Annotated in this window: 43 protein-coding genes and 1 pseudogene (2 of these 44 running past the window's edge); 21 read left to right on the forward strand and 23 right to left on the reverse strand. The window is 62.3% G+C overall.

Features of this window, described 5'->3' with window-relative positions; translation table 11 throughout:
• From SR858_RS03080 to SR858_RS27700, 3 genes and pseudogenes are all read left to right on the forward strand, one after another.
• Window positions 1-33, forward strand: the 3' portion of a protein-coding gene (locus tag SR858_RS03080; protein ID WP_019924575.1) for a plasmid mobilization protein. Its footprint begins 348 nt before the window's first position; only the last 33 of its 381 coding nucleotides appear in the window; its start codon lies beyond the left edge, outside the window; the stop codon is at window positions 31-33.
• A pseudogene (locus SR858_RS27695) lies at window positions 23-436 on the forward strand (relaxase/mobilization nuclease domain-containing protein); the annotation flags it as partial. The gene SR858_RS03080 and the pseudogene SR858_RS27695, both read left to right, overlap by 11 nt.
• A gap of 478 nt (window positions 437-914) precedes the next feature.
• Complete coding sequence (locus SR858_RS27700; protein ID WP_407654705.1) at window positions 915-1,184, forward strand: hypothetical protein; 270 nt, start codon at window positions 915-917, stop codon at window positions 1,182-1,184.
• A gap of 225 nt (window positions 1,185-1,409) precedes the next feature.
• Here the strand turns inward: SR858_RS27700 and SR858_RS03090 are convergent, their stop codons facing one another.
• The 3 genes from SR858_RS03090 to drt3a all read right to left on the reverse strand — a co-directional run bounded on the left by SR858_RS03090 (window position 1,410) and on the right by drt3a (window position 6,795).
• Window positions 1,410-2,486 (reverse strand): RelA/SpoT domain-containing protein, encoded by a 1,077-nt coding sequence (locus SR858_RS03090; RefSeq protein WP_084670208.1) that lies wholly within the window; start codon window positions 2,484-2,486, stop codon window positions 1,410-1,412.
• A gap of 999 nt (window positions 2,487-3,485) precedes the next feature.
• On the reverse strand, window positions 3,486-5,573 hold the full coding sequence (gene drt3b, locus SR858_RS03095; protein WP_084670206.1) for an antiviral reverse transcriptase Drt3b: 2,088 nt from the start codon (window positions 5,571-5,573) through the stop codon (window positions 3,486-3,488).
• On the reverse strand, window positions 5,566-6,795 hold the full coding sequence (gene drt3a, locus SR858_RS03100) for an antiviral reverse transcriptase Drt3a (RefSeq protein ID WP_084670204.1): 1,230 nt from the start codon (window positions 6,793-6,795) through the stop codon (window positions 5,566-5,568). Before drt3a ends, drt3b begins: the two co-directional genes overlap by 8 nt.
• A 276-nt stretch (window positions 6,796-7,071) precedes the next feature.
• On the opposite strand from drt3a, the gene SR858_RS27705 reads away from it, so the two are divergent.
• Window positions 7,072-7,746 carry an SLATT domain-containing protein gene (locus SR858_RS27705; RefSeq protein ID WP_154820144.1) on the forward strand — a complete coding sequence of 225 codons (675 nt, stop codon included), beginning with the start codon at window positions 7,072-7,074 and terminating at the stop codon, window positions 7,744-7,746.
• A gap of 416 nt (window positions 7,747-8,162) precedes the next feature.
• Here SR858_RS27705 and SR858_RS03105 read toward each other — a convergent pair.
• The 4 genes from SR858_RS03105 to SR858_RS03120 form a co-directional block, all read right to left on the reverse strand.
• Window positions 8,163-9,421 (reverse strand): IS3 family transposase gene (locus SR858_RS03105; protein ID WP_407654685.1). Its coding sequence is split into 2 segments (ribosomal slippage): window positions 8,163-9,073 and window positions 9,073-9,421, totalling 1,260 coding nucleotides; the frame shifts between segments, so codons are not numbered across the junction.
• A gap of 180 nt (window positions 9,422-9,601) precedes the next feature.
• A complete protein-coding gene (locus SR858_RS03110; RefSeq protein WP_019924769.1) occupies window positions 9,602-10,081 on the reverse strand; it encodes a helix-turn-helix transcriptional regulator in 480 nt (159 codons plus the stop codon).
• A gap of 78 nt (window positions 10,082-10,159) precedes the next feature.
• Complete coding sequence (locus SR858_RS03115; protein ID WP_019924770.1) at window positions 10,160-10,636, reverse strand: DUF3016 domain-containing protein; 477 nt, start codon at window positions 10,634-10,636, stop codon at window positions 10,160-10,162.
• Window positions 10,637-10,685: 49 nt separating this feature from the next.
• Complete coding sequence (locus tag SR858_RS03120) at window positions 10,686-11,321, reverse strand: M17 family peptidase N-terminal domain-containing protein (RefSeq protein ID WP_019924771.1); 636 nt, start codon at window positions 11,319-11,321, stop codon at window positions 10,686-10,688.
• Between the two features lie 160 nt (window positions 11,322-11,481).
• On the opposite strand from SR858_RS03120, the gene SR858_RS03125 reads away from it, so the two are divergent.
• A complete protein-coding gene (locus SR858_RS03125; RefSeq protein WP_019924772.1) occupies window positions 11,482-12,582 on the forward strand; it encodes a Gfo/Idh/MocA family protein in 1,101 nt (366 codons plus the stop codon).
• Between the two features lie 15 nt (window positions 12,583-12,597).
• Here SR858_RS03125 and SR858_RS03130 read toward each other — a convergent pair whose 3' ends face one another.
• Complete coding sequence (locus tag SR858_RS03130; protein WP_019924773.1) at window positions 12,598-13,263, reverse strand: hypothetical protein; 666 nt, start codon at window positions 13,261-13,263, stop codon at window positions 12,598-12,600.
• An 85-nt stretch (window positions 13,264-13,348) separates the two neighbouring features.
• Here SR858_RS03130 and SR858_RS03135 point away from each other — a divergent pair, with 85 nt between their 5' ends.
• The gene (locus SR858_RS03135) at window positions 13,349-13,711 is read left to right on the forward strand and encodes a DUF5710 domain-containing protein (protein ID WP_019924774.1); all 363 of its coding nucleotides are present in this window, start codon (window positions 13,349-13,351) and stop codon (window positions 13,709-13,711) included.
• Between the two features lie 3 nt (window positions 13,712-13,714).
• A complete protein-coding gene (locus SR858_RS03140; RefSeq protein WP_019924775.1) occupies window positions 13,715-14,407 on the forward strand; it encodes an SOS response-associated peptidase in 693 nt (230 codons plus the stop codon).
• A 149-nt stretch (window positions 14,408-14,556) separates the two neighbouring features.
• On the opposite strand, the gene SR858_RS03145 is transcribed toward SR858_RS03140, so the two are convergent.
• Window positions 14,557-15,453 (reverse strand): LysR family transcriptional regulator ArgP, encoded by an 897-nt coding sequence (locus tag SR858_RS03145; RefSeq protein WP_019924776.1) that lies wholly within the window; start codon window positions 15,451-15,453, stop codon window positions 14,557-14,559.
• Between the two features lie 86 nt (window positions 15,454-15,539).
• On the opposite strand from SR858_RS03145, the gene SR858_RS03150 reads away from it, so the two are divergent.
• From SR858_RS03150 to SR858_RS03170, 5 genes are all read left to right on the forward strand, one after another.
• Window positions 15,540-16,145, forward strand: a complete 606-nt coding sequence (locus tag SR858_RS03150; RefSeq protein ID WP_019924777.1) for a LysE/ArgO family amino acid transporter — start codon at window positions 15,540-15,542, stop codon at window positions 16,143-16,145.
• 270 nt (window positions 16,146-16,415) lie between these two features.
• Complete coding sequence (locus SR858_RS03155) at window positions 16,416-18,713, forward strand: putative bifunctional diguanylate cyclase/phosphodiesterase (RefSeq protein WP_026637825.1); 2,298 nt, start codon at window positions 16,416-16,418, stop codon at window positions 18,711-18,713.
• A gap of 109 nt (window positions 18,714-18,822) precedes the next feature.
• A complete protein-coding gene (locus tag SR858_RS03160; RefSeq protein WP_026637826.1) occupies window positions 18,823-21,057 on the forward strand; it encodes a TonB-dependent receptor in 2,235 nt (744 codons plus the stop codon).
• Between the two features lie 181 nt (window positions 21,058-21,238).
• The gene (locus SR858_RS03165; protein ID WP_019924779.1) at window positions 21,239-22,951 is read left to right on the forward strand and encodes a methyl-accepting chemotaxis protein; all 1,713 of its coding nucleotides are present in this window, start codon (window positions 21,239-21,241) and stop codon (window positions 22,949-22,951) included.
• Between the two features lie 107 nt (window positions 22,952-23,058).
• Window positions 23,059-25,137 (forward strand): TonB-dependent siderophore receptor, encoded by a 2,079-nt coding sequence (locus tag SR858_RS03170; RefSeq protein WP_019924780.1) that lies wholly within the window; start codon window positions 23,059-23,061, stop codon window positions 25,135-25,137.
• Here the strand turns inward: SR858_RS03170 and SR858_RS03175 are convergent.
• Window positions 25,134-28,202 (reverse strand): ligand-binding sensor domain-containing diguanylate cyclase, encoded by a 3,069-nt coding sequence (locus SR858_RS03175; protein WP_019924781.1) that lies wholly within the window; start codon window positions 28,200-28,202, stop codon window positions 25,134-25,136. The genes SR858_RS03170 and SR858_RS03175 overlap by 4 nt on opposite strands.
• A gap of 509 nt (window positions 28,203-28,711) precedes the next feature.
• On the opposite strand from SR858_RS03175, the gene SR858_RS03180 reads away from it, so the two are divergent.
• Together SR858_RS03180 and SR858_RS03185 are read left to right on the forward strand one after the other, a co-directional pair.
• Window positions 28,712-30,313 (forward strand): DEAD/DEAH box helicase, encoded by a 1,602-nt coding sequence (locus tag SR858_RS03180; protein ID WP_322534380.1) that lies wholly within the window; start codon window positions 28,712-28,714, stop codon window positions 30,311-30,313.
• A 140-nt stretch (window positions 30,314-30,453) separates the two neighbouring features.
• Window positions 30,454-32,505, forward strand: a complete 2,052-nt coding sequence (locus SR858_RS03185; protein WP_019924784.1) for an acyltransferase family protein — start codon at window positions 30,454-30,456, stop codon at window positions 32,503-32,505.
• 15 nt (window positions 32,506-32,520) lie between these two features.
• Here the strand turns inward: SR858_RS03185 and SR858_RS03190 are convergent, their stop codons facing one another.
• From SR858_RS03190 to SR858_RS03240, 11 genes are all read right to left on the reverse strand, one after another.
• Window positions 32,521-34,584: a DUF7024 domain-containing protein gene (locus SR858_RS03190; protein ID WP_019924785.1), complete on the reverse strand. Its 2,064-nt coding sequence runs from the start codon at window positions 34,582-34,584 to the stop codon at window positions 32,521-32,523.
• 5 nt (window positions 34,585-34,589) lie between these two features.
• Entirely contained in the window at window positions 34,590-35,354 is a 765-nt protein-coding gene (locus SR858_RS03195; RefSeq protein WP_019924786.1) for a PIG-L deacetylase family protein, read from the reverse strand.
• A complete protein-coding gene (locus SR858_RS03200; protein WP_019924787.1) occupies window positions 35,344-36,201 on the reverse strand; it encodes a GNAT family N-acetyltransferase in 858 nt (285 codons plus the stop codon). Before SR858_RS03200 ends, SR858_RS03195 begins: the two co-directional genes overlap by 11 nt.
• Complete coding sequence (locus tag SR858_RS03205) at window positions 36,198-36,629, reverse strand: GtrA family protein (protein WP_322534382.1); 432 nt, start codon at window positions 36,627-36,629, stop codon at window positions 36,198-36,200. Before SR858_RS03205 ends, SR858_RS03200 begins: the two co-directional genes overlap by 4 nt.
• Window positions 36,622-37,632, reverse strand: coding sequence for a glycosyltransferase family 2 protein (locus tag SR858_RS03210; protein WP_019924789.1), 1,011 nt, complete (start codon window positions 37,630-37,632; stop codon window positions 36,622-36,624). Before SR858_RS03210 ends, SR858_RS03205 begins: the two co-directional genes overlap by 8 nt.
• Window positions 37,629-40,655, reverse strand: coding sequence for a glycosyltransferase (locus SR858_RS03215; RefSeq protein ID WP_019924790.1), 3,027 nt, complete (start codon window positions 40,653-40,655; stop codon window positions 37,629-37,631). Before SR858_RS03215 ends, SR858_RS03210 begins: the two co-directional genes overlap by 4 nt.
• Before the next feature lie 3 nt (window positions 40,656-40,658).
• Window positions 40,659-41,864, reverse strand: a complete 1,206-nt coding sequence (locus SR858_RS03220) for an FkbM family methyltransferase (protein ID WP_019924791.1) — start codon at window positions 41,862-41,864, stop codon at window positions 40,659-40,661.
• Window positions 41,861-42,904 (reverse strand): FkbM family methyltransferase, encoded by a 1,044-nt coding sequence (locus SR858_RS03225; RefSeq protein ID WP_322534384.1) that lies wholly within the window; start codon window positions 42,902-42,904, stop codon window positions 41,861-41,863. The genes SR858_RS03220 and SR858_RS03225 overlap by 4 nt, the downstream gene beginning before the upstream one ends.
• On the reverse strand, window positions 42,889-44,211 hold the full coding sequence (locus SR858_RS03230) for an ABC transporter ATP-binding protein (protein ID WP_019924793.1): 1,323 nt from the start codon (window positions 44,209-44,211) through the stop codon (window positions 42,889-42,891). The genes SR858_RS03225 and SR858_RS03230 overlap by 16 nt, the downstream gene beginning before the upstream one ends.
• Window positions 44,211-45,005 (reverse strand): ABC transporter permease, encoded by a 795-nt coding sequence (locus SR858_RS03235; RefSeq protein ID WP_019924794.1) that lies wholly within the window; start codon window positions 45,003-45,005, stop codon window positions 44,211-44,213. Before SR858_RS03235 ends, SR858_RS03230 begins: the two co-directional genes overlap by 1 nt.
• A gap of 163 nt (window positions 45,006-45,168) precedes the next feature.
• The gene (locus SR858_RS03240) at window positions 45,169-46,422 is read right to left on the reverse strand and encodes a tetratricopeptide repeat protein (RefSeq protein ID WP_019924795.1); all 1,254 of its coding nucleotides are present in this window, start codon (window positions 46,420-46,422) and stop codon (window positions 45,169-45,171) included.
• A gap of 210 nt (window positions 46,423-46,632) precedes the next feature.
• Between SR858_RS03240 and SR858_RS03245 the strand changes: the two genes are divergently transcribed.
• From SR858_RS03245 to SR858_RS03260, 4 genes are all read left to right on the forward strand, one after another.
• Window positions 46,633-47,664 carry a hypothetical protein gene (locus tag SR858_RS03245; RefSeq protein WP_019924796.1) on the forward strand — a complete coding sequence of 344 codons (1,032 nt, stop codon included), beginning with the start codon at window positions 46,633-46,635 and terminating at the stop codon, window positions 47,662-47,664.
• Between the two features lie 275 nt (window positions 47,665-47,939).
• Window positions 47,940-49,730, forward strand: coding sequence for a type I secretion system permease/ATPase (locus SR858_RS03250; protein ID WP_019924797.1), 1,791 nt, complete (start codon window positions 47,940-47,942; stop codon window positions 49,728-49,730).
• Entirely contained in the window at window positions 49,727-51,088 is a 1,362-nt protein-coding gene (locus SR858_RS03255) for an HlyD family type I secretion periplasmic adaptor subunit (protein ID WP_019924798.1), read from the forward strand. The genes SR858_RS03250 and SR858_RS03255 overlap by 4 nt, the downstream gene beginning before the upstream one ends.
• Window positions 51,089-52,414, forward strand: a complete 1,326-nt coding sequence (locus tag SR858_RS03260; RefSeq protein ID WP_154820153.1) for a TolC family outer membrane protein — start codon at window positions 51,089-51,091, stop codon at window positions 52,412-52,414. It abuts the gene before it with no gap.
• A gap of 30 nt (window positions 52,415-52,444) precedes the next feature.
• Here the strand turns inward: SR858_RS03260 and SR858_RS03265 are convergent, their stop codons facing one another.
• On the reverse strand, window positions 52,445-53,404 hold the full coding sequence (locus SR858_RS03265) for a VirK/YbjX family protein (RefSeq protein WP_322534385.1): 960 nt from the start codon (window positions 53,402-53,404) through the stop codon (window positions 52,445-52,447).
• 272 nt (window positions 53,405-53,676) lie between these two features.
• Between SR858_RS03265 and SR858_RS03270 the strand changes: the two genes are divergently transcribed.
• Entirely contained in the window at window positions 53,677-55,293 is a 1,617-nt protein-coding gene (locus SR858_RS03270) for an ATP-binding protein (protein WP_322534386.1), read from the forward strand.
• On the forward strand, window positions 55,280-55,924 hold the full coding sequence (locus tag SR858_RS03275; protein ID WP_019924802.1) for a response regulator transcription factor: 645 nt from the start codon (window positions 55,280-55,282) through the stop codon (window positions 55,922-55,924). The genes SR858_RS03270 and SR858_RS03275 overlap by 14 nt, the downstream gene beginning before the upstream one ends.
• A gap of 126 nt (window positions 55,925-56,050) precedes the next feature.
• On the opposite strand, the gene SR858_RS03280 is transcribed toward SR858_RS03275, so the two are convergent.
• Entirely contained in the window at window positions 56,051-56,947 is an 897-nt protein-coding gene (locus SR858_RS03280) for a sulfurtransferase (protein WP_026637832.1), read from the reverse strand.
• Between the two features lie 141 nt (window positions 56,948-57,088).
• On the opposite strand from SR858_RS03280, the gene dnaE reads away from it, so the two are divergent.
• Window positions 57,089-57,671, forward strand: the start of a protein-coding gene (gene dnaE / locus SR858_RS03285; protein ID WP_019924804.1) for a DNA polymerase III subunit alpha. It continues 2,978 nt past the right edge of the window; the window shows 583 of its 3,561 coding nt (coding positions 1-583); it begins with the start codon at window positions 57,089-57,091; its stop codon lies beyond the right edge, outside the window.

The following is a 57,671-nucleotide window of genomic DNA, read 5'->3' on the forward strand; positions in this document are numbered from 1 at the left end:
CTTGGCGTCAAGGACAACGTCGATGATCGCTAAAGCCATCAAGGGGCGCGGCTTTCGCGGCGCGCTCGAATACGACCTGGCGGCCAGCAAGGGGCATGTCATCGACACCAACATGGGCGGCGACACGCCGCGCGCGCTGGCGAAAGAGTTTGGCGAGGTCCGCAAGCTGCGGCCCAGGCTGGGCAAGGCCGTATTACACGTGTCACTGGCCGCTGCGCCCGGCGAGCAGCTCAATGAAGACCAGTGGAAACAGGTGACCCAGCGCTACCTGCACGGCATGGGTCTCGACAACAACCAGTACCTGGTGACGCGTCACACGGACACCGCGCATCCCCACGTCCACCTGCTAGTCAACCGGGTCCGCCTCGACGGCGGCGTCACCTCGGACAGCCATGATTACCGCCGCCACGAGGTGCTGATGCGCGCCATCGAGCGCGAATTCAAACTCAAGCAGGTACGGCCGTCCATCGAGGCGCAGCGCCATGCTCCGACCAAAGGCGAGATCGAGGAGGGACTGCGCACCGGCATGCCGTCCACGCGCCAGCGCTTGCAGCAGTTGTGCGACGGCGCAGCGCAGCGCTGCCATGGTTTTACGGAATATGCAGAACGGTTGGCGGCGGTGGGCGTGCACCTGGTGCCAGTGACGCAGCTGGACGGCACAAAACTATCGGGCCTGTCCTATGTGCTGGACGGCGTGATGATGAAGGGCAGCGACCTGGGTAAAGGATACAGCCCCCTGGGGCTGGCAAAACGGGGAGTGGACTATGTCAAAGACCGAGACCATGCAGCAGTTGGCCGCAGCCTCGAACGCGGCGCGGGTGCAGGCGTTGAACCAGCAGATCGAGACCTTGCGCCAGGCGAAGCTCACCAGCGTGGAAGAACTGGCAGCCATGCTGGAGCCATTAGCGCAGGCCATGGCGCTGCTGACCGAGAAGACGGCAGCAAGCCTGAGAAAAATCGAGCGAATCGAGCAGCGCAGCCGCGATCAGAGCGCCCAATTCAAAGTCCAGATGGAGGAAGCGCTGGCGTCGTGGAAGCAGGCCGCAACAGCAGCCAAGGCAGCGGCCGACCAGCTGGACAGGGCGGAGGAGAACGCCGCCCTGCGGGGCATGGTGGTGGCGGTGCTGACCGGCTTGACCACAGGACTTCTCGTGAGCGCATTATGGCTTTGGCTCGCGCGGTAGCGAGTATGGGAACGTGGGCTCGAAGCTTGTTATCGGCACCGATCGATACTGCGCGAACAAGTCTCCTGCTGGGTAAAACCCGCTCAGTGAAATTGAAGGAAAACTTTGGCACGTCAAATTTGAAAATACTCAGTCAAGGAATATCAGGGAAAAATAAATTAAATTATGCAGGCCATATATTTAAAAGAGGCACTCGGATAAGGTAATAATGCGAATTAGCGAATTTTATTCAACCACGGAAAACTTACTTCGCGAAATTTTATCCAATTGCGTCAAAAATTCATGCGTGTCCAAAAAATAGTTTGGATATGCCCGTTTTAGAGATTCAATTGAGCCTGCTGAGACTAAAACAACTTGCGCTCCAGATGAGTTTGCAGCTTGCTCAGCTTTACTATATTCTTTGTTTGCCTCTTCAAGTTTATCTCGTGCAAAAGATGTGATCTTTACGTTCGAGTCGTCGCCGGTAAGTTCAAGTTCTACTAAATAATAAGCAGCCCGTTTCTTTCCGGTCGTGGGAATTGCACGGACCGCACTGCTAAATTGTTCAAGTTTTTCGCGAACGCCAAGGCGCTCCGCATCTAATTTAGTCTTTCGATATGTATCTGCCTTTGATAAATTTTCATAGCCTGGGACCAATGGCATGCGCTCGGAATGAGCGAAAGCTGATGAAACCAACGAAAAGAAATTCAGCCATTCATCCGGACCTTCACTTGATTTAAGTGAATGTTGAAGAAAAGTCCCCATCGTTTCCACAGCGGTGGCCCACGCATGCTGCAATCTCGTGCGTAATTGAAGTTCAAGCTGTAGACCATCGTAAGGGGAATCCTGTCTTAGCTTATATTTATAAATTAAATGGATACTTCGATACCCAGATTTCTTAGGTTCGTTCACATAATCATACTCTGAAACTAATGAATGAGTAAAAACTGTATTTTTGTATTCCAGATGAAGCGTTTTTAGTTGTGGCAGTGTAGAAACAACCGCTCTTAGTCCGCCAATGTCTTGCATACGAGCAAGATTCATCCCATTAATGCGTTTTAGCTTATTAATTATTGAAGGAGTTCGCTTGAGCCGCTGGGCAACCAAAGCATCAGGGTCAATTTTTCGAAGCTTACTTCGAAGCGTAGCCTGAAATGTATTGATCGGGTAGCCATGACATGCCCGCCAATTTGTGAGGATAACAAAAGCCGCATACCATCGATCGACATCGATGCCGCCTCCATCTAGTTGATCGGCGGCAACAAGAACGTCCCCGGCACGCTGAACTGCCTTTCGTGAATACTCCGGAATAGGGAAAGACATCTACTCTCCTAAAGATTTAACTTGCAAAAATACAAGTCTACACCTGACTGTCATTCAGAAGCAATAAATCCTTCGCCCATCTACCGTAAAGCTCAAACATCACTTGTTTCCACCCGTATTGTCGTGATAATACTCAGTGAGCACATAAGTGAAAGGAAGAAATTTTTATTGAAGATCCGAATAATTATGTGGGTCTGCCTAATTACAAAGTGATTGCGTTCGAGTCTCTATACAACTCTTCCATTTCTGAATCCCATAGCGATAAGTATTTCATTGAAACTATGAAATCTGCGAAATTGATGTCCCTGTGTAGGACGGACGCCGCTGTTGCTGCGTATGGAGAAGAAGGTTGACATTCATTATCAATGGAAACGTGAATCTTAAGTGCCCTCGAACTGGCTTACTCCACCGAGCACCAAGCGTGGCCCCCAATATCGAATCCCATAGTTGTGCCTGGTTGTTGCATTGGTAAGCCGGTAGTTGGGTTGAAATATATAGGCAAACTGAGAGTAGGGCAGTCAGTTTCTGCATTTACGAAGTCAGACCTTGACATACCCAAAGTGATAAATGCGTGCCAGGGGATGAGCCAGAGCAAACTAGCACACTCGCTCTTTGCGGCGAGGAACGTAATTAATGCTCCACCAAACAATAACGAAATCCAACCTGATTTATGCACTGCTACTCACTTAGAAAGTCTTTGGATTTTCTTATTCACGACGAAGGGGAGATTATCGTTAATTTACCCTAATCGCACGAAGTACTGTAAAATTAAGTCGGGGGTGAGAAAGGCGCATCCTCTCGTGTGTCCATATACTTCTTCCAACTATCACTTGCGGTAACTGCCGCGAAGAAAAACTGTATAAGGTCCAACAGTAAAAATCTGCATTACCCAAACTAGCGTAGTGCATTACCGCAATCTCTACTGCCGTATCACCGGTTAAACGGTGCCAGAAAATGCCAAACTTCGGCTACGTCCTTCTCGACTTTAGTATAGCTCGTTTAATACGCAGTTCTCAACTCTTTTTTCCATAGTACGGCACCGAGGAGGTCCGTCGAGCTCCAGCCGAAAAACCAGTCTCCTTCGTCGACCGCCTCTAGGAACTTTTCGCTCCGAGCGTTTACGTTGTCATCGCTTACAAGCTTTAACACCTTTTTGGCAACTTGAACTTTCACAGCTTTCTCTACATACGGACAGCGCAAAAAGTCGAAGAGCAGCATCGTCATATCTGCCGCGGTGACGAGGGACTTTTGAGTCCTTATTGATTCGAAGAGCCCTATAACATGCTTGTGCAACGCGTCCTTTAACTCATGGAAGCGTGCGGACTCATCGATATAGTGAAGGAGCGAAACTATTTGGAAGTATCTAAAGTCCTTATGGGTAACCAAGCATTTAGTTTTAAAATTTATCGAGATGCCAAAGAAATTGCATAACTCTTCCTGAGTAAGACTATACCTGCTTCCTAGGGAGTGCAGCAGGGTTAGAAGGTTGAGCATTTCAATATTGTCATCTTCTCCTATGCGAGTAAACGTTAATATCGTGGTCCGTAGCTGAGTTGCAAGATTTCCGAGTATTGAATCTTTAACCTCATCTTTCAATGTATCGGAGAATTTCTTGAGCGCGAGACAAATTTGACAAACCTGATAAGTTGCACGGACCCGTGGAGACATCGAAAGTACGAAAAAGACTATTTCTAGTAGGATGCCTATGAAACGGGATAGCCTTTCGTTTTCTTTATCAGAGGCCGACGTTGAGTCGATTCTTTCGAGTAATTCTAGAGTGCGTTTCCTAATAACAGAGAAAAAGTAGTTTGAAACGTAGTCAAAAGAGGTACTGTTCTTTTGGATTACATTTTTTATTCTTCTAATATATGTCGAGGTAAGATTGTTTGGATTTCCGACATATCTAATGGGGAATACCTTCGGGGCGGCTGCTGTGGGCGTCAGTCGCTCACCGCTTTTCTCGTCGGTTTCTACGTGGCCTTCTTCAGTTGTTTCTAAAGCGGCTTCGATTTCCCTTGCTTCTTTTCGTGAATGGATATGTTGAGAGAAAAACTCCTCAACTATTGAAGCAATTTCTAATTTTGCTGAGGTTTGTCCGGTCAGGAATGGTCTCGAGACAGTTGTAGACTTAGCTTCATTCAAATAAAGCTTGTACTTTTCGAGTTCCTCAATGGTAATACGCTCTATTTTGTCGAGAATCGTATCACTGTTTGAAAATACAAAATAATCGTCGACGTATCGTCTGATGCAATAGTCTGCTCCGAACTCTAAGTTATCAATGTCAAGTCGGAGTCTCTCTTGAATTTCAGTGTCAATGCGCTGGAGAATAATTTCCGCAAAAATCCTGGAGGTTTCCGGTCCTACCAAAATTCCATTCGTTTCGTCATGGTTGGATAGGCGCATGAGCTCGTCGAATTGAGCATCGAACGTATTTTTAGCACCCTTATTGTCTTTTGCAAATTCTTTACTCCGTACAGCCCAAGAAATCGAATGCGTATAAATGTGTGGAAAGCACTTTGAAATATCTAATGTACGTAAGAACTTAAAACGCCGTTCTAAGCCGTGAAACTCCGTAGATTCATAAAACTTATGAATTAAGTTGTAATCTTTGTACGTAAAAAACGATGAGGAGGTTTTTTGTTGCGCATGCTCGGCATCATGAGAGATTTCAACGTTTTCATCGTTGATGATGTAGCGAGATGCTTTGTTTTTCTCGTAATAATGACTTGCAACCCGGAACGGACGTCGTAGCGAAAAACTACTCCTGCTGCAAAGACCTATTAGCAAATGCGAATATTGTTTATAAAAAGACGCTGCCTTTTTTTGAATTGCTGGATGCATTACACTCAATGTTCTCGATGAAAATGCATCCTTCTTTATTCGGTACGTATATGCAATCGTAGTGTTTTCTTCGCTGAAGAATTCAATTAGAGACGCGGTCGAAACTCTACCCTCTGTTCCTTCAGATACTCGTTCATAATATCCTTCATTGGAAAATAATAGCGGAACTTCATAGGGAAGTGTATCGGTCAGTATAGCTCGATTAAAGTCAGAGCGACGAAATTTTATCCTTTTTACTTTAGACATATGCCCAGCATTGCTTAATTTCTTTTAGACGATTTGGCGAAAAGTTACACATTATCCGCTCTGTAAACCCAGTTTTGAAACAATATTTTGTCAGCTCTCGTTTTTGCGTAGGCGATAATCTTGCGTTCAGCCGTATGCCAAAGGAGCCTTTTTTTGAATAAACTGCGTTCGCCAGAAAGGTTGAAAGCTGCTTTAAATCATCAACACTGCCGTCATCGATAAGGTGGTAATTGTAATAAATTCCCGATAGAAGTTTTCCATTGTCCCTATCGCTCTTCATTTGGCAATTTCCACTGAGGAACCGCAACCGGTCTTTCAATAGTAAATAATTTCCGTCTGACAAATATCGGAAAATGGACAACATTATTCTGTTCTTTAACTTATCAATCTTATTTGGCGCTATTCTAACCTTAACGCTACTGCTGTTTTTTATTGCAACGCGGTCAAAGTTGAAATTGTAGCCTAGGTAGTTAAATTCGCGGACACCGTGCTTGCTGACGCAATTTCCTTTTTTGTCGAATTCGAACTGTGCTGTTTTATCATGGTTGAAGGCTAATCCAGGAGGTAGTGCTTTAGTGGCAGCACCAATTATATCGTCGGGAGTCTTATAGCAAAATATTATGATATCGTCGACATATCTGGAGTAAAAATATATTCCGGGTAGATTGCGGACTTTAACGTCGAAGCTTTTCATATATAGTTCGGCTAACGTCGCGCTTACTCCTAACCCCCTTGGTAACCCGCGTTGAGTAAAATATTTTCTGGTACCTAGCAGCAGATGTAAATGTTGCCGACTGCGGTACGAAAGACTTATGTCTTCTTTTATTGACGCGATAAGCTCTTGCCGATAAATTGATTCATAAAAACTTTTTATATCGAGTTTGATAACGAAGAACGGAATTATCTCGCGCATCAAGCATATGACTTGCTCTATTATCTCGCTGCGGTTTGCTTGTCGGACATCATATACGCGAGCTAAATTATCGTTCAGCTTACGAAGTGCAAATTCGTCTTTACATGTGCTCGGCGTATAAACTGGCTTTCGGCCTCGGCTTGATTTCGTAAACTGGCTAAATTCAAAATCGTCCTTTATTAGCTCTTCGTTAATTTTCTCGAATGTCGCTAAGTACTCTTTTCGGTTTCGCCCAAGCTTATATTTTTTAGGGTCTAGACGACTGGTAAGACGAAGTAGAGCCTTAGCGTGGTAGGACTGGTCTATCATAATTTGCACATGCGGCTGTCGGCAGCGAGGTCAGTAAGACGGTGGGAACATACTTGTACTCTACATTCTTTGTTGTCATAAAGCCATATTTTCTGCCTCTAGCGTTGTAAATGTTGCTAAGATGCATGGAGCATGGCACGCTTCCACCTAGACGTTCTCGCACGGAGGTCATCGTAATCACCAGTTGTACTGTCGGATTCCGTTAATGCGTCGCTATGTAAAGCCGTTCATTGTTAAATGCGGCTAGTTGATGGTCACTTTGTTTATGGTTCCTAAATGCTTCCTTCGCTAGAAAAACTTCAGAAAGATGCGTGGCGTACCTCTAGCGCTCGCTACAACGCTGCTCGTCGACTTCGTCGCCGAGAATCGTTTGCGACCGTGAGTTTTGCTTTGATGTCTGCTCTTACCTGTGCAATCGCGTTTGCCCAGCGTGTATATGCACAACCATCGTCGCCAGCAGATAACTATTTATCTACCGTGTCGGCTTCGCTAGGAGTTGTCCTGTTGACTTTGAGCCTTGTTGAGTGGGGTGCTAAGCCTGGCTCAATTGCAGAGGCATTACATGAAAACGCGGAGAAGTTGAACGCATACTGGAGAAAAGTTGCACTAAAAGTAGCGTCTGTACAAGGCGGAGTAACCTTGACGTGGTCTGATGTGCAGACACTAGCGGATGAGTATGACATCCTTAAGGCAGCTAGTCGTTACAACCACGAACCAGTTGACGACGCGTACTTTCGTGCTTCTCACCAGTCAGATTTTCCCGGTATGCCCAAGCTGAAACAGCTTCTTACCTGGATGCGATGGCAATTTTCAAGCATTTGGTACATAAGCGCACTTTGGATATTCCTTGTTCTCCTTGGTTGGCCTTTATCTGATAAAGCTATGTGGAAACCCTCGAATGTAGTGACAACAGGTACGTCCAGTGCCGGGGCGCAAGCCGGTAACAAGTAAGCTGCTTGAGTGTGTAGGCGGTGCGGTAACGACCCGCACACGAGCTTCTTGGAAGTGTTTCAAGGGCAACACGGGTTTGAGAACGTTGTAGATTTTCAACGTTCTTTTTATGTGCAGAGTGTTTGCACATGACCTGTGTGTGCACGTGTTATGTGCAATATCTGTTCGGATAACTCTTTGAAAATTAAGGGGTTATTGTTCGTAGAATGCCAAATGGATAACTCATAATCCGTTGGTGCCCAGTTCGACTCTGGGGAGGCCTACCAATAAAATCAAAGGGTTAGCGATGTCGCTAACCCTTTTGCGTTAACTGCTAGTCTGATAGCCTGTTCGGCGACGCTTATCGCCGCAGCATCCAACTCAACTATGACCACCTCACTGATCTTGCCCCCGTATAACCGGACACAGCCTGTCGCTTAATTAACGCCGCTTTCCTGAGCCCGGCGTGCCAGCTCCCTCCTATACATGCGGGGTGATTTCAACTTCAACGACGAGTGCGGATGCACCTCATTGAAATGCATAAATGCGTCTGGCAGTTGGGCCAGCACTACCTCGGCAGTGCTGCGGTCCATCAAGCTGACGTAGTCCCGTTTAAACGTGTTCACAAAGCTCTCGGCCATGCCGTTCGATTGCGGGCTGCACACCGGTGTATGCACCGGCTCGATGCCTAGCGCGCGTGCCAGCGCATGCGTTTCATGAGCTCGATAGGTACCGCCGTTGTCGCTCAAAAATTCCAGTTTGGCCGATCCCACGTTGGCCTGCCCAAATCTGGCCTCCACCGCCTCCACCAACATGTCGCGCACCGGCTCGCCAGGCAGGCCACGTTCGCCCCAGGCCCGCCACGCGATGATCTCACGATCACAGCAGTCTTTCATGAAGACGCCCGTCACCACCTCGCCGTTGTCGCAAGCGATCTCAAAGCCGTCGGAGCACCAGCGTTGGTTCGATTCGGCCACCGACACCACACCGTCGTGCACGCGGCTGCTAACTGGGCGTTTTGGCGCTTTTGCCAGCAGCAGACGGTTCTCTTTCATCACCCGGTAAAAGCGTTTATGGTTGATCGTTTGCAGCCCCATCAAAGCGCTTATGCGGTTGACCAGAGCGCCTGCACGACGATATCCATACGTCGGCAATGCAGTGATCTCGGCGCGCACCGCGTCGACCAGGATCGCGTCAGCAGGTTGATGAAACGTTTGTACGGTGCGGCCATCGACCCAGTCGGTAGGGCGAATCATCATTTGCGAAATATGCGAGCGCGCTACGCCAAGGGCAGAACAAACCGGCTTCACTGGTCGTCCTTGCCCGACAAGGGCGAGCGCGCAATCCACTTTTTTTCGCGAGCGAACTCGACGGCCTCCTTCAGAATTTCCGCCTCCATCGTCTTCTTGCCGAGCATGCGCTGCAGCTGAGCGATCTGAGCGCGTGCGGCGGCCAGTTCGCTCGCCGGCACGACCGACTCACCGGCAGTGACCGCCGTCAACGCACCTTCGCGTTCGAGTTTGCGCCAATTGAACAGCTGGCTCGCACCCACGCCGTGCTTGCGGGCGACCAACGACACATTCATACCTGGCTCGTATGTCTCGCGTACCAGCGCCGCTTTTTCCTCGGCTGACCAGCGCCTGCGGCGCTCTTCGCTCACCGTCACCACTTCGATTGTTTGCTTGTTCCTAGTCATATGCACAGTCCTATTCCTATCCGTAAGAATAACGCATAGGCTGTGTCCGGGGAATCAGGGGGCTATCTCACTCACCACCGCCGAAGGTCCAGGTGAAATGTTTGCTGCCGTGGGTATGAATTTCATCCACCAGGCGCAAAGCGTATTGAAACAGGCCTTCCCAGGTCGTTTCGGTTGCCATTACCAAACGGCCCTGTGTGCGTGTAGTGACTTCGCCATCGCGGTGATATGCTTCATGAGCGTTTTTACTGGCGTGTTGGTTTCCACCGAAACTTCACGGATCGCACTCAATACCAACGGCACCGGCGTTTCATCCAGCAGCGTCATCATGTGTGGCTTGAAGTCTTCCGGGACCACTCCCGACTGCAAAATATGTTTCAACGTTTCTGGGCTGAGGATCTTTGCGTAGCTGGTACTGGCAGTCCGGGCGGCAGTGCTCAGTGCTGGCGATTTTTTGGCTCTATCGCTGGCGTTAAAGCCCATGCCGAGAATTCCCATTACGTGATTGAGCTTGGTATAGCCAAGATCTTCCAGTGCGCCAGTTTCCAGCTGATTCACCGTCGTGCGTGACAGGCCGGCCAGCTTTGCCAGTTGGGACTGACTGATGCCGAATTCCTTGCGCTTTTCATGGATGTGCATCCCGACTTCACGTAGTTGCATAGCGCAACTCCTAAAATGTTCAGTAAACTGAACACATTATGACTCGTGCCGGGGAATTTTCAAGGAGCATTCGCTCTATCAATTCCCCGCCAACACATCCTTCTTGAACCACTCACTGAGCATCTGCTTCTCATAGTTGTACATCTCGTTGCGATAACTGTTGACGTTGAGCTGGTAGTTGCGATCGGCCAGTTCGCGGTCGCCGCTGCGCAGCACTTTGCCGTCCTGCTCGATGCTGTAACGCAGGTGGATGCGGGGGAAGTCGTAGCTGCCCTTGGTGACGCGCACGTCGCGGATCGGTACGCGCGGGAACACGTCGCCGGCCAGGTCGATGTCGAGGATTTCCACTTTCAGATCCTGTCCATCCGGCAGCTTTTTGGCCAGTTCTTCGAAGAATTCGCGGAAGTTGATTTCCATCGATTTGCGGTCGGTCTCGAAGCGCGGCACGTCGGTCATCTTCTCGGTGTTGGCGTAGGTGACGGTGACGGCCGCCGAGGCGGTGCTGGCGGCCAGGGCAAGCATGGCAATGGCTGCTGGACGGATCAGGTGGTGCATGGCGGCTCCCGTAGGTGGGCGTGGTGAAGTCCCCAATATACCCGAAGAATCAGCCGCCGCGCGCTTGCGCGAACTCGTTGAAGGCGGCAATAAAAGCCTCGCCCGAACTGTGCAGGCGCGGCGCGCCCACGTCGAAGGTGCAGCGCTGGACCGACGGTGGTGGCGCCAGGCCGGCTGTGGCCAGTGCGTGCTCTGCGCGCAAGGCGCCGAGCATGCCGTCCATCATCATGCGTGGCATGTCGAGGCCGGCGTTGTCGGTGTGGCCGCCGTCGAGCACGCTGGGGGCGAAGGCCAGCGAGCGGGCGCCCTGGCGGATCGCTTCGCGCATCGCCACGCGGGTGGCGCGGCGCAGGCGGTCGCCATCGAGGGTTTCGGGGTTGCCCAGGCCGATTACCAGCACGGCGCGGGCGGGAATGGTGCCTGGCGGCAGGCTGATCAGGATGGTTTCCATTTCCTGGGCGCGGAAGTCGCCGCTGGCGCGCAGTGCCGTCAACTGGCTGCCCAGCGCGGTGTCGAGGCCGAGCAGGCCGCCGGCCACGGGGGCGCCATCCTGTTCGTGCTCGAACATGCAGGCGACGCTGAAGTCGACATCGGCTTGCGCCGGTCCCCAGGCGGCGACATCGAAATCGACGCCGTCCAGCGTGCCGATGGGCAGGCGTTCGGGTATTGTGTGCGGATCATTCATGGCCAGGCTCCAGGTCAATACGGTTGCTTATCTTAGCGTGTAAAGGCCCGCGCACCCCTGCCGAAATTTATGCGCGCGCCACGGTCGAGATGCTCTGTAGCGCTAACATGTGTACTAAAATTACCGAATCAGAAAGACAAACCAACAAGGGAGATAGACGATGATGGATTTTACGCGGCGTAACCTGGTCATGACCGCTGGTGGCTTGCTGGCGGCAACGGCCGTGGCCGGCCCCGTGTGGGCCAATCCCGACCGCAAGCTCGGCTACGCGATCGTGGGCCTCGGCGGCTACGGGCTCGGCGTCATCATCCCCCAGTTCAAGTATTGCCAGCACAGCAAGCTGGTCGCCCTGGTCAGCGGCGACCCTGTCAAGGCCAAAAAAGTGGCCGGGGAGTATGGCGTGCCGGAATCGAATATCTACGATTACAAGAACTACGACCGCATCAAGGACAATCCCGACATCGACATCGTTTATATCTGCCTGCCGGTATCGATGCACGCCGAATACACGATCCGCGGCGCCAAGGCCGGCAAGAACGTGTTGTGCGAAAAGCCGATGGCGCTGTCGTCGGTCGAATGCGAATCGATGATCGCTGCCTGCAAGCAGGCTGGCAAGAAACTGATGATCGGCTACCGCTGCCACTTCGAGCCATTCAACCTCGAGGCGCGGCGGCTGGCGCGCTCGGGCGCGATCGGCAAGCTGCGCTATTTCCGTTCCGAGCACGGCTACACCACGGGCGGCAACAACTGGCGCACCAAGAAGGCGATGTCGGGCGGCGGCTCGCTGATGGATATCGGCATTTACGCGCTGCAGGCGGCGCGCTACATGACCGGCGAAGAACCGGTGTCGGTGTATGCCAAGGAAACCACCGACCGGTCCGATCCGCGCTTCCGCGACGTGGAAGACATGGTCGAGTTCCAGCTGGAGTTTCCGTCGGGCGTGATCGGTTCGTGCATGTCGATGTATTCGGCCAACCGCAACCAGTTCCTGTTGATGGGCGACAAGGGCCGCATCGAGATGGAACCGGCCACCGGCTACCAAGGCCAGAAACTGTGGGTGGGCGACGGGCGCAAGAATGAAATCACGGCGCCGCCGAATGCGTCGAGCAACCAGTTCGCCGGCCAGCTCGACCATTTGTCGCAGTGCGTGCTGCAAGACCGCACGCCGATCGTGGCAGGCGAGGAGGGGCTGCGTGATATCCGCATTATCGAAGCGGTGTATCGCTCCGCGCGCGAACACAAGCGTATTGCGCTCAAGTAAGCGCTGAAATAAAACTTACAGGCCGGGTTGTTGATGCAGCCCGGCTTCCTCGGCCAGCTTGATGTCGAGCATCGAGATCACCAGGTCGGCATCGGTCAGCACGTCCTTGAGCGGAAAGCCGTCTTCCATCGCCACCACGGTGCCGGGCGGCACGCGTTCGGTGTTGTCAGCGCCCGGCGGCGTGTTGGGCATGAAGGCAAATTGCGGGAAGCGGGTTTTGCCGTGCAGGGCGATGTCGCTCAAGGTGCGCGGCGCCGCGCGCAACAGGCCGTTGCGCACGTGTTGCTGGCGTTCTTCGTGGCGCTGCTTGAGCAGGGCGGTCAGGCGCACGATTTCGCCGGCCAGGCGGTCCGATTCGGCCTGGTGTTCGGCCAGTTCGTCGTCGCTCAGCGCTTCTTCCCATTGCGTCAGTTTCAACAGGCCGCGCTTGTGCAGGGCCTGGCGTTGCAGGTCGATTTCGATCGATGCCGCGCGGGTCTGGTGGGTGTCCAGGTCTTGCGTGATGGCGGCGTCGCCATTGGCGCGCAGCCACTTGTCGCCAAAGCCGAACACCAGGCCGTCGAAATAGAAATACATCGGCAGCACTTGCGGCACCGCGCCGGCCAGCATTTGTTGCGGCGTCATGTGCCAGCGCTCGGCCAGCTCGGGCAGGGTGAGGGTCAATGGTTCGATCAGGGGCATACGGTGTCTCCGGAGTTCAAGCGCTCATTTTCTCACAGACGCGTAAAATAGCGGCTTTGTCACTGTTCGTCACGGAGTATGCCGCATGATGTTTCTTAAAGTTCCGTTTGCGGAAAAAGACGAGGCCAAGGCCCTGGGCGCCCGCTGGAACGGCGAACGCAAGTCCTGGTACGTGCCCGATGGTAAACCGACCGAAGCGTTCTCGCGCTGGCTGCCGCCCGGCGGCGCCGATTTCGTGCCGGCCGTGGCTGCCACTTCACTGAAAAACCGCCCGGTCACCGTCGATTCCTATGCCGGCAAACCGGTGATGGGCAAGCTGTTCATCGATCTCGAGCACGACTGCGATCCGTTCGTGGCCTGCCCGGTGTGCGCGCCGAAGCTGGCCACGTCCGGCTGGACCGCCACCCACGACAGCGTTGCCCAGCTGCTGGTCGGCTTGCGGGGTTAAATCTTGTGTACCAACTACCGGCCCACGTCGCGCGACCTGCTGGCCGATTTGTTTCAGCTCACCCTGTTCGAGGGCGACGACTGGCCGGGTGAGAGCTGGAAAGACTACCCGGCGCCCATCATCCGCTACAACGAGCAAGGCCAGCTGGTGTGCACCACCGCCACGTACGGGCTGGTGCCGCGCCGGCAGATTCCACCCGGGGTCAAGCCGTGGGACACCATGAACGCCCGCAGCGAAACCGTGGCGCAGCTGCGCTCGTACGCGAAATGCTGGCGCGAGGGGCAACTGTGCCTGGTGCCGATGACCGGATTTTTCGAACCGAATTACGAGTCGGGCGCGGCCCAGCGCTGGCAGATCGGCCGCGCCGACGGCGCGCCGTTCGCCGTCGCGGGCGTGTGGCGCGAGTGGCCCGGTGAAAACGGTCCCGAGTACTCGTTCACGCAACTGACCGTCAACGCCGACGACCATCCGCTGATGCGGCGCTTCCACAAGCCCGGTGATGAAAAACGTTCGCTGATCGTGATTGCCGCCGATGAATACGACGACTGGCTGCGCTGCCGCGATCCCGAACGCGCGCGCAGCTATTTCCAGTCGTTTCCGCCCGAACTGATGCGCGCCTGGTTCGATCCGCCGCCGCCGCGCAAGAAGAAAGTGCAGCCGCCGGAGCCGCAGTCAACCCAGATCGACCTGTTTTAGAACCCATTGCGCCAGAAGGCAGCGGATTGCGATGCCTCGTTAGCCAGGAACGCGCGAGGAAAAAGGCATGGCCGCCATGCGATAAACGAGCCTCGCCGGCCCCTCTCGAGGCGCGCAAGCCGCGCCTCATTCCCCGCCGCGACAGGTTCTCATAGCGCTGGCTGCAACAGCCAGCGCCGCGCCGTGGCGATCACCTGCGCCGACAACGCACTGGTAAACGGCGTCTGGATATCCCACATATGCCAGATCAGCGGCACGTCCAGCACCAGGCCCGGCGCCAGGTCCACCAGCGTGCCGGCCGCCAGTTGCGCCGCGCATTGCAGGTGCGGCGCCATGCCGTAGGCAAAACCTGCCTCCAGGAACCGCACGAAACCCTCCGACGATGCATACGAATGATGCGGGTAACGGCCCTGGTAGCCGGTGGCCTGGGCGATAAAGCGTGCCATCAGCGCATCCTTGCGGTTGAAGTCGAGCGCGGGCGCGGTTTGCACGCTGGCTGCCGTCAAGCCATCCGGGAACCAGCGTGCGGCAAACCCCGGGCTGGCCAGGCAGTGGTAGCGCATCAGTCCCAGCGGCGTGGCAGTGGTGCCGGCCACGTGCGCGGTTTCGCTGGTCACACAGCCAAATACCCGGCCTTCGCGCAGCATGGCCAGGGTGTGGTCCTGGTCGTCCATGGTGATGTGCAGCATGCAGTCGCCAGTTTCCATCAGCGGCGTGACCGCCTCCTGCAGCCAGGTCACGGCGCTGTCGGCATTGACAGCGATCGCCAGTTCCGGGCGTCCCGCGCCAGAGCTGTTGGCCCTGTCGAGGGCGGCTTCGAGCAGCCGCACCTGGCGGTAATGGGCGATCAGGCGGTGGCCGGCTGCGGTTGCCTGCGGCGGCTGGCTGCGCAGCAGGAGCAGCTCGCCGGCCTGGTTTTCCAGCATGCGCAAGCGCTGCGATACTGCCGATTGCGTGATCGAAAGAGCAGCGGCGGCCTTGTCGAAACTGCCATGCTCCACCACGGCGTCGAGCGCCGCCAGGCCCCGGTAGTCGATACGGCTCATTAGCGTCCCTAATATTTGATGAGTATTATTAATTATACTTATGTTCGAGGCGCCGCTAAGCTGTGGTTTTTTTGCAGGAGGCAAGCATGGAACTGGGCGCTTTGTTGAAGGGAATCGGGCTGGGTGGCGGCCTGATCATCGCGATCGGCTCGCAAAACGCCTACCTGCTGCGCCAGGCGCTGAAGCGCGAATATGTCTATACCTGTATCGCCATTTGCATCGTGTGCGACGTATTGCTGATTGGCGCCGGCGTGGCAGGAATGGGCGAAGTCATTAATAATATGCCCGGCCTGTTATTCTGGATAAAAATCACCGGTGCAGCATTTTTATTCTGGTATGGGGTACGCGCCGCACGCTCGGCATTCAAATCGTCCAGTTTCGAACTCGATAAACAGGCCCCTGCCGTCAGCCAGCGCCAGGTGATTGCCGCCATGCTCGCATTCAGCCTGTTAAATCCCCATGTTTATCTCGACACCGTGGTGTTGCTGGGCTCTATCGGCGGCCAGCAACCGGGCGTGGGGCCATGGTATTTTGCTCTCGGCGCCATGCTGGCGTCGATTATCTGGTTTCTCAGCCTGGGATTGGGCGCACAGTATTTAATTCCGATTTTTAAAAGGCCGCTGGCCTGGCGTATTCTCGATGGCGCGATAGCGGTGGTGATGTGGCTGCTGGCCATCTCACTCTTCCTGTAAAACGGCCGGCGCGGCTGAACCGGCTGCCAGGGCGCATACTGCCGTGGTAAAAAAGCTAAAAAACGGCACCATCATGCTCATTTCTGGCGCGACTGCATGGCGGGGAGGCACTGCGTTGACGTTCCGGCAGCCGGATACAGCATAAAAATCCGGTTTTATCCAGCGCTGCGCAGCACATCCCTAAATTTCGGCTTGCATATATATATCCCCTGTTACTGGCATACAATAGGTGTTATCAAGAAACTGTTAGCACGCCAACGGCGCCAGGTGATGAGCATACTGCCGGAACAATACGTGAACTTGTCGCTGATGACGTCCGCCTTTGCGGTGGACGCCATACTGGTGGCATTGCTGGTATTTTTATGGCTGATGCACCGCAAGGAAAAGCACGCCTTGCTATGGGGTATCGGCCAGGCGGCCGTGATGGCCGGTGGATTGACCTGGTTTACCGGCGCGGCGGTTTTATCGCCATCCGGGCGTTTATTTGTCTGCGCGCTGATGCTGGTCATCGGCATGGCCGGTTACTACAGTGGCACGCAATATTTTCTCGGCGACTTGCGGCGGCGTCACTGGCGTCCGATCATCGTGGTCATGGTTATTGCCACCGCCGGATTTTATCTGCTCTGGCAACTGCATCCGCACTGGGTGCCGCCCGGCAGCGCCGCGGCGCTGGGATTGGTGATGGTGTGGATGGGCGTGCGCCTGGTCCGCGCCCAGCGCCGTTATCGCTTGCTCGGTTGCACCTTGATGGCGCGCGGCGTGTTCAACCTGGTCAGTGCCGCCACCTTGCCGCCGGAATGGTATTTGCTGTGGTTTGCCGGCACGTCCATCCTGAAAGCCCTGTCGATGCTGGGCCTGATTTACGCGGTGCAGGATGAAATGCAGCAGCGCTACGCGCGTACCATCGACAGCCTCAGCCACGGCTTTTTGATCCGCGACCGCCGCGGCATCATCCACGTCGCCAACGAGCGCGGCGCCCGCTTGCTGGGGTTCGAGCAGGCAGCCGACCTGGTGGGCAAGCACCTGAGCGAAATCTTGCCCAGGCTGACCCCGGCCATGGCCGATGACTATTTCCGCCGCTTCGAGGCGCCCGGCGTGCAATACCCGATGACCGATACCGCCGTGGTGACCCTGCATTCCGGAGCACGCCTGCCGCTGGAAATGGCCGGCTCGCCGTATATCGAGCGCGGCCAGTTGTATTGCCTGGTGCAGTTGCTCGATATTACCGAGCGCCAGAAGAAGGACGACCTGCTCAACCAGGCCGCATGCATCGACCCTGTCACCGGCTGTTTCAACCGCCATGCGCTGTCCGAGGCGCTGGCCAGCGAGGTGGCGCAGTGCCGCGAACAGGGCCGCGAATGCGTGGTGCTCTTCCTCGACCTCGACAAGTTCAAGCGTGTCAACGATTCCTTCGGCCACGCCACCGGCGACGACCTGCTGCGCCAGACCGCGCAGCGCTTGCGCGGCCTGCTGGGGCCGAATGACCTGCTGGCGCGCTTCGGCGGCGACGAGTTCATCGTCGTGCTGCCCGACCTGGCGGCGGGCAGTGCGGAGCCGGCCGCGCGCCGCTGCGCCGAGCACATCCTGAATGCGCTGTCGGCGCGCTTCCAGCTGCTGCACCATGCGATCGGGGTGTCGGCCAGCATCGGCGTGGCCTGCTACCCCGCGCTCGGCAGCGACAGCGACACCCTGATACGCAATGCCGACATTGCCATGTACGAGGCCAAGAAGGCCGGACGCGGCGAACTGCGCTTTTTCCACGATTCGATGAACGCCGCCGCCAAGAGCGCGCTGGAGATCGACGGCGCCCTGCGCGGGGCGATCGACAACAACGAGTTCCGACTGGTGTACCAGGCCATCGTCGATGCCCGCACCGGCACGCTGACCAAGGTGGAGGCGCTGATCCGCTGGCACAACGCGCAACTGGGCCACGTGCCGCCCGACCGTTTCATCGCGGTGGCGGAAGACAGCGGCATGGTGGTGGCGGTGGGCGCCTGGGTGCTCGAACAGGCGTGCAGCCAGATGGCGGCCTGGCGCGATGGCCCGCTGGGCGCGGTCACGGTCAGCATCAATGTCTCGGCATGGCAACTGGCCGATCCATTCTTCGTGGCGCTGGTGCAGCAGACGCTGGCGCGCCACGGCCTGCAGCCGCGCCAGCTCGAACTGGAGTTGACCGAGCGCGTGCTGATCGACGACGGCGGCCATGTCCACAGCGTGATCGACCGCCTGCGCGCGCTGGGCGTGGGCGTGTCGCTGGACGACTTCGGCACCGGTTACTCGTCGCTGAGCTACCTGACGCAATTTCACCTGAACACGCTCAAGATCGACCGCGCGTTCGTGATGGACATCGAGCACAGCGACCGCAGCAACAGCCTGGTGCACGCCATCATCGCCATGGGCCACTCGCTGGGCCTGAAACTGGTGGCCGAGGGCGTGGAGACGGCCGGCCAGGCTGCCATCCTCGAGCGGATGGGATGCCATTATTTGCAGGGCTACCATATCTCGCGGCCAATCGCGCCCGAGGCGCTGCTCGACTTTGCCGTGGGCAGGGCAGCCCTGGCCGCCTAGGCTGTTGCAGTGTCACTCAACTGTCATCGCCACGTCATCGCAACGTCACATGCTGTTCTTACAATCTTGCTGATTGATACCAACTCACCCAGCAAGAAAGAGAACAGCCATGTCCCAGCGCTTCCCCCTGAAACCTTTGTGCCTGCTCGTGCTGCAAGCCCTGGCCATCCACGCTCACGCGGAAGAAGCGGCCGACAGTGCTACCGTGGCCGCCATGGCCGGTCCGGTCCAGACCGTGGAAATCACGGGGCGCGGCCAGTCGCGCCAGGTGCAGAACATCAACAAGGCCGACCTGGCCGAAGCGCTGCCGGGCACCAGCCCCTTGAAAGTGCTCGACAAGCTGCCCGGCGTGAACTTCCAGTCGGCCGATCCGTTCGGCGCCTATGAATGGTCAACGTCGTTCAGCCTGCGCGGCTTCAGCCAGAGCCAGCTGGGCTTCACGCTTGACGGTATCCCGCTCGGCGACATGAGCTACGCCAACAACAACGGCCTGCACATCAGCCGCGCCGTATCGTCGGAAAACATCGGTCGCGTCCAGGTGTCGCAGGGCGCCGGCGCGCTGGCCACCGCGTCCACCAGCAACCTGGGCGGTACGGTGCAGTTCTTCACGCTGGCGCCCAGCGACGAACGCGGCCTGACCGTGTCGCAAACCGTGGGCAGCGATTCGACCTCGCGCACCTTTGCCCGCGTCGATACCGGCCTGATCGGCGGCGCCATGAAGGCATCGCTGAGCGGCACCCGCCAGCGCAGCGACAAGACCAAGGGTGAAGGCGGCCAGGACCAGGACCAGGTCAATGCCCGCTTCGTCTTCAACTTTGGCGAGAGCAACAGCCTGACCGGCTTCTTCAATTACTCGGACCGCAAGGAAGTCGATTACCAGGATATGTCGAAGGAAATGCTGGGCCGCCTCGGCTACGACTGGGACAACTACCAGCCCGACTGGCAGCGCGCCCTGAATGCCGCCCGTGGCCAGTTCAGCGGCAACGTTACCAGCCTCGACGACGCCTATTATTCGGCCGGCGGCCTGCGCAAGGACAATCTGAGCGGCCTGATCCTGGACCTGAACCTGACCCCGTCCTTCAACCTCAAGACCACCGGCTACCACCACGACAACAAGGGCGAAGGCCACTGGTACACGCCGTACGTCGCCACCAGCGCTGCCAACCCGCTGTCGATCCGCACCACCGAATACCGTATCAACCGCAACGGCATCATGGCCGATGCCAGCCTGGAGCTGGGTGCGCACACCGTTACCTTCGGCGCCTGGGGCGAACGTTCGGACCACACTGGCACCCGCGCCTACTACGCGGTCACCGGCCCGGCCGACACCATGTATTACCTGTCGAACCCGTTCCAGATCGACTGGAAGCAGAACTTCATCACCACCACCTCGCAGTTCTACCTGCAGGACAGCGTGGCGCTGATGGATGGCAAGCTGAAAGTGAATGCCGGCTTCAAGAGCATGAGCGTCGATATTTCCGCCCGCAACATCATCGGCAACCGCGCCGCCGGCCAGCTCAACGCCGAGAAGACTTTCCTGCCGCAAGTGGGCGCCAACTATGCCCTGAGCGCCGACGACGAGCTCTTCGCCTCGGCCGCGAAAAACATGCGTGCGCACCAGCCGGGCGTGGGCGGACCGTTCTCGCAAACCCAGACCGCGTACGACGCCGGCGTGGGCAACCTGAAACCGGAAACCTCGACCAATATCGACCTCGGCTACCGCTTCAAGCGCGATGCGGTGCAAGGCTCGCTGGCCGTGTACGGCGCCCGCTTCGACGACCGCCAGCTCTCCGTGGCCACTTGCGCCGGCATCGTCGGTTGCCCGTCCACTTTTGTGAACGTCGGCAAGGTCGATACGCGCGGCGTGGAAGCGATCGCAGTGTGGAAAATCAACCGCCAGCTCAGCTGGTTCAACTCGGCCACGTACAACGACTCCCAGTACAAGTCCGACTACATGGACGGCACCACCCTGGTCCAGGTGAACGGCAAGCAGGTGGCCGGTGCGCCGAAAACCCTGTTCAGCACGGAAGCATCGTATGACAGCGGCGCCTGGTTCGCACGCCTGGGCGGCAAGTACACGGGCAAGCGCTACTACACCTACACCAACGACGCCAGCGTCGACGCGTTCTGGATCGGCAGCCTCTCGGCCGGCTACAAGCTCGAGTCGCTGGGCTTCATGAAAGACCTGTCGCTGCAAGTGAACGTGAGCAACCTGTTCGACAAGCAGTACATCAGCACCGTCGGCACCAACGGCTTCCAGGCCCGCGACCCGAACGGCACGGCACAAACCCTGCTTACCGGCGCGCCACGCCAGGTGTTCCTGACCTTGAGCGGCAAGCTGTAACACAGCGCATTTCTTGTAAAAAAAGCGGCGCCCCGTCACCTCGGGCGCCGCTTTTTATGGGCAATATTTACCCGATATCATGGGCTCTGTTGCTGTCTAGATACAAGCATCGGATGGTGCTGGCTAGTGACCAGTGGTCGCTGCATACTGGGAACCCCGTGTATGTTCCCAGGAGCGCGCCGTGAAATGGTTTTATGACCTGAAGATTGCTACCAAGTTGCTGGTGTCGTTTGGCGTGGTGTTGTTGCTGACCTTGTTCATGGGCGTCAGTTCCATTTTGTCCACGGCGCGCGTCAACCAGGCGTCCAGCGACCTGGCCGAGAACTGGATGCCAAGCGTGCGCATGGCGATGGAGTTGCGCAGCGACGTCAGCGACCTGCGCCGCTGGGAGCTGTCGCACCTGCTCAACGACGAGGCCGGCTTATATGCCGATTACAACCAGCGCATTGCCACCACGCTCGCTGCCATCAAGACGCACCGCGAGGCCTACGAAAAACTGATCAGCAGCGCCGAGGAAAAAGCGCTGGTAGCCACGTTCGACCAGAACTGGACCGCCTACCTGGCCGAGCATACCAAGATGATCGCCCTATCGGCCGCCGGCGACAAGGACGCGGCGCGGGCAATGTCGCGCGGCGCGTCGGCCAAGGTGCTGGGCGCACTGACCGACGTCACGGGCCAGCTGGTCAAACTCAATATCGACGGCGGCGACGCTGCCAGCGATGCCGCGACCGCCACCTACAACACGGCGCGCGTCACGTCGATCGTACTGTTGGCACTGAATATCGGCATCGGCCTTGCATTGGCCGTGGCGGTGGCGCGCATTGTCTCGGCGCCGCTGCGCGAAGCGGTGTCGGCCGCGTCCGCCGTGGCCGAAGGCGACCTCACGCGTGACATCGCCGTCACGTCGTCGTGCGAGACAGGGCAGCTGATGGGGGCGCTGAAAACCATGACGGAAAACCTGCAAGCCCTGGTGGCGCAGGTGCGCAGCGGCACCGACCTGATCGCTACCGCTTCGGCGGAAATTGCCAGCGGCAACCAGGACCTGTCCTCGCGCACCGAAGAGCAGGCCAGTTCGCTGGAAGAAACCGCCTCGTCGATGGAAGAGCTGACCAGCACCGTCAAGCAGAACGCCGACAATGCGCGCCAGGCCAACCAGCTGGCGCAGTCGGCCTCCGGTATCGCCACCCGGGGCGGCGAAGTGGTGGGGCAGGTGGTGGGCACCATGGCTTCGATCAACGAATCGTCGCGCAAGATCGAGGACATCATTTCGGTGATCGACGGCATCGCCTTCCAGACCAACATCCTGGCGCTCAATGCTGCCGTGGAGGCAGCGCGGGCCGGCGAGCAGGGCCGGGGCTTCGCGGTGGTGGCGGGCGAAGTGCGCAACCTGGCGCACCGTTCGGCCGCTGCCGCCAAGGACATCAAGCAACTGATTTCCGACTCGGTGCAAAAAGTGGAGGCCGGCTCGGAGCTGGTCAACCAGGCCGGCACCACGATGAGCGAGATCGTCACCAGCATCACCCGCGTGACCGACATCATGGCCGAGATTTCGTCCGCCAGTAACGAGCAGAGCGACGGCATCGAGCAGGTCAACACGGCGATTACCCAGATGGACCAGGTTACCCAGCAAAATGCCGCGCTGGTGGAAGAGTCCGCGGCTGCGGCCGAATCGCTGCAGAACCAGGCGGCGCAGCTGAGCGACGTGGTCAGCGTGTTCAAGATCCACGCATCGAGCACGCGCGCGGCGGTGGCGCCCACGCCCGCCCGGCGCGCCGTGGCAGCCACGACCTCGGCACCGGCCAAGGTTGCGCCACGCCTCGCCACTGCGTCCAGGCCTGCGCCGAAACAGCCCGCGAAGCAAACAGTGGAAGGCGACGAGTGGGAAACTTTTTAACAGCGTGACCGAGCGGATGTAACAGCTTGTTATCCGTCTTGATAGATTGCAAATGATAATCATTCTCGATTATAGTTCCGCAACTTTCAACACCGAAACGGAGCACCATGTTACGTCCCCTCGATCCCTGGCTGGCCCTCGGCCTGCTGTCCGCCACGCCATTGCTCCACGCGCAAGCTGGCGCCGACGGTGACGCCGCCCTGCCACAAGTAAACGTGGTGGCCGAGCGCAGCGCCGCCTACAACACCGGCACCAGCCGTGGCGCTACCCGCACCGATACGCCGCTGCGCGAAGTGCCGCAATCGGTGCGCGTGGTCAACATCGAGCAGCTCGAGGACCTGGGCGCCATGCGCCTGGCCGATACCGTCGATTTCGTCAGCGGCATTTCGCGCATGAACGACTTTGGCGGCACCTGGGACAACTTCGGCATCCGTGGCTTTTCCAGCACCGACATGGGTTTCCTGGTCAACGGCTTTCCCGGCGCACGCGGCTACAACCCGCCGCGCGACACCGCCACCGTCGAGCGCTTCGAATTCCTCAAGGGCCCGGCTGGCGCCATCTATGGCAGCAGCGAGCCGGGCGGCACTATCAACATCGTCACCAAGAGGCCGAAATTTGCCGCGCGCCACGTGGCCGAGGTGGGCTTCAGCGATCGCGGCCTGCGCCGCGCCACGGTGGACACCACCGGTCCGTTGAGTTCCAGCGTCGCTTACCGCCTGAACCTGATGACGGAGGAGGGCGATCCGCGCTCGGCATTGCTGCACAACAAGCGCATGCTGGTGGCGCCCGCGCTGACCTGGCAGATCGACCCGCGCACCACGCTCAATTACGAAGCGGAAATCCTCAAATCCGACACCCCGCTCGACCGTGGCGTGATCAATGTGCGCGGCCAGCTGGGCCTGCTGCCGCGCGACCGCATCCTCAATGAGCCGACCGACAAAAACATGCGCCTCTCCAGCAAGACCCAGCAACTGACGCTGGACCGGGTGCTGGCCGACGGCTGGCGCGCACGCCTCGGTGCAAGCTACAAGGAAAGCACGTTCGAAGGCGACTACACGGAAGCGACATCGCTGGCGGCGGACAACCGCACCCTGAACCGCCAGGCCACCTGGCGCACGCTGCCGTCGCGCGATACCTCGGTCAACGGCGAGCTCGAAGGCAAGTTCGCCACCGGCGGCCTGGACCATACGCTGCTGGTCGGCGCCGAAGCCTCGCGCCTGTGGATGAACATGGAAATCCTGCGCTCGGCCAACACCCCGATCGATATTTATGCACCGGCGTACGGCCGCGCGGCCGGTCCGTTGACCTCGCTTACCACGAGCTCGGACGAACGCCAGCGCGTGAAAGCCGTGTTTGCGCAGGACCAGGTCAGCCTGTCGGCACAATGGAAACTGCTGGCCGGCCTGCGCTGGGACGAGTACAGCCAGGACCTGGTCAACCGCGTGGCCCGCAGCCAGTTGCAGCGCAAGCAGAGTGCCATGTCGCCGCGCGCGGGCGTCACCTACCTGCCCAACAGCTGGAGTTCGCTGTATGTGTCGGCCGGCAAATCGTTCCGGGGCAATACCGGCATCGACGTCAACGGCAATGCTTTCGACCCGCAAAAATCGCGTTCCTACGAAGCGGGCTGGAAACTGCAAAGCGCCGACCAGCGCCTGGGCGCTACCGTCGCCGTGTACGATATCACCAAGACCAATGTGCTCACGGCCAGCGACGTGCCGGGCTTTTCGGTGGCGGCGGGCGAAGTGAAAAGCAGCGGCGTGGAAACGGACGTGACCGGGCAGCTCGGCCGTCACTGGCGCGTAAGCGGCAACGCCGCCTACGACGACGCCCGTGTCACCCGCGACCGCACCCTGGCAGCCGGCACGCGCCTGATGAACGTGCCGAAATGGAGCGCCGGCCTGCTGGCGATCCGCGAAGACCGCCTGCCTGACGGCAGCCGCTACGGCGTGGGCGCCGGCGTCAACCACGTGGGTGAACGCTCGGGCAACAATGCCGACACCTACTCGCTGCCGTCGTACACGACCGCGCGCCTGCTCGGCTACTGGCAGGTGAACCGGCAGGTCAAGCTGTCGCTCGACGTGCTCAACCTGTTCAACCGCGCATATTACACGTCGTCGTGGGCCGGCCTGTACGTCACGCCCGGCGCCGGGCGCAGCGTGGCGGCCAGGGTCAAAGTGGAACTTTAATGTGCCAGCAAGGCCATGTTGCGCCCGCGCTGCTTGGCCCTGTACAACGCCCGGTCCGCCATTTCCACCAGCATGTCCGGCGAGTTATCGTCGCCCGGCACCAGCACTGCCACCCCGATGCTGATCGTCAGCATGCCGAACGGCGACTGCTCGTGCGGCAACTGGCGCCGTGCCAGCTCGGCGCACATCGACTGCGCCGCCTCGAAGGCGTCGGCCGCACCGGTATCGGCCGCCAGCAGGGCGAATTCCTCGCCACCGTAGCGGGCCGCGATGTCGGTGGCGCGCCGGCCGTGGTGGGTGATCAGGTCGGCCACGGCGCGCAAGGCGGCGTCGCCGGCCTGGTGGCCGTAATGGTCGTTGTATTTTTTGAAGAAATCGACGTCGAGCATCGACAGCGCCACCGGCTGCCCGGTGCGCGCCGCGCGGCGCCATTCGGCCGCCAGCGCCAGGTCGAAGCCGCGCCGGTTGACCACGCCGGTCAGGCCGTCGGTGGTGCTGAGCGCAGCCAGCTTGCGGTTCGACTCTTCCAGTTCGGCCGTGCGCGCCGCCACCACTTTTTCAAGCTGCACCTGGTGGCGCGTCAGGCGGTCGATGCGGATCCGGTACAGCAGCGCCAGCGTAAATACCACCAGCGCCATGCCCAGCATGCGGAACCACCAGCGCTGCCAGAACGGCGGTGTAATGGTCACGCGCAAGGTGGCCGGTTCCTCGTTCCACACGCCCAGGTGGTTGGCGGCCTTGACCCGGAACACGTAGTGGCCCGGGTTGAGGTTGGTATAGCTGGCGCTGCGGTGGGCGGCATCGGTGTGCACCCACTCGCGGTCGAAACCCTGCAACTGGTAAGCGTAGCGGTTCTGGCCGGGGTCGGTGTAGTGGAGTGCGGCAAATTCGATCGAAAACACCGACGCTTCCGACGACAAGGTCAGCGCAGTGGGCGCCGTGACCGGTCCCTCGGCCTTGACGTTGGCGCGCGGCTTGCCGTTTTGCAGCGAATGGTTGAACACCGTGATATCGGTGATGGCCACCTGCGGCGGTACCGAACTGCTGCGCACGTTGGATGGTGTGACCGCCGTCATGCCGTGCACGCCGCCAAAGTACAGCGTGCCATCGGCGCCGCGCGCGGACGAGTTGACGGTGAACCCTTCGGTCAAGCCATCGGCGGCGGTAAACAGGCTGACCTTGCCTGTCTCCGGATCGAGGCGGAACAGGCCGGCCAGCGTGCTGCACCAGATATTGCCATCGAGGTCGTGTTCGATGGCGAGGATTTTTTGCGACCGCATGGCCGCCGCGTACGAGGTGAAGCGCACCTTGCCGCCGGCCTCGAACACGGCCAGGTTCAACCCCTTGCTGGTACCGATCCAGATGCGGCCCCTGGCGTCCTCGTGCAGGCTGACGATGTTGTTGTCGCTGATGCTGGCGGCGTCCGCCTGGTCATGGCGGAAGTGGCGGAAGATGCCGGTGGCGGGATCGAGCCAGTCGAGGCCGCCGCCATTCCATTCCGAGCCCACCCACACCCGGCCGCTGCTGTCCTCCAGCACGGTGGAGGCGCCGTCCACGCTGCGGCTGGTGCGATCCTGCGGGTCGTTGTAATAGATCTTGCGGGCGTCGGTGGCCGGGTCGTAGCGGATCAGGCTGTTGCCGGTGGCCAGCCACAGCGCGCCGCCCGCGCCGGGTGCGATGAGGTTGATGTAGTCGCTGGCGGTGTTGCCGAAGTGGATGGCCCGGAACGTGCCGTCCACGTGGTCGAGCCGGTTGAGGCCGTTCGAGGTGCCCAGCCACAGTGGTCCCTTGCCATCGTCCTGCTGGTACATGCTGTATACGATGGAGTGGCTCAGATTGCCCGGAGTCCGGCCGTCAGCCTGCCAGGTCTTGACGACCGTGCGGGTGCCGGGGTCGTACAAGCTCATGCCCACATTGCCGCCCAGCCAGAGCCGGCCCGCGGGCGCCCGTGACAGGCTCAGCAGCGCATTGCTGGCCGGCGCGGCACGGCGGTCGATGCGAAATGGCACGTGGCGCGTAAAACCTTCGCTGCTGAGATTGGCCAGCGCAATGCCATCGGTAAACGAGGCGATCCACAGCATGCCGCCCCGGTCCTGCATCACGGCGCGCAGGTTGTCGCCGGGCAGGCTGTAAGGATCGTCGGCGGCATGGACAAACTGGTCGAAGGCGCCGCGTTCCCGGTTCCAGCGCAGCAATCCCGCCGACAGGGTGGTCGCCCACAACCGGCCCTGGTTGTCGAGGTTGAAGTCGGTGATGCGGCTGGCGGGCGAGGGCACGGCTGTGCGCGTGCTCCAGTCGCGCTTGCCATCCCAGTGCACCACACCGGCCTCGGTGCCGATCCACAACTCGCCGTTGCGATCGAATTGCAGCGCACGCACGATATTGACGCGGGCATCGGCGCGGACGGCCGGATCCACCTGGTGGTGGCGGAAGCTGGTGGCGCCCGGCGCCAGGTAGTCGAGTCCGCCCGGCCAGGTGGCGGCCCAGACGCCGCCGCCGGCATCGAGCGCCAGCGCATTGAGGTCGTTGCTGGCCAGGCTGCCGGGATCTTTGGCATCGTGGGCATACACGCTGAACTTGCCGGTGTCCGGATGGTAGTGCTGCAAGCCGCCCCAGCTGCCTATCCACATGCCGCCCCGGCCGTCGGCAATGATGCGCTTGATGATGCGGTGGTTGTTGGGGCCCTGGGCTGGCGCCACGACCGTGAAGTCGTTGGTGTCCGGATTGAAGCGCGCCAGGCCGTTCTGGGTGCCGGCCCAGATGCGGCCCTTGGCGTCTTCGTGAATGGCCGAGACACGGTCGTGCGGCAGGCTGTGCGGATCGGCGGGGTTGTGGGCATAGCGTACCGCCTGGTAACCGTTGTAGCGATACAGGCCGTTGGTGTGGGTGCCGACCCAGACATAACCCTGGCGGTCCTGCAGCAGCGCCAGCATCGATGGTTCGTCCCCGCCCAGCGGCCCCAGCTTCTTGAAACGCAGCGACGGCGTGACCGCCTCCGGAGAAACCGGCCAGTCCGCTGCCCGCACCGGAGCGAACGGAACCGACAGCAAGATCAAGCAGGACATCAACAGGCGGCAAAGCAGCGCGAAGGGTGAGCGCAGCGAGGGCAAAGCGGACGAAGGGAGCGCGGGCATGGTGGAGTTTTCGAGGTGCCGGTGAACGCCGTCCGGCAGGAGGAGGGTAGTGGATTATTTATAATTTTATGGTTTGACTGGCATTATACATGCCATTGATGCAATTATTTCTGGATAATAGTCAGTGTTTTCGCGCACTTGCCGCTTTTTAGGGTATAGTTTACGGTGCTGCCTGCCGTGTATAGAGCGCCGCCACCGCACCCGTCCCTTTTCCCCGGTGCGGATTCTGTTGTTTATTGAAGAAAGCTGGTTGTCCCCCAGGGGCCGGCCCACACACTATGTCCGAATCCGAGATCACTACCCCGTCTGTTGACGTCCCGTCTGCCCCCAATGCACCTGCTGCACCAGTCACGCCAGCAGCACCAGCAGTACCCGCAGCACCAGTAGTGCCTGTGGCAACAGCAGCACCTGTGGAACCCGCACCTGCGCAACCAGCACCCGTGGAATCCGCAGCACCAGCACCAGCACCAGCACCAGCACCGGTAACCTCTGCTGCGCCCGCAGCCGAGGCGGTTGCCGTCGCGGCGGTGCCGGTTGCGCCAGTTGTACCAGCCGCTCCGGCTGCGCCAGCCGCAGCGGTAGCGCCGGTCGCCAGCGTGCGCTTTGCCGACTTTGGCCTGTCGCCGCTGATCCAGCGCGCGCTCGACGAAGCCGGTTACGAGCATCCGACGCCGATCCAGGCCGAGGCGATCCCCGTGCTGCTGCAAGGACGCGATGTCATGGGCGCGGCCCAGACCGGCACCGGCAAGACCGCCAGTTTCTCGCTGCCCATCATCCAGATGCTGCTGGCCAATGCCAGCCACAGCACCTCGCCGGCGCGCCACCCGGTGCGCGCGCTGATCCTCACGCCTACCCGCGAACTGGCGGTGCAGGTGGCCGATAACGTCAAGGCCTATGCCAAGCACACGCCGCTGCGCTCCACCGTGGTATTCGGCGGCATGGACATGAAGCCGCAAACGGCGCTGCTCAAGGCCGGCGTGGAAATCGTCATCGCCACTCCGGGCCGACTGCTCGACCATATCGAGCAAAAGAACATCAGCCTGTCGCAAGTGCAAATGCTGGTCATGGACGAAGCCGACCGCATGCTGGACATGGGTTTCCTGCCGGACTTGCAGCGCATCATCAATCTGTTGCCGAAGCAGCGCCAGAACCTGATGTTCTCGGCCACGTTCTCGCCGGAAATCAAAAAGCTGGCCAACACCTTCCTCAGTAACCCGATCACCATCGAAGTCGCGCGCAGCAACCAGACCGCCGACAAGGTCACCCAGGTTGTCTACAAGGTCGCGGAGAACCAGAAGCACGCGGTCACCGCGCACATCCTGCGCCAGCGCGAGCTGAAACAGGTGATCATCTTCTCCAACACCAAGATCGGCTGCTCGCGCCTGGCGCGCGAACTCGAGCGCGAAGGCATGAAGGCGGTTGCCATCCACGGCGACAAGACCCAGCAAGAGCGCATGGCCGCACTGGAAGCGTTCAAGAAGGGCGAGACCGACATCCTGGTCGCCACCGACGTTGCCGCCCGTGGCCTCGACATCACCGACCTGCCATGCGTGATCAACTACGATCTGCCGTACAACGCCGAAGACTACGTCCACCGCATCGGCCGCACCGGCCGCGCCGGCGCCTCCGGCGACGCCATTTCGATCTACTCCGACAAGGACGAGCGCTTGCTGGCCGACATCGAAAAGCTGATCAAGCAAACCATCAAGCGCGGCGAGCTGCAAGGCTTCAATCCTGCGCCTGCCTTCGGCGCCTCCGCCACTGGCGAAGAGCGCGGCAACCGTGGCGAGCGCAGTGAACGTGGCGACCGCCATCCGCGCCGCCCGGAAGACAGCAGCCGTGGCCCGGCCAGCCGTCCGACCGACCGCGCCCCGCGCGGCATGGGCATGGCCCCGCGCCGCGACAAGGTCGATCCATGGTTCCTCAAGCCGTACGAACCGGCCCGCAGCACGTTGCCCCCTGCCAGCGCCTCCGCCAGCAATGCCCCGGCCAAGCCCAAGCAAAAGCTGGCAGTATTGCTCGGCGGCGTGCCGAAGCAATAAAGCCAGGCGCCGCCAGCCCCCCAAGGTTGCACCTTGACCGGCAGTGAGTGAAAATTGCACGACTATATTGCCATTGTGGTTTCGACTACAATGGCTTTTTTTTATGCTTGATCGCTGGAAATTAATCAGCGGTTTGCGTCATGACACCCCACACGTCCTCCCTGCCCGATACCGCGCCTGCATCCTTGCCTGCTTCACCCGTCACCCCGTTTGCCGCGCCGCATCCGGCCTATCGCGCCGATATCGACGGTCTGCGCGCGCTGGCCGTGTTGTCGGTGGTGCTGTACCACGCGTTTCCGGCGCGCTTGCCCGGGGGCTTTGCCGGTGTCGATATTTTCTTTGTCATTTCCGGCTTCCTGATCGGCAGCATCCTGATCGCCGGCATCGAGCAGGGCAGCTTCCGGTTCGCTGATTTCTATGTGCGCCGGGTGCGCCGGATTTTCCCGGCGCTGATCCTGGTGCTGGCTGCCACCATGCTGTTCGGCTGGTTTGCCCTGTTCCCCGATGAGTACAAGATGCTGGGCACCCATGTGCTGGCCGGTGCCGGTTTCTTCTCGAACTTTTTCCTGTGGAGCGAAGTCGGCTACTTCGACACGGCGGCCGACACCAAGCCGCTGCTGCACTTGTGGTCGCTGGGCATCGAAGAACAGTTTTATATCGTCTGGCCGGTGCTGATGTGGCTGGCTTGGCGGCGCGGTGTCAGCGTGCTCACGCTGGCGTTGTCGGTGCTGGTGCTGTCGTTTGCCATCAACCTGGCCGGCGTCCACAAGTTCCCGAGCGCGACCTTCTATTCGCCGGCCAGCCGGGTGTGGGAAATGTTGTTCGGCACCGTGCTGGCCTACCTGTCGGTGCACCGGATCAGGCTGTTCATCGGTGCGCGCCGGGACGGGCACGATCACGCTGGCGCCAGCGAGCACACCACGCTGTTCGAGCTGGGCAGCGCGCAGGTGCGCAACGTGGCGTCGGTGGCTGGGCTGTTGCTGATCGTGGCGGCGCTGGCCCTGCTGCGCGCCGACCGCCACTTTCCCGGCGGCTGGGCGCTGTTGCCGGTGCTGGGCGCCACCTTGCTGATCGCGGCCGGACCGCAAGCGCTGTGCAACCGCCTGCTGCTGTCCAATCGGGTCGCCGTGTGGTTAGGCCTGATCAGCTATCCGCTGTACCTGTGGCACTGGCCGCTGCTGGCGTTTGCGCGCATTGTCGAGTCGGGCCTGCCGTCGGCCAAAGTGCGCGGGTGCGCCGTGCTGGCGGCCGTGGTGCTGGCATGGCTGACGTACCGCCTGGTCGAGCGGCCGCTGCGCGGCGCCCGCAATGGCCGCATCAAGGTGGCCGTGCTGGCGGCCGCCATGCTGGCGCTGGTGGCGGTGGCTGCCGCCATTTACGCCGGCAATGGCTGGCCGCAGCGCGCCAGCGTGGTCGATAACGCCCTGCAGCAGCAGGACCTGGTGATTGTCGAGGACAAGGCCAATGCGGCGGCCTGCAAGCAGCGCTACGGTTTTGCCTCGCTGTACGAATACTGCCTGCTCGACCAGCCGGCCCGGGACCCGACCGTGCTGCTGATCGGCGACAGCCATGGCTACCACCTGGTGGCCGGATTGACCCGCTACTACCGCTCGCAGGGCGAAAACCTCTGGTACCTGGGTACTCGCACCCCATTCCTGGGCATGCCCGATCGCGGCGACGGCTACCAGAAAGCCACCCCGATGATGCTCAAGCTGGCGCTGGAGACCCCCGGCATCAAGACCGTGATCGTGTCCACCAACGTCAAGCTGTACACGTATAACGCCGACGGTGTGGCGCTGGTGGCCGCCATGCGCGAAACCGTGCGCCAGCTGCTGGCGGCCGGTCGCGAAGTGATCCTGGTGTACGATGCGCCAGCCCTCGACTTCGAGCCGCGTGGCTGCCTGCGGCGGGCCGGTGTGGCCAGTTCACGCACCAACATCGATTGCGCCATGCCGCGCGCCGTGTTCGACCAGAACGTGGCGGCGCACAAGCCGGCATGGGACGCGCTGCTCAAGGAATTCCCGCAGGTACAGGTGTTCGACACGGCCGCGCCATTATGCGACGCCAAGCGCTGCCACGCGATGATCGGCACCACGCTGATGTACCGCGACAACCACCATCTCAGCTATCGCGGCGACTTGTACATGGGCGAATTGTTTGCGCGCCAGCAGCTGGCGCGGCAGGGCAAATAATCAGGCGTCCCGGCTTTATGGCGCGTTCAAGGCGCCGACGGTCAGGCTCACCAGGCCGATGCCGAGCGTGCGCGGATCGCCATTGCCGCCATTGGCGGCGCTGGGGGCGGTCGGATGCGGTACGTCGAACACCAGTTCGGTCTGCCGGCCATCGGTATCGATGCGCACGGTGCGCTGGCCGATGGCGCCGGCGAATGCCAGCTCGCGTGTTGCTGTGCCCACGGTCAGCTTGACCGGTGCGCCAGCGTTGGGGCCGAACGCCTGGGCTTCGATGGTCAGCAGCATGTGGCGCGGCAGCGGCTGGGCAAAGCGCACCACGACCTGCTTGCTGTCGGACCAGGTGCCCCACGGTTCGGGCGCCGACAGGCCGGTGACTGTTACCAGGCTGGTGGGCGGCACGCGCTTGAACGATACCGTGGCGACAATCCGGTCCGCCACCGGCGTGGGCGTCAGGCGCGTGAGCGTGTAATCGGGGGTGACCACCTGTGGCGCCAGGTCCGGGGCCAGCGCATGTTTGCCCAGCACCATCAGCGTCTCGACCCCGGCGGGCAGCATGCTGGCGTTGATCGCTGCGCCGGGCGGCAATATCAGCACCTGGCTGGCATGGCTGTCCACCTGGAACTGCGCGCGATACAGCAGGGCGGCGTCGTCGCCGGCCAGCAGCATGCGGTCGCGCTGCGCCGGGGTGAATTGCTGGTACATCGCGTGGCCCGCCCGGTCCGCCGGCAGCGGATGAGTGGCGGCCACCAGCAGCATGATGGTCGAGGTGGCGGCGGAATTGATCGCCACCATGGGCAGCAGCACCCAGATGAAGCCCTGGCGCGCCAGCGCCGGGCGCCAGGCCCACACGATGACCAGCAGCAGCTGCACCGTCATCAGGCTATAGAAGCCGATCTTGAATACGCCAAGGTTCGCCAGCTCTGGCGAATCCACGATCGAATGCGGAAAGTGGCTGAACAGGTTCACCATCGCATACGCGATCAGCGCGGCAAACACCAGCGCCAGCGCGGTACGCAGGCGCTGGCCGAGGTTGGCCGTCAGCAGCGGCGAGGCGGCCAGCATCGGCAGCAACGGCAGCACGAAGCCGTAGTAGCGCAGGTGCAGCCGCGAACCTTCGATGGTGCCGGCCTGGGCAATCGAGGCGGTGAACGCGACCGTCAGGGCCATGGTGGCGCCCAGGGTAAGCACGGTGTACACCAGGGCATTGATGCCGGGCTTGCCGGCGGCAGCGCGGGCGGTCGGACTGGTGACAGCAGCGGCCACGGCGACCAGCGGCAACGCCCACATCAGCACCAGCGCCATCGCGTGGCCGTAAAAATTCCACAGCGCCGGCGGGAGCAGGCGCAGCGGCGAACTGCCGGCGCCGGCATGGCCGCTGTAGAAGCTGCCGATCATGTCGAGCCCGGGCGGTCCGGCCAGCAGCCAGCCCAGTCCCCATTTCACCGCCAGCATGCACGCTGCCATGACCACGGCAGCGAGCAGGCCGACAGCTGCGCGGCCGTCACGCCAGTTGCGCCAGACCGTGTACAGCATGATGGCCGGCAGCAGGAACAGGGCGTGGACTTTTACCAAGCTCATCAATCCAAGCGCCATCCCGGCCCACACGGCGCCGCGCGCCCCGGTGCCGCCAACTTCTCCCAGCATGAGCCAGGTCAGCACCCAGAAGCACAGGAAATACGTGGCTTCGGGCATGAAGAACGACGTGTAGATATTGGTCGCACCGAGCAATACCGTCAGCGTGATCACGATTGCGGCCGGGCGGCCGGCGAGCGGCAGCGCCACCCGGTACATGAACGGCGCGGCCAGCAGGTACAGCACGGTATTGCCGAGGCGCGCGCATTCGAGGAATTCCGGGCCGCACGCATTGGTGGCGCGGAACAGCCACAGGTACAGGTACGACGGCACCATCGCCTCGCCCAGCGGCGCCAGCCGCGCGTAGCGGCTGTAGCTCCACTCGTCGAGGAACACGACCGGGTACAGGCCATGGTTGCGGATCAGCAGGTACAGCAGGATTAACAGCACGCCCAAGGGGAGGGCATGGTGCGACAGGCGCGAGGTGAAGCGGGTAGGAGTGGTCATGGAGGTCAATTTCGATCGGCGCGCCAGGCGGCCAGTTGTTGCTGCATCTGCGGCCAGGTGAAGAAACGGCGCTGCTCATAGTACAGGTCGCCTGCATGCGGGCGCTGCAAGGTCCGCGCGGGCGCCACCGGTTGCAGGGTTTGCTCACCGCGCCGCAGGTAGTGCCACAGCACGAACGGGAACAGGCCGATCCAGGTCACCGCCTGCGATGGATAGGCCAGGCAGTAACGGCAAAACCGCAGGCGGTTTTTCCAGGGTATGGCGGTGCGTTCGACCGCGCCATTGGCGGGCAACGGGCGCAGCACGGTGAAGAACGGCTTCGGGATGCCGGCGCTGTTGTACAGCGCATACTGGCGCACGATGGCCAGCAGGCCGGCCGCCTGCGCGGTATCGACAGCCAGCGCGTGCAGCGCGTCGTGGTCGTGGTGGCCCCCTTCCCACGCCGGCACGCACAGCAGTTGCGGCGTGCCCGCCTCGCGGCACCAGCGCGCCAGCCAGGCCGCTGCCGGCGCCAGGTGATGGGGCAGGCGGGCGTCGAGAATGGCCAGCTCGGCGCCGGGGAACACGATATCGTCCTGGGCCACGCCGATGGCGCCCAGCACGCGGCGCGACTCGGCCGCGCGGCGGGCCGACAGCTCGTCTGTCGGGCTGGTGGTGAAATAGGCGCAGCGCACGCGCAGCCCGCGCGCCAGGCAGTCGAGCATGGTTTGCCAGACGCCGAATTCGTCGTCGGGATGGGCGAACAGGAACAGGGCGGTGTCAGTAGGCATCGAAGTCGAGGAAGGAAAAATCGATCGCTTCCGGCGCCAGCCGGCCCTGGTCGCTGCCGGCCAGCGGCAGCCAGATCAGGTTGAGCGGGGAAGGGCGCAGCCGCTGCGGAATATTCACGTAGCGGCCATAGCCGCCGTCGGCGTCCGGGCGCAGGCCCAGGAACAGGCGCAACGTGGCCGGTGCGGCGGTGCCCGCCTCGGGCAGCGCGATGGCCGGCGGCAGGCTGGCGGCGGCTACCTCGGCATACGCGTGCACCAGCGGCATGGCCGGTGCGTGGAACTGCCACAGGTCGCCGTGGCGGCGCGCACCCAGCGGCTTGCCGGGACAGGCGGCGCGCCAGGCCAGGCTGGCCTGGTCCCAGCGCCGCGCGAACGAACGGGGGCCGGGGCGCGGCGGCGGCAAGGTGCCAAAGCCGATCCGCGCTTCGAGCGGGCGCACCAGCTGGAAGTTGAGCTTGCGCAGGAAGCCGGGCGTGCTGTTGGCGTTGGCCACCCCGTACACGCCGTGGTAGCCGTGGCGGGCGCCGGCCTCGTACGTCAGCGCTGCCAGCTTGGTAAACAGGCCCTTGCCCTGGTGCGCCGGATGGGTGGCGGTATTGAGCGACAGCAGTACCGGCACCGTGGCGCCGTTGATGTCGGCGCGCGCGGCAATGCACACGTAGTGCGCCGCCAGCTGGTCGCCGTCCCAGGCGTCGAAGCCTACCGCCACGCCGTCCGGGTTGTCGCGGTACAGCCATTGCAAATAGGTCCGGGTAAATTTTTCGGTGCCCGGAAAACAGGCCGACAGCAGTTGCGCATACCTGGTCAGCGCATCGTCGTCGGTGCGAATCGGCAATAAAGTGGTCATCGGAAGATCCAGTATTTGCTGAGCAAAAAGCCGTTGCACGCCACGAGCGGCAGCGACACCAGTTTGCCAATCAAGGCGACGCCAGCTGTGGCATCGTTGACGGCACCCGCGCCCATGCCCGCGCGGGCCAGCACCAGTGCGGCGCTCACAAAGGCAATCGTGAGCAGGTAATTGAGCGCCACCACGCACAAAAAGCGCAGGAAGGCGCCGGCGCTGTGCAGGCGGCCGAAGGTCACGCGCGCATGGAACGCGTAATTGAGCAGCAGCCCCGTGGCGAAACCCGCGCTGGTAGCGGCCGCCACGCTGAAACCCATGCCGGCCAGCAGCAGACCCTGCATCACGCCCACGTCGAGCGCGGAGCACAGCAGGCCGCCGCCCACGAACACCAGGAACTGGCGTTGGCGCAGCGCGTGCATCAATTTAATCACGCACCACCACCGCAGCCCGGGCAACCGATTTCTTCTGTACCACGCGGCGCGGCACTGCCGCGATATCGTAGGCCAGGAACGCCAGGATCAGCTGCATGCCCATCAGTACCGGCAGCGCCGATACCATTACCGTGCCAGCCGGCGTGGCCACGCCGTGCGCGGCCGCCTGCACCCAGTGCCAGGCGCCATACACGCTGCCGAACAGCAGCATGGACACGCCCATCGGCAGTTGCAGCGATGCCAGCGACATATTGCGCAGGTAGTAGTTGTAGAACAAACGCTTGCCCAGGTTGCGCGCGTGCTTGACCATGAACTCGGTGACGATTTTCGAAATTTTCAGGTTGCTCACCTCGTCGCCATAGCTGGCATCCATCGGCACGTCCGCCACCACCGCCTGGATGGTATTGAGGCGGAACAGCATGTCGGACTCGAAAAAATACCGGCTGCTGATGCGGTCGAACGGCAGGTGGCGCGCGGCGTCCGCGTGCAGCGCGGTGTAGCCGTTGGTGGGATCGAACAAATCCCAGTAGCCGGACGACAGCTTGGTCATCAGCGACAGCACGGCGTTGCCGAACAGGCGCATGACCGGCATTTGGCGGATTTTCTCGAGGTCGAAGAAGCGGTTGCCCTTGGTATAGTCGGCTTCACCGTTCAGGATCGGCGCGACGAAATGCGGCAGCAGCGCCGGATCCATCTGGCCGTCACCATCGATCTTGACCATGATGCGCATGCCGTCGGCCAGCGCGGCGCGGTAGCCGCTCATGACGGCGCCGCCCACGCCCTGGTTCTCGGTGTGCTGCACCACCACCACGCGCGGATCGCGGCACTCGGCGCGCACCAGCGCGCCGGACTGGTCGGGACAGCAGTCGTCCACCACGTAAATGCGCGCCACTTCCGGGCCGATCGCGGCCAGCACGCCCAGGATGTGGCGCGTTACGCGGTAGCTGGGGATCACCACCGCGATGCGGTCGGCGTCGGGGGAGTACAGGTCGATCGGGTTCATGCAGCACCTAAGGAAGAAAAGGCCGGCGTGCCGGATGGAAGGGAAGTTAGCACGCGATACGGCTGCCGGCCATCGAGTACGGGCGATACTTGCAGCGCTTGCAGCAATTGCGCGGTGCTGGCCTTCCAGGTCAGCCACGGCATGCCGGCGGAGCCGGGTGCGGCGCCAGCCGCGTGCAGGTCCAGCCAGTCGCGCAGCGCCTGCGCCAGGTCGGCCGGAGCGGTGCCGCTGAAGTAGCTGGCATGTGTGCCACCCACTTCGCGGAACACGGGCAGATCGCGCGCGATGATGGGCAGGCCGTGCTGGGCGGCTTCGATCAGCGGCAAGCCGAAGCCTTCGCCGTTCGAGGCCGCCACCAGCGCCGAGCAGGACTGGTACAGCTTGAGCAGCATTTCGTCGGACACGCCGGCCAGCCAGAACAGGCGCCGTCCCCGCTCTGCGTGCTGTTCCAGTTGCCGCGCCAGCGCTTCCATCATCCAGCCGGCCTTGCCCACGATGACCAGGTTGACATCGACGCCTTGCTGCCACAGCAGCTCGACCGCAGCGAGCGCCTGGGCCTGGCCCTTGCGCGGCTCCAGCGTACCCACCAGCAGCAGGCTGGAGCGTGCGGCGATGGCAGCCAGGATGTCGCTGGCGTCGGCCGGCAAGCCGGTGCTGGGCGCGCTGGCATCGATGTCGGCGCCAAGGTGGAAGTAACTGAGCGGCAACGGGTCCGCAGCGGCGCGGCCGCCCGGTGCAAAGGCGGGCCGCTGCGCCAGCCAGTCGTGCAATTCGTCGGCCACGGCGCGCGAGATGCACACCAGGCCGTCGGCCACGGCGGCGATGGTGTCGAGGTAATCGCGGAAATAATCGTCGGTGCCGGCCGGGAACATGGCCGGTTGCAGCACCGGCAGCAGGTCGTACACCACGAAATGCATGCGCACGCCACGGCGCCGCATGTCGAGCAACTGCGAACGGCTTTGAATGGTGACGCCGGCAAACAGGTCGAGTCCGAGGAACAGGTCGCCGGCGCGCAGCTCCAGCGGCGCGTCTTCGAGCGCCACCGGCGGCAAGCCCAGCAATTTAAAGGTATAGGCGCGCGCGTACCGGTAGGGCGCGCCGCCGCTGGTGCCGTACACGGGCTCGATGCGGTAGCCGGGCGGCGGCGCGGCGATCAGGTCGAGCAGGATGCTGCGCACCACGCGCTGGATGCCGGTGCGCAGATCGGTATGCACGAGCGCCGAGACATCGACGAACAGCTGGCGCGGGCCGCGTGGCAAGCGGTTGGCGGCAATCGCGGCGGCGGTCTCCATCAAGGCGCCGGCGGGCGCGGGCGACAAGCGGCGCAGCGCGTCCAGCAGTTCCGCGTAGTGGCGGTGCGGCTGGTGCGCGGCCAGGGTTTCGATCGCCTGGTGAAAGCGCGGCCCCACCTGTTGCGGCGTGTGGTGGGCAGCCATGTAGGCGCGCGCCCGGCCGGCCAGGTCGGCGCGCGCGGCGGCGTCGCGGTGCAGGTCGGTCAAGGCGGCGCCCAGCATGGCGGCGTCGCACACGTCGGGCAGTTGCACCAGCACGTCGGCGGGCAGATCGGTGTTGGAGCCGTGGGCGTTGACCACGGTGGGCAGGCCGTGCAGCAGGCAATCGAGCACCGACGCCGAGGTTTCGCCGCGCGTGCGGCTGCGCAGCTGGACGGCGGCGTCGGCGCCGGCCAGCCAGGTGGCGTACTGCTCGCTGCTGACGAAGCCGGTGATGTGGATGGTGGCCGCCGCTCCAGACTTGGCAATCCGGTGCGCAATGGCGCTGCCGTAACGGTCGGGATCGGCCTTGCCGACGAACACCAGGTGGCAGCGGCGGTCGGCTGCCAGCGGGCTGGCCAGGAACGCTTCCAGCAGCAAATCGTTGAGCTTGGTGACGCCCATCATGCCGAAGCTGCACACCACGAAGCTGTCCTCGGCCAGGCCCAGCGCGGACCGGGCCGCGGCGCGGGCGCGGCCGGCGTCATGGCCGGGCGGCAGGCCCCGGATCAGGGGCAAGGTCTGCCAGTCGGCGCCGGTGTCGGCGCCGTACCATTGCTGTGCCAGGCGCCGCGAAAAATCGGAATGGACGATCACGCCGCTGGCGTGCTCGAGCACCTGCCAGTTGCATGGATAGGCCCAGACGGCGGCGTTGCGGCCATCGCGCGCGGCGGCCTGCAAGGCGCCGTAGCCGTGCGAGGCATACAGCGCCTGCGCCAGCGCCTGCGGCGCGTAGCCGTCGTGCTCCATCGCGTCGAGCAGGTTGCTGAGGAAGAAATCGTGCAGCACCACGATGCCGGGGTGGCGCTGCAATAGCGCGAACATGTGCTGGTGCACCGGGCTGTTGCCGAAATGGTAGAGCACGCGCTGGTACTGGCCGCCGTGCTGCTCGAACCAGGCGCAGTCGCGCACCGTGTAGCGCTGGGCCAGGTGGGCATCGGGCGCGGCGTCGACGATCAGCTCGATGTCGTAGTAATGTTCGAGCTCGGCCAACAGCTCGACGCTGTAGTCGGCAATGCCGGAATGCTGCGGCGGCAGCGGCGACAGGTAGGCCATCCGTGGTTTCGCGCCAGCGATGCTGCCGGCGCCGCCGACGCTGATGTCCGTGTCGGTGCCAGGCACGGCAGCCAGCAGCGCTTGCTGCACGGCTAGCGCGTCGGCGTTGGACATGCCGTGGATGACGGGAATGGCCGCCAGGCTGTCGCCGTCGGTATCCGCCACGGGGGGGGCTGGTCGCCACACCACGTCGGCCTGCACGTCGCGCAGCAAGGTGTCGCGCAACAGTGTGGCCGCCTGCCGGCGCCAGGCATCGGCGCCGCGCGCGGTGTCGAGCACCCGCACTTGCACTTGGGCGGGACGGGCAGCCAGCAGCGGCGCCAGCGCCAGCCGCGCGGCGTCGGACCGCTCGCCGTGCGCATGGTGCAGCAGCGCCACCACGGTGTGGCCGGCAGCGGCCAGCCCGGCTGCGGTGTTCGATACCTGTGCCAGGGTGGCGTCGTCCAGGCTCGGGTGTAAATCAATTGCGATACGCATGCTTCAGTGACGGGAAAAGGAATCGGAACGCTCGAGATCGGCCAGCACGCGGCGGGCCGACTGCGGCAGGTGCGCCAGTGCCGGCGGCACGTCGGCCAGCATCGGCACCACGGCGTCGGGATTGCCGCGCACCCGCGCATACCAGGCCAGGAAGCGCGCTTCCAGTCCCGGGACGCGGCGCAGCACAGCAAACGCGGCGCCGCGCAGCGCCGGCCGCTGCGCCAGCCACATCAGCGCGCGCCGCACTTGCGGCCGCACACGCGCAGGCGTGAACAGGCGCAGCGGCGCGGTCAGGCGCCACGACCAGCTGCCGTGGGCTGCCTGCAACTGCGCTTCAAGCTGGCGCGCCCACGCGGTTTGGCCGTCGTGCACCTGCACCAGTTCTGCATGGCGCGCGCGCGCCTCGGCCAGTTCGGCTGCGACGCCCTGCAGGCGCACCAGTTCTGCCGCGAGGCCGGTCATGCGCCCCAGTTCGGCGTCCAGCGCCTGCACCCGGTGCAGGGCGCGGTCGAGATCGCGCACGATGTAATGGTCGAACACATTGGGCTGGACGGCCAGCGCAGGCAACAGGTGCGCCTGCTCGGCCGCCACGTAATACCGGTTGAGACCATCGAAATAGGCGTACCGGTAATCGCACGATGTCACCAGCGCTTCCCACTGCTCGTGATTGGTGACGGGACTGCCGGGCAGCGTCGCTTCGATCACCAGCACCCACGGCCGCCAGCGCCGCAGGTCCATGCCGCGCAATACTTCCGCTTCGAAGCCCTCGACATCGATCTTGAGGAAATGGATGGCGTCCGGCGCATGCTCGGCGCAGATGCCGGCCAACGTGCGCATGGGCACCTGGTGCTCGATGATGGACACGCCGTCGGCGCGGTGCAGGGCTGCGGTGGCGGCATCGGTCGAGGCCCAGCCGTTGACGGTAGGTGTGTCGTACAGCGTGATGCTGCCGTCGGCAGCGCCGCAGGCCAGCGCCAGGTTGATGTCGCGCGGGCGCTCGCGCAGGAAGACTTCGTGGTACGACGGCATCGGTTCGATGTTGATGCCGCGCCAGCCGGCGTCGTAGAAAATCCGGGTGACCGAATTTTCCTCGGGGTCGTTGGCGCCGACGTCGATATAAAAACCGTTTTGTATGCGGTTCAGTGCGCGCCACAGCAGCACGTCTTCGCCGTTCTGCGCGTACGAGATCAGGGGGATGCGCAGTGTCATGCAGCCTCCGGCGCAAACAGTGCGGCGTGCGCCGGCCCGGCCACCGCAGCCGCCAGCGACGGCTTGTCATAGACCAGCAGCGCAATCGCCGCCTGGGCCAGCAGGTCGCGCCCGGCCAGGCCGGCGGCGCGCCTGAAGAACACGGCGTCGCCCCAGCCAAGGCGGTCGCGGCTGCCCTCGAACGGGCCGTGGTAGGCGTAGCGGCAGCTGTGGGACAGGTCGATGAAGTCGAAGCCGTGGCCGCGCAGCAGTTGCTCAATTTCCGAGAACAGGCCCTGGCCAGCGTAGATCTCTGCAAACGACACTTCGCAGTGGACCACGTTGGTACGGGCCAGCACGGCGCCGGCATGGCGCAGCGCGGGCAATTCGAAGCCCTGGATGTCGAGCTTGAGGAAGTCCACCGTGGCGTCATCGTCCAGCACGTCGTCGAGGGTGCGGGTGGCGACCTGCCCGGTGCGCGCCGTGCGTAGCTGGCTCAGATGCACCAACTGCCCGGTGAGCGCAGTATTGAACGGCAGCAGCGACGACGTCGCGTCGGGCACGTTCAGGTGGAACGTATGGTTGTTGCCGTCGCCGATGAAGTCCGGGTACATGCGCACGGTGGCGCCGTCGGCCTGGCGCCGTTCGGTCAGCTTGTCCGCGATCGGTTCGAAGCCGACGATGTGGCACGGCAGGCCGTGGCCGGCCAGGGCCGCATACACGTGCTGTTCGTCGGCCAGGATTTGCGCGCCCACGTCCACGATGCGCAGCGGTGAACCGGCCAGCGCGGCGGCGGCGGCTGCGGCCACGCGCGTGCGCAGGCCGGCGTGCGCGTGCTGGTGGGCCAGCGTGGCGCGGTATTCATCGCTGGCGGTGAGCGCGGTGGTAAGCGCGGCCAGGTCGAGGCGGCCGTCCACCAGGGTGTCGGTCCAGTAGGCCAGGCCGGCGGCGTCGGCCTCGCGGCCCAGCAGGGCGCGATACAGGGCGCGCACCAGGTGCTGCGCTTCAAGGGAGGAATAGGTCACGATACTCTTTCTGGATTCCATTACAGCGTGGCGCATTCGAGCCGTGGCGCCAGGTTGGTCATGCCGGACCAGCGGATCGCCGCAGCCTCGGGCAGCACCATGAAGGCGCTGACCTCGTGCAGGTAATTGAGCACCTCGCGGAAGTTGCCTTCATCATAACCGCCATTGCCCAAACCAACCGTCAGCGTGTACTCCTCCGGTGCGAGGCGCATGGCAAAGACAAAACTGGCCGACAGCACGCCGCCTGCGCTGACCGGCCCCGGGGTCTGGTGCATGCAATAGGTATTGGTTTCGAACAGCACGATGCCGTGCCGGTTGCGGATCTTGAAGCCCACGTGCGGATCGTCGAGGTCGCGGTGGGCCAGGTAATCGATGCGCAGGCGTACCTGCTGGTCGGCGCCGATATTGGTCAGCGCAACGCCGTCGGCATCGACAAAAGCGGCGCCCACGCAATCGGCGTGCGCGGTGACGATGCTGCCGTCGCTGCCGGAGAGTGCGACGGACGTGCGCAGGCGGTCGGCATCGACCGGTGGCGCAGCCGGGGCCCCGGTCGGGACAGAAAGTGCAACCGGTATCGGCGCGGAGGCCGCCGCATCGGCAGCATCGACCGGCGCATGGCCCAGCAGTTCGGCCTGGTAGCGGTCGGCGGCGGTGCGCGGCGCGCCGTCGAAGGCCAGCCGGCCCTGGCGGATATACAGCGCGCGGTCGCAGATATTCATCACCGTGCCCATGCTGTGCGAGACGAACAGCAAGGTGGTGCCGGCCGCCGTGAAACCACGGATGCGGTCGAAACATTTTTGCTGGAAGAACACGTCGCCGACCGCCAGCGCCTCGTCGACGATCAGGATGTCGGGCCGCTCGCAGGTGGCCACGCTGAACGCCAGGCGCATCTGCATGCCGCTCGAATACACGCGCACCGGCTGGTCGATGTAGTCGCCGATGCCGGCAAACGCCTCGATCTCGGGCATCAGCGCGGTGATGCGGGCGGCGTCCAGGCCCATCAGTTGGCCGGCCATGAGCACGTTCTGGCGGCCGGTAAAGTCCGGGTGGAAACCCAGGCCCAGTTCCAGCAAGGCCGCCACCCGGCCGTGCGTGGCCACGCTGCCCACGGTGGGCAGGGTAGTGCCGGTGATCAGTTTCAACAGCGTGCTCTTGCCCGCGCCGTTGATGCCGATCAGCGCCACCGCCTCGCCGGCGGCGATATGAAAATCGATGTCCTGCAAGATCCAGTGGGCACGGTGGCGCGGGCCGCGCCACGGCAGCAGCCACTCGGCCAGGCGCGCCCAGCGCGTCGGATATTGTTTGTAGGCCTTGCCCAGGCCGGCAACGGTAATGGCTCCCATCACAGCTCGTCCACCATTTCGCCGGCGCGCTTGCGGAACAGCCGCAGGCCCAGCACGCACAGCACCAGCGCGCCCAGCGCTGCCGGCAGCAGGCCGGCCCAGTCGGGCGCGCGGCCGTGCAGCAGCACGTCCTGGAAGCCGCCCGTCACTGCTGCCATGGGATTGAACACCAGCAAGTCGCGCAGCGCGGGCGGCAAGATCGCGGCCGGGTACACCACCGGCGTCAACCAGAACCAGAACTGGATAAAGATCTGGAAAAACTGGCCGACGTCGCGGAAGAACACATTGAGCACGCCCAGCACCAGGCCCAGCCCGATCGCCAGCGCCACTTCCAGCACCAGCAGCGGCAGCAGCAGCGCGTACACGGCACCGGGGAACTGGCCCGATACCAGCAGGAAGACGGTAAACAGGCCAAAAATAATCGCGAAGTTGACCAGCGCGTTGCTGGCCACGATGGCCGGCAGGCAGATGCGCGGGAAGTTGGCCTTTTTAAGCAGGTTGGCGTTGTCGATGAACATGTTCTGCGCGCGCGTGACGATCTCGGCAAACAGGCCCCATGACAGGATGCCGGCGCACAGGTAAATGCTGTAGCCGAAGCGGCTGACCTCGCCTGGCAGCTTGCTCTGCATCACCTGCGAGAAAATCACGGTATAGACCACGATCATCGCCAGCGGATTGAGCACGGTCCAGGCGGCACCGAGCATGGTGTTGCGATAGCGGGACTGGAAATCGCGCTGGACACTACCCCCGATGAAGCCACGGCTGTGCCACAGCGCACGCAGCATGATGCTCATGAAATCATGGCGCCGGCACAAGGCGGCAGCAACAGTGGTGAAGGGGCGACGACCATAAGAGTCCTGCAATAATGATCGAAAGATTATATAGCAGCCAGTTGCCAGCTTAATATGTTGTAACAGCTTGTTACGCGCTGTAACTAAATCTCCGGGAAGGGGCTGATCACGGTCCCAGCCACTGCCAACTCAGTTGCAATTGGGTATCGTCGTACTGGAAGATCGAGATGTTTTCGCGGTTGTGGATGCGCCGCGCTTCGACCACCAGGTTGTGGCTCTTGCCCAGCGGGTAGGTAAAAGCGCCTCGCAACATATGCGCCTGCTGGCGCCGGGTCTCGTCAATCAGGCCCTCCGCATAGGCGCTGGCGCTGCGCCAGGTCTGGCGCGTATAGCCAAGCTCGCCCGTGCCGGCGCCAAGCAGTTGCCGGTATTGCAGCGACAGGCTGTTGCCGTGGCGGTTGCCGCCGGGACGCTGTTCGGCGGCCTTGTCGTCGAGCAGGCCGAAGCTGGCGCTGGCGTACTGGTTGCCGCTGCGCCAGGTCAGCTGGCTGCGCACTTCGCCGGTGGTGCCGCGAAAATTGTCGAGGGTCTGGTAATCGACGTGGGTCACGCCCGTGTGCAGCGACAGTTGCAGGGTCTTGGGCAGCGGCAGCGGCGGCATCAGCTGCGCTTGCAGCTGGAGCTGGCGCTGGTACAACTGGCTGCCCAGCGTCGCGTAACCGACAGTGGCGGTGGTGCGCAGTTTCCAGCGTTTGATGCGCCACGGCGTATCGATGCCGGCGAACAGCGAATAGCTGTCGTAGTCGTGCAGGCGGTCGTGGCGGCGGCCCTGGAATTGCACGAAGCCCTGGGTGCCGTTGGGCGTGAGGTCGCGGATATAGTCGGCCGACAGCGCCGTGTACTGGTCGCGCCGGGGTAAAAAGTCGGGCAGCAGCACCAGGCCGTCGCCGCCGTCCACCGGCTGGTACGTTGCGCTGTTGGCGCCCTGGTTGACATTGCGGCTCAGGCCGCGTCCCACGGAGACGCTGTACAACGGCCGCGGTTGCCAGCCGGCGCAGCCGCCGGCGCGGGCCTGGGCGATCAGTTCGCGGATTTCCGGTGGCGGTGCAAAACGCTGTTCGATGGCCTGGAACAGGCGCTCGGCCTCGGCCATGTTGCCCAGGTCGCAGCGCACCAGCGCCAGGTCGAGCCAGGCGCCCGCGTGCAGCGGCTCCTGGGCGATCACGCGTTCGAGGGCGTCGGTGGCGTCGTCGCGGCGGCCTTCGGCGATCGACCGCAGGGCATCGCGGTACAGGTCCTGCACCAGGTCTGCAGTCTGGGCGCGGGCAGCGCCGCCTGTCACGGCCAACAGGACCAGCGCGCATATCGCCAGCGGGGCGGTTTTCGACAGCGGGTGGTGGAGGAAGCCTGGCAGTGTCATCGATGGGTAAATACTGGCCGCCCCGGAATCGGCGCAATGGTCGGGCAGTATAACGTACCTGCCTGGAATTGCCGAATCGACGGTCACGGCTGGTGACAAGGATTGATACAAAGTGTAACGACTGTCTTGTCAGAAATTAATTTCGGTAAAATACGCGTTATGGCGTACGCCCGAGATCCGGGCATACGCATCATCCACCGGAATTCCATCATGGCGCGTCAACTCACCTTCATTATCGCGGCGCTGCTGGCAGCGCAGGCGCATGCCGCCGAGCCTGGACAAATCGTGTTTGTCGCCGGCCAGGCCGAGGTGGAAGGCGATCCCGCCCGCGTCGGCGCAACGGTCCGGGACGGCGACCGCTTGCGCACCGGCGGCGACGGCTACTTGTATATCCGCACTGCCGATCAGCGCCTGGTGATCGTGCGGCCAGAAACCGAAGCGCGTTTCGCTCGCGAAATAAGCACTACGGCTACCCAAGGAAACCTGGGCACGCCTGCGTTCAATACTGCCAATCTTGCCAACCTCGCCAATGCCGCTGGTCCGGTCGCCGGTCTGGCCGACGCCCGTGTCGAGTCTTCGGCCATGGCCGGCACCATGGTGGCCACCGGTGTCAACCCCGACCTCGACGCCCGCAAGAGCGGCGACCTGCAGGCCAGGTTGCCGCAGTTCGGCGCCACCGGCAATGTGCGCCCGCCCGACCTGGCCGCCCAGCCGCAAGTGGTCAGCTGGGGGCGCTGGGAAAAAGTCATCGACCGCGCGCCCAACGCCACCCTCGAGAATTTGTCCGGGGCCGTCGCGACCAGCGGTACCCGGCGCCTGGCCGCCAACGAGGTTTATGTACTGTTCCGTGGCGAAGACGGTACGCCGTACGTGACGCCGGCGCGCGGCAGCGCCGGCTTCGCCCTGGCCGCCAGCGAAGCCTATGTGCGCGATGCCGGTACCGGCCAGCGCACGGCCGCCAGCCTGTCCGACGGCCGCCTGACGGTCGATTTTGCCAAGGCCACGTTTGCCACCAGCGTCAATGTACGCGACCAGGACGCCAGCTACCGCCTGTCCGCCGCTGGCCAGTTGGCCAAGGATGGCCAGTTCGGCAGCGTCACCCGCACCGCACAGCCGGGCGCAATGCAGGTCAATGGCGCGCTGGGCGGTAATGGCGGTGCGACTTACCTGTTCGAAGGCGCGCTGACCCCGAGCAGGACCGTTTCCGGCGTGGCAACCTGGCGTACCACAACCACCCGCTAAGAGCGCCTGACGTCACCTCCATAGCTGCGTTGCAGCTCCTCGCCGTACATTCGTACAGTCTTCGTCGCTGCGCCTTGCTCTGAAGGTGACGTCAGGCGCTCTTTTAGCGTACCCAAGCACATTTGTGTGCCAATTTCCAACAGATGCTCCAAGTAAATTGAGGCTGGGCGTGTGTATGGCGGCCCGTGTGGGAAATTGTGAATTTTCAGGGAATTTTGTGAGCGATAATGGCCCCGCCGACCCAGTGGAGTTGATTCGTCACAACTTATTCGATAATGAAAAACAAATTCTCTCCGCCCAGTAACGAAATCACCGACGTCCTCTCCACGCTCAAACGCGCCTTTTTCACGGTGGGCGCATTCAGCGCCATCACCAACCTGCTGATGCTGGCGCCGTCGCTTTACATGTTGCAAGTCTATGATCGCGTGCTGACCAGCCGCAACGAGACCACCTTGCTGATGCTGACGGTGATGATCCTGGGCGCCTACCTGATGATCAGCGTGCTTGAACTGGTGCGCAGCTTCATCCTGGTGCGCGTCGGCGCCCGCTTCGACATGGAACTCAACAAGCGGGTGTACACCGCCGCCTTCGAGCAGAATTTGCGGCGCACAGGCGGCAACGCGGGCCAGGCCTTGAGCGATCTGACCAATATCCGCCAGTTCCTCACCGGCAGCGCGCTGTTCGCGTTTTTCGACGCGCCGTGGTTCCCGATCTACCTGGTCGTGATTTTCATTTTCGAGCCGGGCCTGGGCGTGTTCGCGCTGTGCGGCACGGCGATCCTGGTGGCGCTGGCCTTCCTCAACGAGCGCGTGTCGAAAAAGCCGCTGGCCGAAGCCAATACCCTGTCGATCGCCTCGGCCTCGCTGGCGACCAACAACCTGCGCAATGCCGAAGTGATCGAGTCGATGGGCATGCTGCCCAACCTGATGGGCCGCTGGTTCAAGCTGCACGGCAAATTCCTGCACCTGCAGGGCGAGGCCAGCGAAAAGGCCGGGCTGGTGGCGGCCGCCACCAAGTTCGTGCAGATCGCGTTGCAATCGCTGGTGCTTGGCTATGGCGCGTTGCTGGTGCTGGAAAACAAGATCACGCCGGGCATGATGATTGCCGCCTCGATCCTGCTGGGCCGCGCGCTGGCGCCGGTGCAGCAGGTGATCGCGGTATGGAAAACCTATGCCGGCGCCCGCAGCTCGTATGGCCGGCTGCTCGAACTGCTCGACGGTAATCCGGCGCGCAAGGCGGGCATGCCGCTGCCCAAGCCCACCGGCACGCTGACGGTGGAAGGCGTGAGCGCGGTGGCGCCCGGCGGCCAGGTGACCCTGCTGCGCGGTGTGTCGTTTGGCCTGATGCCTGGTGACGTGGTTGGCGTGATCGGCCCCAGCGGCTCGGGCAAGACCACGCTGGCGCGCCTGCTGGTGGGTGTGTGGCCAGCCGCGCTGGGCAAGGTGCGCCTCGATGGCGCCGACATCTATCAATGGAACAAGGCCGAGCTGGGTCCGCACCTCGGTTACCTGCCGCAGGATATCGAACTGTTTGCCGGCACGGTGGGCGAGAACATCGCCCGCTTCGGCGAGGTCGCGGCCGACAAGGTGGTGCTGGCGGCGCAGCGTGCCGGCGTGCACGACATGATCCTGCGCCTGCCGCAAGGCTACGACACGCCGCTCGGTGATGGCGGCGCCGGCCTGTCCGGCGGCCAGAAGCAGCGCCTGGGGCTGGCGCGCGCCATGTATGGCGACCCGGCCGTGCTGGTGCTCGATGAGCCGAACTCCAACCTCGACGACGCCGGCGAGCATGCCTTGCTGGCGGCCGTGAACGACTTGCGCGCACGCGGCAAGACCATCGTGCTGATCACCCACCGCACCAGCGCCATCGGCATCACCAACAAGTTGCTGCTGTTGCGCGACGGCGCGGTCGAGCTGTTCGGCCCGACCAAGCAGGTGCTGCAGGCGCTGCAAGAGAAAAACCAGAAACAGATGCAGGCGCATGCGCAGGCCCAGCAGCCAGCCGCCCCGGCGCAGCCGCAACCTCCCGTACCAGCCGCGCCGGCGCCCGCCCAGGAGCAACCATGAAATTATTGAATTCGGATTCGAAGGCGCTGGCCTCCGACGTGGTCAGCCACGATGTGTCGCCCTTGACCGTGCACACGGACGCCAGCGGTTACGGCAAGCTGGGCTGGCTGGTAGTGTTGCTGGGCGTGGGCGGCTTCTTCCTGTGGGCCACGCTGGCGCCGCTGGAAAAGGGCGTGCCGATGCCGGGCACGGTGGCCAAGGAGGGTAATCGCAAGACCATCCAGCACCAGAACGGCGGCATCGTCAACGAGATCCTGGTGCAGGACGGCGATATCGTCAAGGCCGGCCAATTGCTGGTCCGCATGAGCGACATCGCACCCAAGTCGCAGGTGGAAGTGGCGCGCGTGCAGTACCTGGCCGCGCGCGCGGCCGAGGCGCGCCTGGTGGCCGAGCGCGACGGCAAGGCCATCGCGTTCCCGGCGTCGCTGCAAGCGTACAAGGCGGACCCGCGCACGGCCGAAGTATTCGAAGTCCAGCAGCAGCTGAAAAGCGCACGCGAGTCGGCGCTCAAGAACGAGCTGGCGGCGGTCGATGAAAACATCGCCGGCCTGCGCGCCCAGACCCGGGGCCTGGAAGAGTCGCGCGAATCCAAGGTGCAGCAGCTGGCGTTCCTCAAGGAGCAGGTCGAGAACATGCGCGACCTGGCCAAGGAGGGTTATATCGCCCGTTCGCGCCTGCTGGAAGTGGAGCGCACCTACGCCCAGGTCAACGGCGCCATCTCGGAAGACATCGGCAACATCAGCCGGGGCCAGCGCCAGGTGCTGGAGTTGTCGCTGCGCCGCGTGCAGCGCACCCAGGAATACCAGAAGGAGGTGCGCTCGGCGCTGTACGACGCCCAGAAAGAAGCGGACGCGCTGGCGGGCCGCATGCTCTCGCTCGACTACGACCTGGCCAACGCCGACATCCGCGCGCCGGTGGGCGGCATCGTGGTGGGCCTGAACGTGTTTACGCGGGGCGGCGTGGTGGCCCCCGGCGCGCGCCTGCTCGACATCGTGCCGGCCGACGACGGCCTGGTGGTGGAAGGGCTGCTGCCGGTCAACCTGATCGACCGCGTGCATACCAGGCTGCCGGTGGAGCTGATTTTCTCGGCCTTCAACTCGAACCGCACGCCGCACATCGACGGCGTGGTGGAACACGTGGCAGCCGACCGCGCGGTGGACGAGCGCACCGGCGCGGCCACCTACAAGGTGCGGGTAAAGGTGACGCCGGCCGGCACCCGCATGATCGCCCAGCACCGCATGGACGTGCGGCCCGGCATGCCGGTGGAAATTTTTGTGAAGACCGGCGAGCGCACCATGATGAATTACCTGTTGAAACCGGTGATCGACCGCGCCAAAACCTCGCTGTCGGAGGACTGAGTGAAGCCTGTCGCTCCAACGATTTTCATGTTGACCTTGCTGCACGCGGGCAGCGCCCACGCCATCAGCCTGATGCAGGCATACCAGTCGGCGCTGCACAACGACCCGACCTACCGCGCCGCCACCCACGAATATGCGTCGGGCATCGAAAGCGAAGTGCTGGGCCGCTCGGCCTTGCTGCCCAGCGTGTCGGCCAGCTATTCCAACAGCCGGGTGGAGGCCGACGTGGTGTACATCACCAACGGCATCGAAACGCCGTCGCGCGAACTCGAGTACCGCAGCAAGTCGGCGGTGGTGCAGGTGCGCCAGCCCGTGTTCAGCCTGGAAGCGATCGCGCGCTACCACCAGGGGCTGTGGCAGACCGACTACGCCACGGCGGTGTTTGCGTCGCGCAAGCAGGAGCTGATCCTGCGCCTGGCCGGTTCCTACACCGAGGCGCTGTTCGCCAACACCCAGCTGCGCCTGGCCGAAGTGCAGCGCGACGTGTACCTCGAGCAGCGCGCGGTCAACAACCGCCTGTTCGAAAAAGGCGAGGGCACCAAAACCGACATGCTGGAAACCGAAGCCCGGCTCGACCTGGCCGAAGCGCAGGTGCTCGAAGCGCAGGACAATGTGCAAACCACGCTGGCCGCGCTGTCGGCCATCGTCGGCCAGGAAGTCCACGCGGTCGATGATGTGGCGGCCGACTTCCGCCTGGCACCCGATGCGGCGATCCGCTTCGACGAGTGGCGCGAGATCGCGCTGCGCCAGAATCCCGACATCATCGCCATGCAGTTCGCGGTGGCGTCGTCGCGCGAGGAAATCAACAAGGCCCGCGCCGGCCACACGCCACGGGTGGACCTGGTGGCCAGCTACGCCAAGAACAATTCGGACACGCTCAACACCCTGAACCAGGATTCGAAACAGAAGTCGATCGGCTTCCAGATCAATGTGCCGCTGTATGCAGGCGGCGCGGTGAGCGCGGGCACGCGCCAGGCGGTGGCCGCCACCGAAAAGGCCAAGGCCGACCAGCAGGCGACGACCGACAAGGTCCTGGTGGAATTGCGCAAGCAGCACGCGGTGGTGGTCTCCAGCGTGGCGCGGCTGCGCGCGCTCGACAAGGCAGTGGCGTCGGGCGCCATGCTGGTGACGGCTACCGAACAAAGCATCAAGGGCGGCGTACGCATCAACCTCGACCTGCTCAACGCCCAGCAGCAGCTGTATACCAGCCGGCGCGACCAGGCGCAGGCGCGGTACAGCTATTTGCTGGCAATGCTGAAGTTGCGGGCGGCGGCCGGTGTGCTCGATGCCGACGCCTTGCGCGAGGTGGCGGCGTATTTCCGCTGATGCATCGGATGCACTTAGCGGGGTGAACGGTTACGCCAGCGCGTAACCCTCGTGTTCATGGACGACAGCGGCAGGCGCGCTGCCCTTGCTGCCAGCGATAGGCTGGCGCGAAGCGCGCAGGCTGGCGCTGATGTCGTCGGCCAGGCCCGTCAAGGTTTCGTGGCGCTTGCGCGCTTCCGAGCGCTTGCGCGACGGGATCGCCGCCAGGTCCAATTCTGCCAGTGGCAGGCAGGGCAGGCGGTAGTCGCCGTCGGCGCGCGGGGTGGCGTCCAGTTCCTGCCACAGCGCGTCGTAGTCAGCATGCACCTTGCCCTGGCGTAAAGAGCGGCACACGGTGCGGTTGGCGTTGCCCACCAGACGCAGTTCCACGCAACCGAGCACGATACCGATCTGGCCCAGCAGCTTGATCATCATGTTTTTCGGGCGCAGGCCGTGCAGTTCGCGGGTGGCATCCTTGATCACTTGCAGGCCGTGGTCGCCGCGCGGGCCTTGCATGCAGCCGACGCCGAGCACCATGCCGCGCTCACCCTGGTGGAACGAGAACGCGCAGTTGTAGATCACCTCGTGGCCGTGTACCAGCTGCAGAACCAGTTCGCCTTCGCGTTCCATCGGCTCGACCGCCGCCAGCTGGATATGATAGGGCAGGCCGTTCTTGCTGGTCACGCGCGCCAGCACTACCCGGTCTTTCGACGCCAGCGCCGTCAGCGGGCCCAGGCCCTGGCGCAGGATGAAGCGGTAGTGTTCGCTCAACAGAGTGAGGCGCGCTTGGTAACCCATGGTATTGCTGAAATAGGGGCGGAATACCTTGTAGATCATGCGCGGATGGTCCGCGACCAGGTCGGCAAACAACGGCGCCGAGTTCAGCAAATGCAACCAGCCATCCACCGCTTCGCGGTGCAGCAGCGCGCGCGCGGACAATTTGATGGTCTCGCGCAAGCGGCGCAGCCCGGTCAGGCCTACCGTGCCTGAGTGCAATGTGATCGACATCATGTTTCCTTGTGGTACACGCGGTGTTCATACCGCAAGGAACCGATGGTAGGCCTGCGTCTCGGGGCTGACAATTGGGGCGCCAGCGTAAGGGTCTTCCCGCATGTCGAAGGAGACTGCACGGGGCGGTGTGAAGGGCGGAAACAAGGGTTGCTAAGGGTAACCCTTAGTTGTAAAAAGCGCTGCGCGTTGATGGGTGCCGAGGCATAATGCTACAATACGATACAAATCTTTACACTATGTCCTGGTCGCGGTCCGCGTTTTCCCTTCGCTCTTTGCAGTTTCCAGCCTTTATTGCGCTGTACTTGCTGTTCGACTGGGCCACCTACATCGACCCTTTGTACGGTCTCAACATCACGCCCTGGAATCCCGATCCGTCGCTGGGACTGGTGTTCTGGCTGCGCCATGGCTGGCGCGCGGCGCTGCCGTGGTTTATTGCATTGACGCTCGGCGAAATCCTGGTGCGCGGCATGCCGGCCGGCCTGCTGCTCACGGTGCTGCTGTCGGTGTGGCTGACCGTGGGCTACGGACTGATGGGCGAAGCGCTGCGCCGTACCTTCGGCAGCAACGGCCTGTTCGACAGCCGGGGGCGCCTGTTCCAGTGGGTGGCGATCGTGGCCGTGGGCTCGCTGCTCAACGACCTCGTGTATATCAGCCTGCTGTCCGCCACCGGCCTGATTCCGGCCGGCAACTGGAGCACGGCGGTGCTGCGCTTTGGCATCGGCGACATGGTGGGGGTGGTGGTGTCGATGCCGCTGATCTGGATGCTGGCCAGCGCACCGACCCGTCAGCGCTTGCGTGATACGGTGTGGAACCTGGAAACATTGGGCTACCTGGTGCTGGCGATCGGCGTGCTGACCCTGGTGTTCGGCAGCATCGCGACGTCGGAATTCAAGGATTTCTATTTCCTGTTCCTGCCGGTGGTGTGGGCGGCCTCGCGCCAGGGCCTGTATGGCACGGCACTGATGGTGTTCGTCCTGCAGGCGGGTATCGGTGCGCTGGTCAAGCTCAACCACGCCGGCGATATCGCCGTGCACGAGCTGCAAATGCTCGACGTGGTGCTGGCGCTGGTGGGCTTTTCGATCGGCATCGTGGTCGATGAATTGCGCCAGGTGTCGAGCGACTTGAAGCAGTCGTTGCGGCTGGCGGCGGCCGGCGAAATGGCGGCCGCCCTGGCGCACGAACTGAACCAGCCGCTGACCGCGCTGGGGACTTACGGCAAGGCCTGCGAATTCCTGCTCGAACGGGGCGAGAGCGGCGCCATGCTCAAGAGCGTGGTGCAGCGCATGATCGCCGAGTCGAGCCGGGCTGCCGAAGTGGTGCGGCGCCTGCGCGATTTTTTCCGCACCGGCGCCATGAAGCTCGAGGCGGTCGATGCGCGCCACCTGGTGGCGGGCGTCAGCCAGCAGTTCATGGCGCAGTTGCGCGAGCGCGAAGTGGTGCTCAATATCGAGGCGGTGCCGGCCTTGCAGGTACAGGTGGACCGGCTGCAGGTCGAGCTGGTGCTGCGCAATCTGCTGGCCAATGCACTGGAAGCGGTGCAGGAACAGCCGGCCGGTGCGCGCCGCATCACGGTGTCGGGCTGGCGGGTGGATGCAGCCGGCAAGGGCGGGCGCGGCGCCAGGGGCCGGCAGGCATCGGAGCGGCGTGCCTGCCTGCACTTGATGATCGAGGACAGCGGCAAGGGCGTGTCGCAGGCATTGGCCGCGCGCCTGTTCGAGCCGTTCGTCTCGTCCAAGGCCAGCGGACTGGGACTGGGCCTGGTGCTGAGCCGGGCCATCATGGAGGCCCACGGCGGTGCACTGTGGGCCGAGGTTGGAGACAAGGGAATATTTAAAATGGCGCTGCCGTTGGCACGCGCCGAGGAGCCAGAGCATCATGTCGCTGCATAATCCGGACGCGTTCGAACAAAGCGTCCACAACCTGACCGTCTACATCGTCGATGACGACCCGTCCGTGCGCGACGCACTGGGGTTGTTGTTGGGCGTGCGCGGTTACCGTACCGCCGTGTTTTCCAGCGGCGAAGCATTCCTGCAAACCTGGCAACCCAACTGGCGCGGCTGCCTGCTGCTCGACATCCGCATGTCGGGCATGGACGGGCTGGCCTTGCAGCAGGAACTGGCGCGGCAGGGCTGCCGCATCCCCTTCATCATCATGAGCGGTCACGGCGACGTGGGCACCGCGCGCGCCGCCTTCAAGGCCGATGCTGTCGATTTCCTGGAAAAGCCGTTCGACGACGCCAAGCTGATCGCCGCCATCGACGAAGCGCTGTCGCGCGCGCGCAGCGAACAGCACGAGCAGCAGCGCCGCAGCCGCCACGCCAGCCTGTTGGGCGAACTGACGCCGCGCGAACGCGAAGTGATGGAGCTGGTGGTGTTGGGCCGCCACAACCGCGAAATCGGCCCCGCCCTCGGTATCAGCGTGCGCACGGTGGAAGTCCACAAAGCCCGCCTGATGGCCAAGCTGGGCGTGGACAACGTCGCCGACCTGGTCCGTATCAGCATGCTCGAAAACGAAGCCTGAACTTCGGGGTCAGAAGCCTGAACTTCGGGGTCAGTGCCGACATTTAGACACGAGCCGAACAACCGTATGGTTTAGTTCGTGTCCGAATGTCGGCACTGACCCCGAATTTAGCCTCTGACCCCGAATTTAGCCTTGGTAGCAGGCGGGGCAGGATTTTTCGTAGACGTATTCGGGCGCCAGTTGCTGGCGCGGGGTGACCACGGCGCGGCAGACGAAGCATTGCACGGTTTCGGTCGGTTGCAGTTGCGGGTTGAGCGCGGTGCGGTAGTCGAACACGAAGCAGTCGCCCGTGTAGTGGGCGCCGCCTACTTCCTCGAAGTATTTGAGGATGCCGCCTTCGAGCTGGTACACATTGTCGTAGCCGATATTCTGCATGTGGATCGCGGCCTTTTCGCAGCGGATGCCGCCGGTACAGAAGGTCACCACGGTCTTGCCTTCGAAGTCGTCCTTGTGGGCGGCGATCAGGTCCGGGAACTCGGTGAATTTCTTGATGCGGTAATCGACCGTGTTGTCGAACGTGCCCACGTCCACTTCGAAATCGTTGCGGGTGTCGACCATCACCACCGGCTTGCCCTGGTCGTCGACGCCGTTGTCGAGCCAGCGCTTGAGCGTGTGCGCCTCGACGAACGGCGCGCGGCCTTCTTCCGGCTTGATCAGCGGCATGCGCATGGTGATGATTTCTTTTTTGATCTTGACCAGCATGCGCTTGTGCGACTGCTCGGACGACAAGCTTTCTTTCACTTCCAGGTCGGCAAAGCGGGCATCGCTGCGCACCCACGCCAGAAATTCGTCGATGTTGGCGCGCGGGCCGGACAGGAACATATTGATGCCTTCCGGGGTCAACAGGATGGTGCCCTTGAGGCCCAGGCGCGCGCAGATGTCCTGGTATTGCGGCCGCATCGCTTCGGTATCGTCGAACGTGATGAATTTGTAGGCAGCGATATTGACGTGGGGAGCGGTAGCGGCAGCGGCGACAGGAGCGCCAGCATGCGCTTCAGCTTGTAAAGCAGTATTAGCGGACATGGTGGTAATCGATCGGTTCAGGATCAAAAAAGAGGGAAGGCGACATTATACGCAAAATGCCGGACGACAAGCATGGGCGCCGCCCGGGCCAGGCCGTTGCGCGGTAAAATAGCGGGTTACTGAACCAGCATCGAGCAGCGTATGAACATGGTAGCAAACGAACAAGCGGCAGGAACTGTCATTGCGCCCGACGAGGGTGCGGTAGTGCCTGCCGGACCGGCTTTTGTCCACCTGCGGGTCCACTCCGAGTACTCGATCGTCGATGGCCTGGTGCGCATCGACGACCTGGTCAAGACCGCCGCCAAGGACAAGCAGGTGGCGCTGGCGGTTACCGACCTGTCCAATATGTTCGGCATGGTCAAGTTCTACAAGGCCGCGCGCGGCAAGGGCGTCAAGCCGGTGGTCGGTGTCGACGTGTGGATCACCAATGACGACAACCGCGACAAACCATCGCGTCTGATGCTGCTGGCCAAGAACCGCATGGGCTACCTGCAGCTGTGCGAACTGCTGTCGCAAGCCTGGCTCACCAACCAGTACAAGGGCCGCGCCGAGATCCGCACCGAGTGGCTGGCCAACCTGGTCAACCAGCAATACGCGCTGCTGCCCGGCGATTCGCCGGCCAACGGCCTGATCGCCCTGTCCGGCGCCCACTTCGGCGACGTCGGCATGGCAATCGAAAACGGCAACCCGGAACTGGCCGAGCAAAACGCGCAAAAATGGGCCA

It is taken from the genome of Duganella zoogloeoides, assembly GCF_034479515.1.
Classification (GTDB): domain Bacteria; phylum Pseudomonadota; class Gammaproteobacteria; order Burkholderiales; family Burkholderiaceae_D; genus Rugamonas; species Rugamonas zoogloeoides.

What these genes read in the sequence shown, in the direction of transcription:
- SR858_RS27700 (WP_407654705.1), top strand. Translation starts at nt 915, where the DNA reads ATGGCGCTGCTGACCGAGAAGACGGCAGCAAGCCTGAGAAAAATCGAG.
- SR858_RS03090 (WP_084670208.1), bottom strand. Translation starts at nt 2,486, where the DNA reads ATGTCTTTCCCTATTCCGGAGTATTCACGAAAGGCAGTTCAGCGTGCC.
- drt3b (WP_084670206.1), bottom strand. Translation starts at nt 5,573, where the DNA reads ATGTCTAAAGTAAAAAGGATAAAATTTCGTCGCTCTGACTTTAATCGA.
- drt3a (WP_084670204.1), bottom strand. Translation starts at nt 6,795, where the DNA reads ATGATAGACCAGTCCTACCACGCTAAGGCTCTACTTCGTCTTACCAGT.
- SR858_RS27705 (WP_154820144.1), top strand. Translation starts at nt 7,072, where the DNA reads ATGCTTCCTTCGCTAGAAAAACTTCAGAAAGATGCGTGGCGTACCTCT.
- SR858_RS03110 (WP_019924769.1), bottom strand. Translation starts at nt 10,081, where the DNA reads ATGCAACTACGTGAAGTCGGGATGCACATCCATGAAAAGCGCAAGGAA.
- SR858_RS03115 (WP_019924770.1), bottom strand. Translation starts at nt 10,636, where the DNA reads ATGCACCACCTGATCCGTCCAGCAGCCATTGCCATGCTTGCCCTGGCC.
- SR858_RS03120 (WP_019924771.1), bottom strand. Translation starts at nt 11,321, where the DNA reads ATGAATGATCCGCACACAATACCCGAACGCCTGCCCATCGGCACGCTG.
- SR858_RS03125 (WP_019924772.1), top strand. Translation starts at nt 11,482, where the DNA reads ATGATGGATTTTACGCGGCGTAACCTGGTCATGACCGCTGGTGGCTTG.
- SR858_RS03130 (WP_019924773.1), bottom strand. Translation starts at nt 13,263, where the DNA reads ATGCCCCTGATCGAACCATTGACCCTCACCCTGCCCGAGCTGGCCGAG.
- SR858_RS03135 (WP_019924774.1), top strand. Translation starts at nt 13,349, where the DNA reads ATGATGTTTCTTAAAGTTCCGTTTGCGGAAAAAGACGAGGCCAAGGCC.
- SR858_RS03145 (WP_019924776.1), bottom strand. Translation starts at nt 15,453, where the DNA reads ATGAGCCGTATCGACTACCGGGGCCTGGCGGCGCTCGACGCCGTGGTG.
- SR858_RS03150 (WP_019924777.1), top strand. Translation starts at nt 15,540, where the DNA reads ATGGAACTGGGCGCTTTGTTGAAGGGAATCGGGCTGGGTGGCGGCCTG.
- SR858_RS03155 (WP_026637825.1), top strand. Translation starts at nt 16,416, where the DNA reads ATGAGCATACTGCCGGAACAATACGTGAACTTGTCGCTGATGACGTCC.
- SR858_RS03160 (WP_026637826.1), top strand. Translation starts at nt 18,823, where the DNA reads ATGTCCCAGCGCTTCCCCCTGAAACCTTTGTGCCTGCTCGTGCTGCAA.
- SR858_RS03170 (WP_019924780.1), top strand. Translation starts at nt 23,059, where the DNA reads ATGTTACGTCCCCTCGATCCCTGGCTGGCCCTCGGCCTGCTGTCCGCC.
- SR858_RS03175 (WP_019924781.1), bottom strand. Translation starts at nt 28,202, where the DNA reads ATGTCCTGCTTGATCTTGCTGTCGGTTCCGTTCGCTCCGGTGCGGGCA.
- SR858_RS03185 (WP_019924784.1), top strand. Translation starts at nt 30,454, where the DNA reads ATGACACCCCACACGTCCTCCCTGCCCGATACCGCGCCTGCATCCTTG.
- SR858_RS03190 (WP_019924785.1), bottom strand. Translation starts at nt 34,584, where the DNA reads ATGACCACTCCTACCCGCTTCACCTCGCGCCTGTCGCACCATGCCCTC.
- SR858_RS03195 (WP_019924786.1), bottom strand. Translation starts at nt 35,354, where the DNA reads ATGCCTACTGACACCGCCCTGTTCCTGTTCGCCCATCCCGACGACGAA.
- SR858_RS03200 (WP_019924787.1), bottom strand. Translation starts at nt 36,201, where the DNA reads ATGACCACTTTATTGCCGATTCGCACCGACGACGATGCGCTGACCAGG.
- SR858_RS03210 (WP_019924789.1), bottom strand. Translation starts at nt 37,632, where the DNA reads ATGAACCCGATCGACCTGTACTCCCCCGACGCCGACCGCATCGCGGTG.
- SR858_RS03215 (WP_019924790.1), bottom strand. Translation starts at nt 40,655, where the DNA reads ATGCGTATCGCAATTGATTTACACCCGAGCCTGGACGACGCCACCCTG.
- SR858_RS03220 (WP_019924791.1), bottom strand. Translation starts at nt 41,864, where the DNA reads ATGACACTGCGCATCCCCCTGATCTCGTACGCGCAGAACGGCGAAGAC.
- SR858_RS03225 (WP_322534384.1), bottom strand. Translation starts at nt 42,904, where the DNA reads ATGCGCCACGCTGTAATGGAATCCAGAAAGAGTATCGTGACCTATTCC.
- SR858_RS03230 (WP_019924793.1), bottom strand. Translation starts at nt 44,211, where the DNA reads ATGGGAGCCATTACCGTTGCCGGCCTGGGCAAGGCCTACAAACAATAT.
- SR858_RS03235 (WP_019924794.1), bottom strand. Translation starts at nt 45,005, where the DNA reads ATGAGCATCATGCTGCGTGCGCTGTGGCACAGCCGTGGCTTCATCGGG.
- SR858_RS03240 (WP_019924795.1), bottom strand. Translation starts at nt 46,422, where the DNA reads ATGACACTGCCAGGCTTCCTCCACCACCCGCTGTCGAAAACCGCCCCG.
- SR858_RS03245 (WP_019924796.1), top strand. Translation starts at nt 46,633, where the DNA reads ATGGCGCGTCAACTCACCTTCATTATCGCGGCGCTGCTGGCAGCGCAG.
- SR858_RS03250 (WP_019924797.1), top strand. Translation starts at nt 47,940, where the DNA reads ATGAAAAACAAATTCTCTCCGCCCAGTAACGAAATCACCGACGTCCTC.
- SR858_RS03255 (WP_019924798.1), top strand. Translation starts at nt 49,727, where the DNA reads ATGAAATTATTGAATTCGGATTCGAAGGCGCTGGCCTCCGACGTGGTC.
- SR858_RS03265 (WP_322534385.1), bottom strand. Translation starts at nt 53,404, where the DNA reads ATGATGTCGATCACATTGCACTCAGGCACGGTAGGCCTGACCGGGCTG.
- SR858_RS03275 (WP_019924802.1), top strand. Translation starts at nt 55,280, where the DNA reads ATGTCGCTGCATAATCCGGACGCGTTCGAACAAAGCGTCCACAACCTG.
- SR858_RS03280 (WP_026637832.1), bottom strand. Translation starts at nt 56,947, where the DNA reads ATGTCCGCTAATACTGCTTTACAAGCTGAAGCGCATGCTGGCGCTCCT.